50 protein-coding genes and 1 tRNA gene (2 of these 51 cut by a window edge) are annotated in these 57,671 nt (G+C 35.5%); 10 read left to right on the forward strand and 41 right to left on the reverse strand.

Annotation, left to right across the window (positions count from 1 at the left end):
* Positions 1 to 993 carry the 3' portion of a glycosyltransferase family 4 protein gene (locus J4051_RS00525; RefSeq protein ID WP_208231659.1) on the forward strand. Its footprint begins 174 nt before the window's first position, so only the last 993 of its 1,167 coding nucleotides appear in the window; the start codon falls outside the window, past its left edge; its stop codon occupies positions 991 to 993.
* Here the strand turns inward: J4051_RS00525 and J4051_RS00530 are convergent.
* The 20 genes from J4051_RS00530 to J4051_RS00625 form a co-directional block, all read right to left on the reverse strand.
* Positions 990 to 2,348 (reverse strand): exopolysaccharide biosynthesis polyprenyl glycosylphosphotransferase, encoded by a 1,359-nt coding sequence (locus tag J4051_RS00530; protein WP_208231660.1) that lies wholly within the window; start codon positions 2,346 to 2,348, stop codon positions 990 to 992. The genes J4051_RS00525 and J4051_RS00530 overlap by 4 nt on opposite strands.
* Before the next feature lies 1 nt (position 2,349).
* Complete coding sequence (locus J4051_RS00535) at positions 2,350 to 3,339, reverse strand: UDP-glucuronic acid decarboxylase family protein (protein WP_208231661.1); 990 nt, start codon at positions 3,337 to 3,339, stop codon at positions 2,350 to 2,352.
* 286 nt (positions 3,340 to 3,625) lie between these two features.
* Positions 3,626 to 4,546, reverse strand: coding sequence for a WD40 repeat domain-containing protein (locus tag J4051_RS00540; RefSeq protein ID WP_208231662.1), 921 nt, complete (start codon positions 4,544 to 4,546; stop codon positions 3,626 to 3,628).
* Positions 4,533 to 5,732, reverse strand: coding sequence for an O-antigen ligase family protein (locus tag J4051_RS00545; protein ID WP_208231663.1), 1,200 nt, complete (start codon positions 5,730 to 5,732; stop codon positions 4,533 to 4,535). The genes J4051_RS00540 and J4051_RS00545 overlap by 14 nt, the downstream gene beginning before the upstream one ends.
* Positions 5,725 to 6,459 carry a WecB/TagA/CpsF family glycosyltransferase gene (locus J4051_RS00550; RefSeq protein WP_236027131.1) on the reverse strand — a complete coding sequence of 245 codons (735 nt, stop codon included), beginning with the start codon at positions 6,457 to 6,459 and terminating at the stop codon, positions 5,725 to 5,727. Before J4051_RS00550 ends, J4051_RS00545 begins: the two co-directional genes overlap by 8 nt.
* A 28-nt stretch (positions 6,460 to 6,487) precedes the next feature.
* Positions 6,488 to 7,663: a glycosyltransferase family 4 protein gene (locus J4051_RS00555; protein ID WP_208231664.1), complete on the reverse strand. Its 1,176-nt coding sequence runs from the start codon at positions 7,661 to 7,663 to the stop codon at positions 6,488 to 6,490.
* 147 nt (positions 7,664 to 7,810) lie between these two features.
* Positions 7,811 to 8,566 (reverse strand): glycosyltransferase family 2 protein, encoded by a 756-nt coding sequence (locus J4051_RS00560; RefSeq protein ID WP_208231952.1) that lies wholly within the window; start codon positions 8,564 to 8,566, stop codon positions 7,811 to 7,813.
* Positions 8,566 to 9,792 carry a hypothetical protein gene (locus tag J4051_RS00565; RefSeq protein ID WP_208231665.1) on the reverse strand — a complete coding sequence of 409 codons (1,227 nt, stop codon included), beginning with the start codon at positions 9,790 to 9,792 and terminating at the stop codon, positions 8,566 to 8,568. The genes J4051_RS00560 and J4051_RS00565 overlap by 1 nt, the downstream gene beginning before the upstream one ends.
* 671 nt (positions 9,793 to 10,463) lie before the next feature.
* A complete protein-coding gene (locus tag J4051_RS00570) occupies positions 10,464 to 11,714 on the reverse strand; it encodes a glycosyltransferase family 4 protein (RefSeq protein WP_208231666.1) in 1,251 nt (416 codons plus the stop codon).
* A gap of 2 nt (positions 11,715 to 11,716) precedes the next feature.
* Positions 11,717 to 12,499 carry an FkbM family methyltransferase gene (locus J4051_RS00575; RefSeq protein ID WP_208231667.1) on the reverse strand — a complete coding sequence of 261 codons (783 nt, stop codon included), beginning with the start codon at positions 12,497 to 12,499 and terminating at the stop codon, positions 11,717 to 11,719.
* A gap of 19 nt (positions 12,500 to 12,518) precedes the next feature.
* A complete protein-coding gene (locus J4051_RS00580) occupies positions 12,519 to 13,883 on the reverse strand; it encodes a lipopolysaccharide biosynthesis protein (RefSeq protein WP_208231668.1) in 1,365 nt (454 codons plus the stop codon).
* Positions 13,864 to 14,175: a hypothetical protein gene (locus J4051_RS00585; protein ID WP_208231669.1), complete on the reverse strand. Its 312-nt coding sequence runs from the start codon at positions 14,173 to 14,175 to the stop codon at positions 13,864 to 13,866. The genes J4051_RS00580 and J4051_RS00585 overlap by 20 nt, the downstream gene beginning before the upstream one ends.
* A 133-nt stretch (positions 14,176 to 14,308) precedes the next feature.
* Positions 14,309 to 15,166, reverse strand: coding sequence for a dTDP-4-dehydrorhamnose reductase (gene rfbD / locus J4051_RS00590; RefSeq protein WP_208231670.1), 858 nt, complete (start codon positions 15,164 to 15,166; stop codon positions 14,309 to 14,311).
* Positions 15,163 to 15,708, reverse strand: coding sequence for a dTDP-4-dehydrorhamnose 3,5-epimerase (gene rfbC / locus J4051_RS00595; protein ID WP_208231671.1), 546 nt, complete (start codon positions 15,706 to 15,708; stop codon positions 15,163 to 15,165). The genes rfbD and rfbC overlap by 4 nt, the downstream gene beginning before the upstream one ends.
* Positions 15,708 to 16,574, reverse strand: a complete 867-nt coding sequence (gene rfbA / locus J4051_RS00600; RefSeq protein ID WP_208231672.1) for a glucose-1-phosphate thymidylyltransferase RfbA — start codon at positions 16,572 to 16,574, stop codon at positions 15,708 to 15,710. Before rfbA ends, rfbC begins: the two co-directional genes overlap by 1 nt.
* Positions 16,575 to 16,577: 3 nt before the next feature.
* Entirely contained in the window at positions 16,578 to 17,621 is a 1,044-nt protein-coding gene (rfbB, locus tag J4051_RS00605) for a dTDP-glucose 4,6-dehydratase (protein ID WP_208231673.1), read from the reverse strand.
* 7 nt (positions 17,622 to 17,628) lie between these two features.
* Entirely contained in the window at positions 17,629 to 18,681 is a 1,053-nt protein-coding gene (locus tag J4051_RS00610) for a hypothetical protein (protein ID WP_208231674.1), read from the reverse strand.
* Positions 18,682 to 18,688: 7 nt separating this feature from the next.
* Positions 18,689 to 20,374 carry a DUF6909 family protein gene (locus tag J4051_RS00615; RefSeq protein ID WP_208231675.1) on the reverse strand — a complete coding sequence of 562 codons (1,686 nt, stop codon included), beginning with the start codon at positions 20,372 to 20,374 and terminating at the stop codon, positions 18,689 to 18,691.
* Between the two features lie 29 nt (positions 20,375 to 20,403).
* Positions 20,404 to 21,906: a GH3 auxin-responsive promoter family protein gene (locus J4051_RS00620; protein ID WP_208231676.1), complete on the reverse strand. Its 1,503-nt coding sequence runs from the start codon at positions 21,904 to 21,906 to the stop codon at positions 20,404 to 20,406.
* Complete coding sequence (locus tag J4051_RS00625; protein ID WP_208231677.1) at positions 21,906 to 22,772, reverse strand: M23 family metallopeptidase; 867 nt, start codon at positions 22,770 to 22,772, stop codon at positions 21,906 to 21,908. Before J4051_RS00625 ends, J4051_RS00620 begins: the two co-directional genes overlap by 1 nt.
* A gap of 113 nt (positions 22,773 to 22,885) precedes the next feature.
* On the opposite strand from J4051_RS00625, the gene J4051_RS00630 reads away from it, so the two are divergent.
* Positions 22,886 to 23,080 (forward strand): twin-arginine translocase TatA/TatE family subunit, encoded by a 195-nt coding sequence (locus tag J4051_RS00630; protein ID WP_208231678.1) that lies wholly within the window; start codon positions 22,886 to 22,888, stop codon positions 23,078 to 23,080.
* Between the two features lie 74 nt (positions 23,081 to 23,154).
* On the opposite strand, the gene J4051_RS00635 is transcribed toward J4051_RS00630, so the two are convergent.
* From J4051_RS00635 to J4051_RS00645, 3 genes are all read right to left on the reverse strand, one after another.
* Positions 23,155 to 24,126 carry a DUF4837 family protein gene (locus J4051_RS00635; RefSeq protein ID WP_208231679.1) on the reverse strand — a complete coding sequence of 324 codons (972 nt, stop codon included), beginning with the start codon at positions 24,124 to 24,126 and terminating at the stop codon, positions 23,155 to 23,157.
* 25 nt (positions 24,127 to 24,151) lie between these two features.
* Positions 24,152 to 25,741, reverse strand: a complete 1,590-nt coding sequence (locus J4051_RS00640) for a lytic transglycosylase domain-containing protein (protein WP_208231680.1) — start codon at positions 25,739 to 25,741, stop codon at positions 24,152 to 24,154.
* A 163-nt stretch (positions 25,742 to 25,904) separates the two neighbouring features.
* The gene (locus J4051_RS00645) at positions 25,905 to 27,092 is read right to left on the reverse strand and encodes a phosphoglycerate kinase (RefSeq protein ID WP_208231681.1); all 1,188 of its coding nucleotides are present in this window, start codon (positions 27,090 to 27,092) and stop codon (positions 25,905 to 25,907) included.
* A gap of 122 nt (positions 27,093 to 27,214) precedes the next feature.
* Here J4051_RS00645 and J4051_RS00650 point away from each other — a divergent pair, with 122 nt between their 5' ends.
* Entirely contained in the window at positions 27,215 to 28,369 is a 1,155-nt protein-coding gene (locus J4051_RS00650) for a DNA polymerase III subunit (protein ID WP_208231682.1), read from the forward strand.
* Positions 28,370 to 28,409: 40 nt separating this feature from the next.
* Here J4051_RS00650 and J4051_RS00655 read toward each other — a convergent pair whose 3' ends face one another.
* The 5 genes from J4051_RS00655 to J4051_RS00675 all read right to left on the reverse strand — a co-directional run bounded on the left by J4051_RS00655 (position 28,410) and on the right by J4051_RS00675 (position 36,186).
* Complete coding sequence (locus J4051_RS00655) at positions 28,410 to 28,925, reverse strand: OmpH family outer membrane protein (protein ID WP_208231683.1); 516 nt, start codon at positions 28,923 to 28,925, stop codon at positions 28,410 to 28,412.
* Positions 28,926 to 29,134: 209 nt separating this feature from the next.
* On the reverse strand, positions 29,135 to 30,004 hold the full coding sequence (locus J4051_RS00660; RefSeq protein WP_317192686.1) for a class I SAM-dependent methyltransferase: 870 nt from the start codon (positions 30,002 to 30,004) through the stop codon (positions 29,135 to 29,137).
* Positions 30,005 to 30,351: 347 nt separating this feature from the next.
* Complete coding sequence (gene mnmG, locus J4051_RS00665; RefSeq protein ID WP_208231684.1) at positions 30,352 to 32,223, reverse strand: tRNA uridine-5-carboxymethylaminomethyl(34) synthesis enzyme MnmG; 1,872 nt, start codon at positions 32,221 to 32,223, stop codon at positions 30,352 to 30,354.
* 134 nt (positions 32,224 to 32,357) lie between these two features.
* On the reverse strand, positions 32,358 to 32,768 hold the full coding sequence (gene ybeY, locus J4051_RS00670) for an rRNA maturation RNase YbeY (RefSeq protein WP_208231685.1): 411 nt from the start codon (positions 32,766 to 32,768) through the stop codon (positions 32,358 to 32,360).
* Complete coding sequence (locus tag J4051_RS00675) at positions 32,755 to 36,186, reverse strand: DUF4175 family protein (RefSeq protein ID WP_208231686.1); 3,432 nt, start codon at positions 36,184 to 36,186, stop codon at positions 32,755 to 32,757. Before J4051_RS00675 ends, ybeY begins: the two co-directional genes overlap by 14 nt.
* A gap of 320 nt (positions 36,187 to 36,506) precedes the next feature.
* On the opposite strand from J4051_RS00675, the gene gltX reads away from it, so the two are divergent.
* Entirely contained in the window at positions 36,507 to 38,018 is a 1,512-nt protein-coding gene (gene gltX / locus J4051_RS00680) for a glutamate--tRNA ligase (RefSeq protein ID WP_208231687.1), read from the forward strand.
* Between the two features lie 92 nt (positions 38,019 to 38,110).
* On the forward strand, positions 38,111 to 39,049 hold the full coding sequence (locus tag J4051_RS00685) for an SPFH domain-containing protein (protein WP_208231688.1): 939 nt from the start codon (positions 38,111 to 38,113) through the stop codon (positions 39,047 to 39,049).
* 139 nt (positions 39,050 to 39,188) lie between these two features.
* Here the strand turns inward: J4051_RS00685 and J4051_RS00690 are convergent, their stop codons facing one another.
* The 3 genes from J4051_RS00690 to J4051_RS00700 form a co-directional block, all read right to left on the reverse strand.
* Positions 39,189 to 39,398 (reverse strand): hypothetical protein, encoded by a 210-nt coding sequence (locus J4051_RS00690; protein WP_208231689.1) that lies wholly within the window; start codon positions 39,396 to 39,398, stop codon positions 39,189 to 39,191.
* Between the two features lie 70 nt (positions 39,399 to 39,468).
* Positions 39,469 to 40,638 carry a GNAT family N-acetyltransferase gene (locus J4051_RS00695; RefSeq protein WP_208231690.1) on the reverse strand — a complete coding sequence of 390 codons (1,170 nt, stop codon included), beginning with the start codon at positions 40,636 to 40,638 and terminating at the stop codon, positions 39,469 to 39,471.
* 269 nt (positions 40,639 to 40,907) lie between these two features.
* Complete coding sequence (locus tag J4051_RS00700) at positions 40,908 to 42,917, reverse strand: glutamine--tRNA ligase/YqeY domain fusion protein (protein ID WP_208231691.1); 2,010 nt, start codon at positions 42,915 to 42,917, stop codon at positions 40,908 to 40,910.
* Between the two features lie 120 nt (positions 42,918 to 43,037).
* Between J4051_RS00700 and folB the strand changes: the two genes are divergently transcribed.
* Together folB and J4051_RS00710 are read left to right on the forward strand one after the other, a co-directional pair.
* A complete protein-coding gene (gene folB, locus J4051_RS00705; protein WP_208231692.1) occupies positions 43,038 to 43,400 on the forward strand; it encodes a dihydroneopterin aldolase in 363 nt (120 codons plus the stop codon).
* A gap of 52 nt (positions 43,401 to 43,452) precedes the next feature.
* Positions 43,453 to 43,523, forward strand: a tRNA-Cys gene (locus tag J4051_RS00710).
* A 214-nt stretch (positions 43,524 to 43,737) separates the two neighbouring features.
* On the opposite strand, the gene J4051_RS00715 is transcribed toward J4051_RS00710, so the two are convergent.
* The 4 genes from J4051_RS00715 to rnr all read right to left on the reverse strand — a co-directional run bounded on the left by J4051_RS00715 (position 43,738) and on the right by rnr (position 47,811).
* Positions 43,738 to 44,415, reverse strand: a complete 678-nt coding sequence (locus J4051_RS00715) for a LysE family translocator (RefSeq protein ID WP_208231693.1) — start codon at positions 44,413 to 44,415, stop codon at positions 43,738 to 43,740.
* Between the two features lie 125 nt (positions 44,416 to 44,540).
* The gene (locus tag J4051_RS00720) at positions 44,541 to 45,215 is read right to left on the reverse strand and encodes a head GIN domain-containing protein (protein ID WP_208231694.1); all 675 of its coding nucleotides are present in this window, start codon (positions 45,213 to 45,215) and stop codon (positions 44,541 to 44,543) included.
* A 22-nt stretch (positions 45,216 to 45,237) separates the two neighbouring features.
* A complete protein-coding gene (locus tag J4051_RS00725; protein WP_208231695.1) occupies positions 45,238 to 45,534 on the reverse strand; it encodes a YbjQ family protein in 297 nt (98 codons plus the stop codon).
* A 42-nt stretch (positions 45,535 to 45,576) separates the two neighbouring features.
* Positions 45,577 to 47,811, reverse strand: a complete 2,235-nt coding sequence (gene rnr / locus J4051_RS00730; protein WP_208231696.1) for a ribonuclease R — start codon at positions 47,809 to 47,811, stop codon at positions 45,577 to 45,579.
* A gap of 860 nt (positions 47,812 to 48,671) precedes the next feature.
* On the opposite strand from rnr, the gene J4051_RS00735 reads away from it, so the two are divergent.
* The 3 genes from J4051_RS00735 to J4051_RS00745 all read left to right on the forward strand — a co-directional run bounded on the left by J4051_RS00735 (position 48,672) and on the right by J4051_RS00745 (position 50,293).
* Positions 48,672 to 49,034, forward strand: a complete 363-nt coding sequence (locus J4051_RS00735) for a hypothetical protein (RefSeq protein WP_208231697.1) — start codon at positions 48,672 to 48,674, stop codon at positions 49,032 to 49,034.
* Positions 49,035 to 49,283: 249 nt separating this feature from the next.
* Entirely contained in the window at positions 49,284 to 49,718 is a 435-nt protein-coding gene (gene rpiB, locus J4051_RS00740) for a ribose 5-phosphate isomerase B (protein WP_208231698.1), read from the forward strand.
* Between the two features lie 131 nt (positions 49,719 to 49,849).
* Positions 49,850 to 50,293, forward strand: coding sequence for a GNAT family N-acetyltransferase (locus tag J4051_RS00745; RefSeq protein ID WP_208231699.1), 444 nt, complete (start codon positions 49,850 to 49,852; stop codon positions 50,291 to 50,293).
* Here J4051_RS00745 and J4051_RS00750 read toward each other — a convergent pair.
* The 6 genes from J4051_RS00750 to J4051_RS00775 all read right to left on the reverse strand — a co-directional run.
* A complete protein-coding gene (locus J4051_RS00750) occupies positions 50,290 to 51,123 on the reverse strand; it encodes an OmpA family protein (protein WP_208231700.1) in 834 nt (277 codons plus the stop codon). The two genes, J4051_RS00745 and J4051_RS00750, sit on opposite strands and share 4 nt — an antisense overlap.
* 71 nt (positions 51,124 to 51,194) lie before the next feature.
* Positions 51,195 to 52,829: a S41 family peptidase gene (locus tag J4051_RS00755; RefSeq protein WP_208231701.1), complete on the reverse strand. Its 1,635-nt coding sequence runs from the start codon at positions 52,827 to 52,829 to the stop codon at positions 51,195 to 51,197.
* A gap of 18 nt (positions 52,830 to 52,847) precedes the next feature.
* A complete protein-coding gene (gene rnpA / locus J4051_RS00760; protein WP_208231702.1) occupies positions 52,848 to 53,231 on the reverse strand; it encodes a ribonuclease P protein component in 384 nt (127 codons plus the stop codon).
* Positions 53,232 to 53,308: 77 nt separating this feature from the next.
* Positions 53,309 to 55,201: a M1 family metallopeptidase gene (locus J4051_RS00765; RefSeq protein WP_208231703.1), complete on the reverse strand. Its 1,893-nt coding sequence runs from the start codon at positions 55,199 to 55,201 to the stop codon at positions 53,309 to 53,311.
* Positions 55,202 to 55,217: 16 nt separating this feature from the next.
* A complete protein-coding gene (locus J4051_RS00770; RefSeq protein ID WP_208231704.1) occupies positions 55,218 to 56,834 on the reverse strand; it encodes a S8 family peptidase in 1,617 nt (538 codons plus the stop codon).
* 12 nt (positions 56,835 to 56,846) lie between these two features.
* Positions 56,847 to 57,671, reverse strand: partial view of an MBL fold metallo-hydrolase gene (locus J4051_RS00775; protein ID WP_208231705.1) — the 3' portion only. Its footprint extends 39 nt past the window's final position; the window shows 825 of its 864 coding nt (coding positions 40-864); the start codon falls outside the window, past its right edge; it ends in the stop codon at positions 56,847 to 56,849.

Genomic DNA, 57,671 nt, shown 5'->3' on the forward strand with positions numbered 1-57,671 from the left:
ACGCGTACCTCTAATGAAAAAGGGATTACAATCCATCGTTTATGGATTTACGCTACGGTTTCAAAAAATAAAGTCGTTCGATTATTTGCGATGCTATCCTACAGTTTTAGTCTCATCTGGTATTTCTTATTTCATAAAATTCCTAAAACCGTTATTGTCCAATCGCCGCCACTTTTGGTAGCCTTTACCTGCTGCACTTTTTTGAGATCTAAAAAACGAAAGCTCGTTCTCAATGTCAGCGACTTGTGGCCCATTGCCGGACTGGAATTGGGTGCTTTAAAAAGGAATTTCAGCTATCGGGTTTTAGAGCGGATTGAACGTTCTAATTATAAGAAGGCCAATTTAATTTTAGGTCAAAGCGAAGAAATACTGACTCATATCACAGACCTATTCCCAAAAAAGAAAACCTTGTTATATAGAAACTACCCTGATTTTGATTCTCCGGAAATCAGTACTTTGACTAATAATGATTCTGGTAAAATTAAAATGGTCTATGCTGGCTTGTTGGGAATTGCCCAAGGAATTTTAAGGCTTTGTCAAGAACTCGACTATAAATATGTTGAATTCCATATTTATGGTTCTGGTGCAGAACAGGCCAGCATAGAAAACTACATCGAAGCCCATCCAGAGTTGTCCATTAGGTATCATGGCGAAGTTTCACGGGACGTATTGCATAAAGTGCTTTTAAAATACGATTTAGGCATCATCCCGCTGCTAAATCGAATTTATGGATCAGTACCCTCAAAAATATTTGAATACGCCAAATTGGGGCTTCCTATGCTGTATTTTGGTGGTGGTGAAGGTGAAGCTATCGTTACAGAACACCAACTTGGGTGGGTTGCAAAAGCTGGGGAGTATGATGATTTAAATCGGACACTTTCTATGATCAAGAAAACTAGTCTCAATGAGACCTTTAAAGAAAGAATCAAATCATCTGCGGCGTTGCATTTTGATTTGAAGAAACAGTTGGACAGTTTAGTGCTGCAACTTTAGTAGGCCTTTTCATCGCCTTTAATAGCGCTTATAAAAGTTTTTATAATGATTCTTATATCTAATAACAAGGACCAGTTTTCAATATAAAAAATATCATATTTAACCCGTCCAATAATATCCTTATCCGTTTCAATTTCGCCCCTGAACCCACTTATTTGAGCCAAGCCCGTAATCCCAGGTTTGACAAAATGCCTTACCATAAATTTATCTATTCGCTCTGCGTACATACTTGTATGGCTTACCATATGTGGCCTTGGCCCCACTACGGACATATCGCCAAAAAGGACATTAAAGAATTGAGGCAGTTCATCAATACTAGTTTTTCTTAACAGTTTCCCTACTTTCGTCACACGTTGGTCATCTCTTGTGGCCTGATACAGATGGGCTTCATTATTTGGCATCATCGACCTGAATTTGTAGCAGTCAAACTCTTTATAATTAAAGCCATTTCTAGATTGTTTAAAGAACACAGGGCCTTTAGATTCCAATTTGATTAAAATGGCAATCAATGGGGTGAGCCATGACAAGATGAAAACAATCACCAAACTTGAAAATAAAATATCAAAACCCCTTTTAATTATTTGATTTATGGAGTCTTCCAACGGGATGTTTCTTAAGGAGAGTATTGGGATATAATCATAATACTCATATTTTAGCTTTTTTGAGTAGATATCCTTATTGTCTGGTAAAAATTTTAATATTTTGAGATTGTTGTCGGCAAAATCAGTAATATCCATGATTTGTCTATTTGTAAGTTCTGAAATAGAGCAATAGATCTCATCAATGGCATTTTCCTTGATATAATCAAAGCACAGTTTAAGGTCGACATCTTTTTTGTCGCGGAAACTAAAGGTTTTTTTATGGATGTACCCGTATTCAGGATTTGTATTAAAGAAGTTTTCTAAGGCCAAGGTTTTTTTATTGATACCCAATATGACCGTATTCCTGTAATTCCCACCAAATGAAATTCGGTATTTTTGAAGTAAATAATACACCGCAAACTTAAAGATAGTAATCAATATAAAAACAGCCAGCACGTAATTAATTACCGTCTTAGGAGCAATATTGAATTCCTGGTGGTATCCGGAAAATGCAAAAATGATCAAGGTAAATAAAATCATTTGTCGCATTACCAAGGAAAAGATGGTCACCTCCCGAGTGTATCTATACACTTCATAGAATTTTGAAGCTATGGAGAGAATTATCCAGGCAATAGACACCACCAATACGAAAAGGATCGGGTCAATATTTCTGAAAAAATAAAGAACCGCCAAACCATTGACCACAAACAAATCGATTAAATAAGAAATGGGCCTTAAGTATCCAGAATATCGACCTTGTTTAAAAGTACTCACATCATCGTTTTATATGGTTTGTAAAATCTTTATGTGCACTTTTATATAACTCCTCTTCCGAAAGACTTTTGAAATATTTATAGGTAATGGCCATACCTTCAGCTCTCCCAACTTTTGGCTCCCAGTCCAAAAGTTTTTTAGCCAAACTAATGTCTGGCTGGCGTTGCATCGGATCATCAATTGGTAGATCTTTATAAATCACCTTTTGGTTGGTATTGGTGAGTTTTATAATTTCTTCAGCGAAATCCTTAATTGAAATTTCATGAGGGTTACCAATATTTACCGGATACGCATAATCACTGAAAAGCAGTCTATAAATACCTTCTATCTGATCATCAACATAACAAAATGATCGCGTTTGCGAACCGTCGCCAAAAATCGTTAAATCTTCCCCTCTTAGCGCTTGCCCCATAAAAGCAGGAATGACACGGCCGTCGTTAAGGCGCATTCGCGGCCCATAGGTGTTAAAAATCCGGACAATACGGGTCTCAAGTCCATGAAACCTGTGGTAGGCCATGGTAATGGACTCTTGAAAGCGTTTGGCTTCATCATAAACACCACGAGGACCAATGGTATTGACATTTCCATAGTAATCTTCTGATTGCGGGTGCACCAAAGGATCTCCATAAACCTCAGAAGTAGACGCAATGAGCAATCTGGCTCTTTTTGCTTTCGCCAAACCCAATAAATTGTGGGTACCCAAGGAGCCTACTTTTAAAGTTTGAATAGGAATTTTTAGATAGTCTATTGGACTTGCTGGAGACGCAAAATGTAGAATATAATCTAAATGGCCTTCTATCTTTATAAACTCAGTAATATCGTGTTCAATAAATTCAAAATTGGGATGATCTTTTAAATGACTTAGATTTTTTTTATCACCAGTGATAAAATTATCCATTCCAGTTACATGATACCCCTCCTTAATAAAACGATCACATAAATGTGACCCTAAAAATCCTGCAGCTCCTGTAATTAATACCTTTTTTAACATTAAGTAATTTATTTTATGAAAAAATAACAACAAGTCGTTGATTGCTTTATCTATAATTCTGATAAGATTAAGACAAAAATACAATTTGTTGTTTTATAAGTTGTTTTAACTTATAAATAGTTGCTATTAAAAGTATTATTCTTGATTTAAAACAAAGGCACGATATTTTTTATATCCTATGTTTACTTTATAACGTTTAGGCCGCTAATATTGTTTTAACCCCACACAATATATTTCACTTCCTTATCTGCTGTTTATTATATTATTACTTTCTGAATTGGATTTCCTAATGAATTAATTTCCATTTTTTTATGGTTTTATCTATACTACTTGAATAAAACTCATTGTTTTTATAGTTTACTATTTTAAGAATACTTCTTTTATGATAATTTAATTGATCCAAAATGGACATAGTCTCAACATTGATCACTAAAATTTTTCCTTTAAAAGTTCCGCAGATGAGTTGGTCTTTTTGGTATTGGATGCTATTCAAAATAAAATCAGTGCTAAGGTCTAATTTTGAAATAAAACCATTCTCAAAAGAGAATTTTACAATTTCACCTTCTTTGGTTGTAAAAACAATATACTTATCGAATATAGTAAAATCCGTAATCATTTTTTCATAAGCAAGCAGAATGGTCTTTTCTTTGGTTGCAAAATTGTATTTAAAAACCTCACCTAAGTCGGTTGCATAATACAAATATCCATCTTTAAAGGCCATGCTTCTTGCAATAGAACTCAGTGTGATATTGTGTGAAATTTCGTAATCAGGTTTTTTTTCATAATTGACTACAATTATCTTTTTATCGCTTAAGCTTAAAATGGCATAATTTAGATCTGGGATTATTATGGCATCTAAACTTCGGCCTTCGGTGTAATAATACACATCTTTTACTTCCTTGAATGATTTATTATAAAATCGCAAGCTAGAAACAGGTCGCGAAAACTCATTTGAAACCGTAATTATTTGATTGTTTTTCGAATCATCATAAATCTCCAAACCATATCCCCCTATAAAATAAGTCTGTACAGTTCTATTTTTTTCTAGGTAGTTAAAATAGGATACATCTCTTTTTTCTATTAAGAAAATTGAATCCTTTTTTATGAAAAAATCACGTACAGAAAAATTATTTCTTAATAATGTCTCTTGGGCTTGCGAACCCATCGATATTAAAATAAATAAAAGTGCATGTTTAATTGGTTTCATTTTGAACAGCAACTAAGTAATAATTATAAAATACAGTAACGAATACAATTCCATGATGTCTATCCAATATATTTTCGATATAAAATATTGTTAATATAATGACACTAAACCCGAGTACACTTTTAACCGTTTCTTTAGGTGTGGTCTTATTAAACGCCATTATTAAGTTTAAAATATAAAGGGTTAATATTATAGAACCAATAATGCCATATTTGAGCAAAATCGACAAATATTGGTTATGACTATTTAAATCACTGTCCATTAAATCATACCTTCCATTCAAATAATGCTTCTCGTTTAAAAGATCCTTTTCCTGCATTTTTAAATTCCCAAATAAAAGATTTTCTTTTATAGAGTTTATTGATTGGTCCCATATCTCCAATCTAAAATCCATAGCATTTTTATAACTCGTATTTAGCTTTTGATTAAATAGAATAATACTTAGGGTCAAGGCTGAAACAATGAACAAATAAACGACAGCATTTTTCTTTGAAAAAGAAACCACAAGATGTCCGCCCACTAAAAGTGCATAAATGACGATGGACACTTTGCTTTTCAAAATAAAGATCAATAGAAAAACCAAGGAAAACACAACCAAATAAGATATGCTCTTTAGATAATGGTTTTTCTTGGTTTTGGTAAAAAAACGTACAAGTAAAAAATTGACAAAAAACAAAAGATACATACACAAATAGGTGTGATGAATGTCTATGATATTTTGAAAGGCATCTCTATCAAAATTTATTCTTAAAATGAAGGACATCGCCAAGACATAGAGGCAGGCAACAATTAAGCCACTAAAAAATGCATAGCTTAGAATAATGTTTTGGTTTTTTTCCCTTAATATAAATGGCACCAAAATCAATAACACCCACGGAGAAAATTCATTTCCAAAAATAGCAATAAGGTAATGTAAATCGTTTTGTATTAGGCAGTTCAGTAAAACATATAATAAAAACAATACCCCTATAGCACTAGAAACCCGTAATGTCTTTGCTACAAAAAACTTTTGCTTTAAAAAGAGTACTTGAATTAGTTTAAGACCTAGTCCTACCATCAATGCAAATGTGCTTAGATTAATAGAAAGTGGCAGTAAAAATAAACTTATTGCAATTGCTAAAAAAGAAAAATCTTTTTCTAAATAAATGGACTTTAAAGTAGAGATTTTAGGTGTTAAGTTAATCATTAGGTTGCTTCTTAAAATATTTCAACTTATAAACCTCAATTAAAAAGAGAGGTGTCGAATAAATATACCTTTTTGTTAATCTCCAAGCTGTAAAGCTTCTGTATAACCATTCCAGTTTTAAATTTATCACCCACTCCGGAGCCCGTTTCTTGGTTTCGGCAATAAAATCGAACACCGCCCCAATTGAACATATAATTTTGGAGTTTATTTGGTCTTTATGATTGTGGACCCATTTCTCCTGCTTTGGCGCAGTCATCCCCATAAATAAAATATCAGGAGCAAACTCATTTACCTTATTGAGCATATCTCTATTGTCGGATTCTGAAAAAACATCCTTAAATGGTGGGGAATAGAAGCCGAAGGTAATATTAGTGTGATTTTTTGAAAGTTTGTTTTTAATCAGTTTTAAAGTGGATTCGCTTGCTCCAAGATAAAAACATTTGAGTGTTTTATCATTGGCTTCTTTTAGCAAATAGCTGTGTATATCTGCTCCTGCTATTTTTTTGATTTTTTCGCCCATCAAGGCACGCGCCATTAAGACAATGCCTTCTCCGTCGGGAAGTAGAATATCTGATTCTAAAAGGGCGTTTTTAAATACATTATCAGATTTGGCAACTATATAAGAATGGGCATTGATGGTATTAATGATAGTTTGCTCATTGTTAATGAAGATAGTATTAATATCATCGTTAAAGATCTTGTAATTATTTAAACAGACTGTGTTCAAAACTTTAATGCATTAAATTAAACAATGATTAAATAAAGTCATTCTTGACTTCATTAAGCGCTTTTTCATAAATGTCCTCAAAAAATCCGAATTGCTTATCTGGGGAATATAATTCTAAATAGGTCTGAAAGGCATTATTTCTCATTTTCTCCTTTTTTAAATCAGAATAATCAAACCAAATTTTTATCTGTCTTTTTAGGTCCTCAACATCACCTATTTTAAAATGAATTCCATTGATTCCATTAGTTACTATTTCTGATGGTCCTCCGATGTTAGTTGTTATAACGGCACAATGGTTAGAAAATGATTCTATAATCGTCAGGCCAAAGGTTTCTAAACAAATGGAAGGGTTTATTAAAGCACTAGCGCTTCTTAATTCAAAAAAGATATCCTCTCTTGACATTGAGCTTATATAACTGATATTTTTATGTTCAAAAATATCCTTTTCAATCATTTCTCTCATTGGGCCATCCCCTATGATTTTTAAATTGTAGGGAAGATGTTTAAACGCTTGGACTAATAGGTGAATTCCTTTTTCTTCTGAAAGTCGGCCGACATAGATAAAATCATTTCCCTTTTCGATCATTTCATTGTTTTTGGAGGGAAACACAAAATGGGGTTTAATAAAAAAACGATCATGGTTTATGCCTAATTTAGACCCTCTATAGAGTTTTGTCATTGAGGGGGTTAAACATATAAAACAATTAATTTTATCCCAAGTTTTTATTTTTTTATGACTCCAAACTATGAAAGCCAACCAAAAGGTAAGGATTCTTGAGTTTTTATAAACTTTATTATTAATAGCATTCCAAGGAAAGTTTTGTTCTAAACTATTTAAAAATAAATTGTTTTTATTTATTAAGGTAGCTGAAGGACATAACAATCTGTAATTATGTAGGGTACACACCAATGGGACACCCATTTTCTTTATGGTTCTGATTATTATAGGCCCTGTTGAAAAATGCCAATTATGTAGATGGACTATGTCTGGTTTAAATGCTTTAATTTTTGCTTTAACAATTTTTGCCTTTTTAATATTCCAAATAGAGGAAGCAAACAGAAGGGCCCCTTTAAAACCAACATGATTTTTAAATATCAATGAGTCAACAGTATATTTTTTATCAAGAATTTTAATCTCTTGGTCAACAACGCTATCCTCCCCTCCAAAATGATGATATCGTGTATGAATAATTAAGATTCTCATTTACTTGATAAATAAAGGTTTTGGAAACTTATCTCAAAATTTACATAAGTCCTTAAGGCAATGTTTTAGTAAAATACAAATATAGAATTCACCTTATCAAAAGCGCACTTTATCCTACTATAAATTATTATCTAATAAATGGTAGTCTCATTTTTTTTTATGAGTCAAAAAAGTCTTCGTAAGAATCCTCAAAAAAAGAGCAAAAATGTTTTCAAAAACATTCAATCCTGCGTTGTTTCTTGCAATAAATCCCTGTTGTAATTCTTCTCTCAAACTTAATTGTCCACTGATTCCTCCTACTCGGAAATTAACTAAAGGCTTATCTATATGTACAAACTTATTATTGTTCATAAATACCATTAAAGAGAATTGATAATCAGCATATGATTTTAATGCAATATTATAGGAATATTGTTGATAGACTTCTCTCGTGACAAACATTGAAGGATGTGAAAAAGTCATACTTAAATATTTAAGTTTAAAAACCGAAGGGTTATAAGCGTATACTTTTCGAGTATTATCACTGTAGACATCGTATCTATTAGAGTGAATTACTTTAACATTAGGGTTCTTCAAATAGGTATCTACAACTAATCGTATAGCGTCCAATTCATACCAGTCATCACTATTTATTGTACCTATCAAATCGCCATTTGCTATTTTCACCCCTTTGTTCATGGCATCATAAAGACCTTTGTCAGGTTCACTTATCCAATGAGATATGTGATCTTGATTTTTCTTTATAATATTGATCGTATTATCTGTAGAGCCTCCGTCAATAATGATGTACTCAATATTTTTATAGGTTTGGTTTTTTACACTATCAATAGTTTGTTGCAAATAGTCTTCACCGTTAAAAACCACCGTAATAACAGACACCAATAGTTCTTCATCTCTATTCATCAAAATTTAATTAAGGCATTTATTTCTTCATCATCCATTAACCTATATTTCTTATTTAGCACAGTCCCAATGGCCATCCATAAAATAAAAAATATCGGGGTAAAAGTTGGTCTCAATTCAATTAAGTATAATATCATAAAAATTAAAATATAATACCCCAATCGTTTGATGAATTTATTTCTGGATTTAAAAATAGCGACATAACTAGAGCTAATAAGTATGATTAGGTTGAGCAGCATCATAATGAAACCTCCTTTTAAAATCATCTGTAAATAGCCAACCTCAATAGTTATTCTTGTTGAAGAATCTCCATACCACGGCTTCTTTAAAACATCAACAACATACCACTTGGTATGCTCAAAATATTCACTATAATAAGTGCCCAAAGAACCTCTACCAAATATTTTCTCACTGAAATTAAGTTCAGACATTAATTCTCTGAACAAAAATGTCCTAGAGTCTTGAATGTCGGCAAACATTGTGACTATTCTCCAAACATACTCATAACCTAAGGTGAAAATTAAGGTTAGAACCAATAGAAAACCAGCAATTATATATTTTATAAAAGTTCTTCTAACCCGAAAGGACATGACTCTATCCATGATTAAGAATCCGAATACCATAATTAGCCATAGATATTCCATGCGTCTTTCTCCTATAGTAGAAACTACCATATACACGACAATAATAATGAGTATCTGTATTTTTTTAATAAGTGTAAATCGATTAAAACCTATAATTAAAACAAAAACCAATGGTCTTAATAGCCATATCCATTCGTCATTTATCGTTAAAACGGATAAAAATAGAAACGCACCAATCATTAATGTGAACATAAATGAAATGGATTTAAACATCACTGTCCAATTTTCAATTTTCAGACCCAATACGGTTATTGCCGGCATCAACCATGCAAAACCCATATATACATTTCCAAAGTTTGTAATCCAGTCTTGTGGATTTAAGGTAAAACTCTTAACAATAACAATAACTCCCCAAAAAAGCAATAGATAAATGACCCACCTATTTCCGGTTGATAGCTGGTTTAATTGCTTTCCATCCTTTATGCATAAGAAATAAATTGAAAAAACCGAAAATAAGAAGAACATCGAGATTACGACTTTTTGAAAACCAAAACCGTCAGGTTTCAATAAAAAAAACAACAGAATATATATGGCATTGCTATATAGTCCCCATTTTAATAATCTGCTTTTAGTAATATACATTATAACTTTTGATCTAGGCGTGTGAAGTTAAGTGTCTTGAATCTTTATACCAATGGTTATTGATAAGTACTTATTCTTTATCATAATTAGATTTTCGGTTTACAAATATCGTCATTAAAACATATTTACCTCCCCCGAGTATTTTATGTTTTGATCCTGGCAATAATATTCTCAAAACTAAGATGCACTAAGCAATCTTTTATAATAATTAAATCGGTTTTTGATAAAGGATCATTAATTAGATTTAAAACTTAAATTTCTTCCTCCGAATTTTGGTAACTCTTATTATTGACTTTCATAATCTCTGATGCGATTTCGTCACCGCATGATGAACGCTCGATAAATTTACTTTCGCGTCCACAAAAATCAACATTGAATATCAAGTAAGGAGCCTATATTCAATTCCTCCAGCAACTTTTTGAGGTCAGCTCCTAAGGTTTTGGTCTGCTCCAGCTCTGACTTCAATCCAGAAACACTTTCAGAATTATTTCATTCATTAATTTTTATATATTTTATTAACAATCCAAGATAATATTTATTATTAGTTCTTTCACGGTTACAAACTATTTTAGATCTCAGGTTTCAAACTCAAACCTTTAGAGTTAAAAAGGGAATAGTGTGAGATATATAGAAATCTACCGTTTCTATGTAATTATTAAAAGTTTGAAACTTTAATATGAGCCTGTCGTCTTCTTTTCTATGTTTTTATTATAAAGTTCAATATACTTCTTTGCCACCAATTTGCTATCAAAATTTTTAAGCACTTTATCTCTTGCCATTTTAGAAATTTCTTTTGAATTTTCATTGTTTAATACCCATTCAATTCCATGTGCCAAATCGTCGGTTTCATAAGGTTCTGCCAGATATCCATTTATTTTATGCTCTATCATATCACTATTTCCACCAATCTTAAATCCCACGACAGGGGTCCCACAAGAAAGACTTTCCAAAATAACATTAGATAAGTTTTCCTGTAAACTGGGCACTATCATAACATCGGCAGCACTGTAGAGTTTTACTAAGCTTATATCGGTGTTGAGCTGGCCCAAATAATGTGTTTTAAAATCAAACTCCTGAGGGTCCTTTGGTTGGTCACTTCCAAAAACAAGAAATTCTATATCCCTGGTCTGCAACTTTTTTAAGGCACTTTTCAGTTCTATAAAACCCTTTCGTGGGTTGCTGGTTGCAGACATAGCCCCAAAAAGGATGAGTTTCTTTTTTTTAGGCAATCCCAATAAAGATCTGGCTTCTTCTTTTGCGAATGGCTTAAATACAGAGGTGTCAATCGGGTTTGGTAGATTCACAACCTCCCTATTTTTAAAAAGGGTACTCGATTTTGCACATGTTTCCAACCATTTGCTCAATCCTACGATGGTCAAGTTATTAATTTCAAAGAAAATCTTTTGCTTTCTTTTAAATATGTCCCTACTTAAATCATTCTCTTTGATGGAGTTTAGAACAGGGCAGTTCCCACAATTAGCTGTATATGAAACGCACGTGTCGGCGTAGTGGCATCCTCCAGTAAACGCCCACATATCATGCAATGACCATACAATGGGTGCCTTTATTTTTTTTAAATCTTCGATCTTCAGAAACCCAGCATTTATCCAATGTAAGTGAACAAGGTCAGGATTTAGTTTGTTGATTTTTTCAACAATTTGGAAACTGGGGGAAAAAGATGCTGAGAATTCATCTTTACAATCGTAATATTTTAGTGGAAAGGTATTTATTATTGATTGTAATTTAGCTGTGAACTTCCTAGCGATTGAGGTAGGTCCTATAACCGTGTCATCCTCACTTCGTTTTCTCAATACCAGCATCTGGCAATCAATATCTTCTTTTAAAAGAGAGGTATGCAGTCTATAGGCCGCTCTTGCTGCGCCTCCTTCCATATCACTAAAATTAACTATAAGTATTTTCACTTTTATATTCTATAACCAAAAATATTAATCAAGTTATCAAAACCATCTATTTCAATTCTTTCTATAAGTGGACTTTCGGGATTGATATAACCAGATTCTACAAAGTATTTAAAGCCATTACTTTTTAATATGTCGAGAATTTCACCTAGATTTTGGTCTTCATTGATTTTTGAGTGATATTCTAAAAATATGTTTTTAACTAAATGAAGCTGTTTATTTATATCTTTAATAACATCGAACTCTGCGCCCTCAATATCAATTTTCAAAAAGTCCACTTCTTTTGTCAAGAGCTTTTTTAAATCGAATGTTTCCACAGTTATCGTTTTATCACTCTCCTCTTTGGTAAGTTTTCCTCCTGCAGATCCTTCTTTAAAAAATGTCATTTTGGTTTCTTCAGTCCAAACTGCTTTTTGTAACAATTCGACATCAAAATATCCCGCGTTTTTAATGTTTTTATCGGCAATTTCTTTGATATTGGGATCAGGCTCAAAACCAATTATTTTTGCCTTTGGATACATATTCTTCAAGCTGATTACGCTTAAACCAATATTGACTCCGCAATCAATTATATATGGAGATTCTTTGGTGGTATTGAATTTATAGGTTTTTCGTCTGATCTGTTCATTATATTGCGCTATAAAAGATGGTGGATCCACCCCTTCAAATATGGAGCCCAAAACCGTTGTCGTAAATTTCGTGTATCTAGGTAGTTTACTGATCTTATAAAGTGTTCTGCTTTCTCTACTAAGCATTGTTTTTATTCCTTTCTTTACCAACTCTTTCATGATTTAATTTTATTAAAAACTATTTATTCCAAATTCCCCTTGCCCTGTTATTTATAATCTTGTTGTATTGTAAAGGCATTAATATAAGACCAGGTAGGTAGCTCAAAATAGTTGCGATAATTACCCCTTTTACACCCATATTCAAACTTTTGGCCATGAATATTGAAAGCGGTATATTAATAATAGCCATGAAAATACTCACTATCAATTGTACTTTTATTTTACCGGTTCCATTTATAAAAAACACAAAAATATTGTTGAACGTAAAACTCATTACAAACACAGCCATCGAGACTGAGAGCATAAAAGGAACCAAAACTTTATCTCCAACCCAGATATTATAGAACCAATCGGACAGCAATAACATTATAACCACAACTATGGGAATCAAGAGCCAAACTCTCATAATGTTGTTAACAGAAACCTTGATCCATTCATATTCCTTTTTTACGTATGCTTCAGTAAATGAAGACCAATAAGGAGCAACCACGATAGAAAAAACAATGGTGAGAATGGAAAAGTACTTAAAAGCAATATTGTAAGGTACAACCTCTTCTGGGCTAAAAAGTTTACTAATTATAAAGTTGTCTGTTGAAAAAATCACAATTCCAGCTATTTGTATAATAAAAAAATCAAAACCAACGCCCATAATGTCTTTCAAATGACTTTTGCTCCATAGAGATAGAGACGGTTTCAATTCTTTAAATTTATTAGAAAACGCCAATAAATTTAAAGCTAAAAGTATGATTACTGGCAGGGCTGCAAATATAGCTCCAAATATTAATAGGGAACTATGGCTTGTTTCTGTCAATATCCAAATTGTAAACAATGAGACTACCTGTGTTGAGAAATGAATTTTTACTTGAATCGAATGGCTTTGGTCTGCCAAGTATATATTAGTAACAAGCCCTACCACTAATTGAATACAAAAAAAACCAAACACTAAAAGCATCAATAAGTTCAAGTCTGTATTAAAGGCTTCACTAGTATTAAAAACAGAAGCCCAGTCAATAAAATAATTTAAAAAAACAAAAACACAAAACATGAAGAGGCTTACGCCCGCAATGGTATAATAGGCTGAACTTATATAACCTCGGGCTAGCTTTAGATCTCCATTTGTTTTGGCCTCTGTTAGTTTATTTCTTAAGCCGTTTCCTAATCCAATATCAAAAAAAGAGAACCACGCAATAAACGAGCTTATGATAAGCCAAACGCCATAATTTTCGGTATCTAAAAAATTGATGGTAAGTGGAACCAATAAAAAATTTGCTAAAACAGCGCCTGCCTTATAAAAAAAAGATATTGAAATATGTTTGACAATATTTTTTGTGCGAGCACTTTTAACACCAAGAGTGTTTAATATTTTAAGAATATGTTCTTTCATCAGCGTTTCTTTTATACCAATGATAAGCTCTCTTAACATCTTCTTTCAAGGTAATTGTAGGTCTCCAGCCTAAACTATTTAAATTAGAAACATCATTTAGTTTTCTCATAGTTCCTTCTGGTTTTGAAGTATTAAAGACTATTTCTCTCTTAAATCCCATAATTGATTTAACAGCTAGTGTCAGTCCATTTATAAAAACACAATTTAGGGTACCCTTTTTACACTGCGCCTTTCTAATGGCTTTTACTCCAGCGGTAGTGTCTTTAAAATCCTTATTCTCCATTATACTCAAAAGGATACCGTTTTAAACCACAAATCCTATTTCTTTTTTATATAGGAACTCGTTTAATTTGGCTCCGACTTACTGGGTAACATCAGTAATCAATATCATTCCCATTTTTATCTAAAATTAATTTTCTCATTACTTAAAGGTTGAATTTCAACAGCGCTTTTCGTAAACTTTGTCTCCAATCAAGAATTTCAACATTAAGCATCTTTTTAATTTTAGATTTATCTAAAACACTATATCTAGGCCGTTTTGCCAATGTGGGATAATCTTTAGTGTCAATTGGTATTATATAGAGTTCTATATTACTTTCTTCGAAGATTGCTTTAGCAAATTCAAACCAACTTGTAATTCCCTCATTGCTATAATGATAAACACCATAATCCTGGGACCTTAATTTTATTATATTTAACACAACTCGAGCTAAGTCACCAGCATATGTCGGTGTTCCCAATTGATCATTAACCACGCTCAGCTCTTGTCTATCTTGAGCCAATCCCAACATTGTTTTCATGAAATTATTTCCATATTCGGAATATAACCAAGAAGTCCTAATTATAAAATGCTTATCTAAAATTTGTTTAATCTCATTTTCTCCCTTTAATTTTGATTCTCCGTACACATTGACCGGGTTGGTTTTATCCAGTTCAGTATAAGGTGTTGTTTTTAAACCGTCGTAAACAAAATCAGTGGAGATGTGAACCATTTTGACATCATTTTTTTGACAAGCTTGGGCCATGTTTTTGGCACCAATGGAGTTAACTTTACAGGCATTTTCCTGATCATTCTCTGCATTATCTACTGCGGTGTAACCGGCGCAATTAATGCACCAGTCAATAGCATGTGTTTCAAAAAAATCTAAAACATCGTTAGCAACCGTAATATCCAGTGTGTTTCTATCCGCAAAAAGGAAATCAAGAGATGGGAATTGGTGGGTTATATTTTGGATGCATTGTCCGAGTTGACCGTCAGCTCCAGTTACTAAAACGGTTGTCATAATTTAGCGTTTTTAAATTCTGGAAGACATTTATCCTTTTCTGAAATCAAAACCGCTTCATTTGGCACCAACCAATCAATATTTAAGGTGGGATCATTGTAAATAATTCCCGCTTCTGATGATTTATTATAGAAATTATCGCATTTATAAGAAAATAAGGTTTGGTCTTCAAGAACAATAAACCCATGGGCAAATCCGCGAGGTAAAAATACTTGTAACTTATTTTCTTCAGATAGTTCAATAGCCATATGTTCTCCAAAAGTTGGAGAATCTTTTCGTAAGTCAACGGCAATATCCAATACTTTACCTTTAATTACTCGCACCAATTTAGCCTGAGCATACGCTCCTCTTTGATAATGTAATCCTCTTAAGACGCCTTTTGAAGACATAGACTCATTATCTTGAACAAAACTGATGGTTTCGCCAATTAATTCTCGGAAAGTTTTTTGATTAAAAGTTTCTTGAAAATACCCTCTGGCATCCTTGAAAATTTTTGGTTCAATAATAAAACATCCCTTAAGTTTTGTTTCCTTTACCGTCATTAATTGTTCTTGAGAAGTCCTAATAAATTTTTGCCATAACCACTTTTTAACAAAAGTTCTGCAAGCTCTCTGAATTGCTGTTCGTTGATGTATCCCATTTCGAAAGCAGCCGCTTCAATGGCACCAATTTTTAAACCTTGCCGCTCTTCGATCACTTCAACAAATTGTGAGGCTTGCATCAAAGATTGGAAGGTGCCGGTATCCAGCCACGCGGTTCCTCGGTCTAAAATACTAACATGCAATTTCCCTTGTTTCAAATATTCTTTGTTTATATCGGTTATTTCCAGTTCACCACGCTGACTTGGTTGGATATTTCTTGCGATTTCAATCACGCTATTATCATAAAAATAAATCCCGGGAACAGCAAAATTTGATTTGGGCTTTTTGGGTTTTTCTTCAATCGAGACCGCTTGACCCTGGTCATTGAATTCGACAACACCATAGCGTTCAGGATCATGAACTCTATAAGCATAGATAATTCCGCCATCTGGGTCACTGTTTGCCTGCAACAGTTTTGAGAGTCCCGATCCATAAAATATATTATCGCCTAAGATGAGGGCTACCTTATCCGATCCGATAAAATCTGCCCCGATGATAAAAGCCTCCGCCAATCCATTTGGGGCATCTTGGACCGCGTATTCAAACCTACAGCCATACTTTTTACCATCTCCCAATAAATCTCTAAATAATGGAAGGTCTTTAGCGGTAGAAATAATCAAGATTTCTCTAATCCCCGCAGACATCAAAGTTGACAACGGGTAATAGATCATTGGCTTGTCATAAATAGGCATTAATTGCTTACTTACGGACAAAGTCAACGGATGCAATCTCGAACCAGAACCTCCAGCTAAAACTATTCCTTTCATCTCTTAATTATATTGCTTTTGATAATAGTTTTGATAGTCGCCACTCGTGACGTTATTTAACCATTCTTCATTATCCAGATACCATCGAATCGTCTTTTCTAAACCTTCTTCAAAGGTTAGAGAAGGTGTCCAACCCAATTCATTTTTAATTTTACTCGAGTCTATGGCATATCTTAAATCATGTCCTGGACGGTCTTTAACATAGGTGATCAGTTTTTCAGAAGTGCCTTTTCCCCGCTGCAATTCAATATCCATTTGAGCGCATAACAATTTGACTAAATCAATGTTTTTCCACTCATTAAAACCGCCAATATTATAAGTTTCACCTAGTTTTCCTTCGTGAAATGCAATGTCGATTGCACGTGCATGATCTATAACAAATAGCCAATCTCGTGTATAATTGCCATCACCATATACAGGAAGTGGTTTGTTATGGATGATATTATTGATAAACAATGGAATCAATTTTTCAGGAAACTGATTGGGTCCATAATTATTTGAACAGTTTGTTATAATATATGGCAATCCATAAGTTTCTCCATATGCCCTAACAAAATGGTCTGAGCCTGCTTTAGAAGCAGAGTAAGGAGAATTGGGGTCATAAGAGGTGTCTTCCGTAAAAAAACCGCTATCACCTAAGCTACCATATACTTCATCTGTACTGATGTGGTAAAAAAGCTTGTCGGTAAAATTGTCTTTCCAGAGCATTTTAAAAGCATTTAACAGAATCACAGTGCCCATAATATTCGTTTTCACGAAGGCCAACGGATCATTTATGGAGCGATCTACATGAGATTCTGCTGCCAAATGAATGATTCTTTCAAACTTATGCTTTTCGAATAACCCGTTTATAAAGCCTTCATTAGAAATATCACCTTGTATAAACGTATAATTAGGTTTGTTTTCAACATCTTTTAAATTTTCTAAATTACCGGCATAGGTGAGTAAGTCCAAATTATAAATATGATAATTTGGGTAGTTATTTACAAATAATCTCACGACGTGCGAACCTATAAAACCCGCACCGCCAGTAATTAATAAGTTCATTTCTATACTATTTTCTCTTATAATTTTTAAGATACTTATTTAACGAAAGTAATAATAATACTAGTGCAGTAACTATTAAGAATAGAACAGGTATTAGAAATTTATTGCTTTTTAAAATACCTGAATCACGTACTCCTTTTCTAGGAAAATCAGAAATTACGTTTAAAATGCTAGACTTATTTCCTCGTTCATTGTTTAGTTCAACGAGTCCTATCTTCAATTCGTCCATTTTATTGATCAATGAAAGTTCTTTGTTATTCTGTTCTCCAGTTTCGCCAAGACTAATATTTGTTCCTTGAATGGCACGCTCTGCTTCTTTAAGCATGACCTTTTTATATAATAACTGCAAAGAATCTATTTCAGCAATTTGTTTTTTATAAAGACTATCTTGTAATTTTATATTGCTATCGCTAATGTTCTTTTGCAGATTAAAATAGCTGTTATTTGAAATAGAAGAGATAATGGCAGGCTGAATTCTTTTTGCCACAGTATTGTCACTTGCGGTAACGGAAATCGTATGAAACCGAGCATCAAAAGAATTAAAATTCTTAAGATATGCTTTCATATCTATCGCTTTTTTAGTTGTGCTATCTAAACTACGCACAAACCTATCAAATAATACAATCTTCTGATTTTCATCTGAGTAGGACTCGACACTAAAATTCTTTATGGATATGGCTTCCTTTGTAGTAATGTTTAGTGCTTCAGAAAGGGACAGAGAATCTTTGGCCTTTGCTAGTTCCTTATAAAATCCAACATTGTTATAAAGCTGTTGAACACTATTAAAATTAGGCTCAATAACCATGGTTGAAACATATAATGGTTCTTTCTTTATATCTAAAATGGTTCCTAATATAACCCCTACAACAACTACAGCAACAAGTTTTACAAAATGCTTTTGAATGAAGAGCAAAAACAAAACGACAACTCCAAATAAGCCTGTAAAAATACGGCCTATAAACCGATAAAACCGTGAAAACAGCCTCCCAATAGCATTAAATAATTGGCCCAAATCAACCTCCTCATTTTGGGGCTGATCTTTTCTTAAATCGTCATTCATAACTTTATTAGTTAAATATTTGCTGTAATATTTTTCTAGTGATCAAATAGGTTGGTTTTACGCCCGTAGTTCCCAAGCCGCCAGACGCTAAAGTGCTTCCAGTTTCTAAGGGGTTGTCACTGGCATAATACGCATATCTGACTTTAACATTGGGATTGATACTGCCTCTCACTTTTGATGCTGCCTGTATTGCCTTTTGATAATGGGCGCCTTCCATTTCCAATCCAATGACATTCCAGGTGGAATTGAAAAAGAATTTTAAAATCTCTTTATTTTGAAGCGAAGTTCCTAAAACAGTAATCATTGTCCCTTCATACACGTCAATGCCATGCCCTTCAAAATCCGATTTAGAGAGTTGATTATCCAATGGATAATTATCCGCAGTTCCTTCAAAAATATGCGCCGATGGGATCATTATGTCGCCCTTTCCACCTTCCAAAATTCCAGCTTTCCCCATAATGGAAATAGAATCAATGTTCAAATGGATCTGTTTATCCTTTAATTTAATCGGCTTTAGAAGCTCATCAATGGTTTCATAAGCTTGTTCTCCAAAGGCGTAATCCATGACAAAGAGGACTGGTTTTTCTGAATCCTCAAACACTTTAGAAGCCTCCAGATCTGTTTTCTTAAAATCGATCTTGGCGGTATCGAAAATTTGTACGTCGATATTGGTACCCGAAGTATCTGGAATATAGATCATTCCTTTTGACAAGGCTTCTTTCGTCACTTTATTTCGTAATTCTTGATTTTCCTTTTGACTCAATGCCTCATAGACTTCAAACATGCTCTTTTTTGCAGCCATAGTCTTTAATGCCTGAGATGCAAAAATAGAATTCATAACACTGTGCATATTTGCACTAATCACATGGATAGGACGATCGATAAGTCCATTTTTTATTAAGGCTTCCTTAATGGTATCTGACCAAATTTCGCCATGGATATGATGGCCCAAGCGCTCTCTTAACACAGGACTGAAGGTTACTGTTCGTCCTTTGTTATTGACCACTTCCTCAATAGCCAGCTTACCTAACCAATAGATTAAATGGAGAAAGCGTTCCGGTTGGTCGGGTAATGAAAAGGAACTATACATGGTGGTGAGTTCATTGAATGTCCGGCCCAAAATATTTGCGGTATGTGCAATGGCAATCTCACGCTCTTCTTGCGTCAATTCTTGATTGGAAAGCACTGCCTTTTCAAGTTTTAACCAATCACGAGTCGTAGTCCCCTCTTCATCAATAAGAACACGCTTGCTTATTTTGTGAGACTCCACAAACATAAAAGTCAAGTGGGTTAAAATATCATAGATTTCTGAGCGTCCACGGGTGATTTCAATATTCATTTGCTCATTATCTATCCGGAAACAATTTCGTCTTCTTTTTGGAGGAATGATAGCTTTAAAATGTGAATTGCTATAGCCTTCATCACTCGTTAAATTTATAAAAGTGCATTCTTCTATTCCATAGGGTAGCCTATCAACAACATAAAGCAAACCTTCTAGCTCTGCCTTTTCATCTCCAATAGAGCCATAAATCTCAGGTCTTAAAAGTAATAACGACTCCCGAAGGGTTTCACCAGAAACGCCCATAGGTTTGTAAAATCCACGATTAAACAAATGGCGCATTGTAATATACATTCTTTCAATGGCATTTGAGCTTTCCTGAGCTCTCGTTCGGGCATGATGCTTTTTATTCATAAGTTAGTGTTTAGCTTGTAAAGATAGGATTATTTAGTTAAATTTTGTTCGGTTATAGCGTCTGCTATTTTTCGGTCGTTTGATAGTCTGGGCAGTTTATTTTGACCTCCCAATTTTCCTATGGATTTCATATAATCTTGAAAACCATTCTTTTTGACCCTCGAAATCTTTAATGGCTGCAACACTTTACCTTGAATCAAATCTAAATAGTAACTGTTTTGTTTTTGAAGTGACATTTCAATTTTCTCTGCCAATTGCGATAGATTATCAGGCTCGTTTTCAAATTCAATAAACCATTCATGATATGGTAATCCGCTGGGCGGATTGATTTGAGGTGCTACCGTAAATTCTGAAACTTGAATGTTGGAGCCCTCAACTGCATCATGAAGTGCTTGTTCTACCTCCTTACCTATCACGTGTTCACCAAAAGCAGAAATAAAATGTTTAATTCGACCTGAAACTATAACCCGATAGGGTCTTAAAGAGGTAAACTGGATCGTATCGCCAATATTATAGGCCCAAAGACCAGCTGTTGACGAAATGATCATAACATAATTGGTGCCCAATTCCACATCTTTGATCGTAATCCGTTTTGGATGCTCTTCAAAAAATTCGTCCGCCTTAATAAACTCATAGAAGATACCTGAGTTTAATTGCAGCAGCATGCCTTTTTGATCCTGCCGATCTTGGTAGGCAAAAAATCCCTCGCTGGCAGGATAGAGTTCTATGCTATCTACCTTTCGTCCTATTAGGCTCTCAAATTTTGCGCGATAAGGTTCATAGTTCACGCCTCCAAAAATAAATAGGTTGAAGTTTTTAAAAACCTCACCAACTTTTTTTCCTGTTTTTTGATTGATTTTTTCAAAATACATTTGAACCCAAGATGGAATTCCAGAAATAACAGTCATATTTTCTGGCAGGGTTTCAGCGACAATGGCCTCTACTTTAGTCTCCCAATCTTCAATACAATTGGTCTCCCAAGAAGGCATTCTGTTTTTTTGAAGATATTTTGGGACGTAATGGGCAACGATACCTGATAAACGCCCAAGTTGAATCCCGTTTCGTTCATTTAAAATCGGGCTGCCTTGAAGAAAAATCATTTTTCCATTTACAAACTCAGAATTCCCAGTTTCCGCAATATACAGAAGGATGGCATTTCTGGCAGCTTCAACATGTGTTGGCATGCTTTCTTTGGTAAGTGGAATATATTTTGAACCCGAAGTGGTTCCGGAGGTTTTTGCAAAATAGAGCGGCTTGCCCTTCCACAGAATATCAGGTTCTCCCGCAACAACTCGTTCAACATAAGGTTTTAGGCCTTCATAATCGCGTACAGGAACTTGCGAAACAAAGTCTGCATGTGATTTGATATTATTAAAATCATGATCCTTACCAAACTGCGTATCCTTGGCCTCATCCATAAGGCTTTTAAATACCGCTTGTTGGGTTTCAATGGGGTTATTGGCCCATTTTAAAACCGACTTTCTAATAGCGTGCGCAAAGACTTTGGCAAGAGCCGATTTTAGTGTGAACATTATTTAAAGTCTATAAAATTGGTTGGGTTAATGGGATAGCCTTTACTCCATAATTCAAAGTGCAAATGGGGCCCTGTAGAATATTCTCCAGTGCTTCCGGCCATGGCAATGACTTCTCCAGCTTTAACTATATCTCCTTGTTCTTTGGTTAACGACGCATTGTGCTTATATACCGAGATGAGTTCATAACTGTGCTCTATAATGACCACATATCCCGTTTCTGATGTCCATTCCGCAAAAATAACAGTGCCATCAGCAGTGGCCTTAACCGGCGTGTTTTTAGCAACAATAATATCTACGGCATAATGCTTTTCCTTGACATTATAGCCTTCTGAAATGTTTCCGTTTACCGGTGGAAACAAAACAAAATTTGAAGCTGAGATAGCCGATTCAAAAAAGTTGTATTTATCCTCCTTATCTACTCTTTCACGTAATAAGGAATCTTGTTTGGTAGGTTGTATCGTCAATTTCCCTGGTTCTTCATTAAAAGCGTTTAAAATAGAATCCTTATTGAATTCCACAGTTTTAACATCACCTGTAAGTACACGTTTAATGGAAGCGAAATATTTTTCGTTGACATCAATAACCTGTTTCAAAGAATCTGTTTTAAAACTGAGTTGTGTCGCTTGTTTTTTTAATTTGGCTGAAGAATATCCAGGAATATACTCTCTTAAAGGTGTAAATGCGATTAAAAAAATAGTCCCAAATACGAGAAGTATGCTGCCTAATGATACAATAACAAACACATTTAAGCGCGTTAATTTAATAGCAAAGCGCTCTTCAAAGGTATCTTCATTAAGTACGACCAAACGGTACTTATGAAGTAGTTTTCTTGTGAATTTCTTCTCTTTTTTTCTAGTGGTCATGCCGAACAAAATTAAATAAAATTAAGCCAATCTTTATTGACTTTCATCTAAAGTTTATTTTTAACGCATAATTTGAAGTTTAATTATTAAATTTGCAGTTCAAATAAAATGTTATGATAGCATCAAGTATTTTTTTAGCGGTTGGACCATGGCAAATAGTAGTCGTAGTCGTATTGGTATTATTGCTTTTTGGAGGCAAGAAAATCCCAGAACTCATGAGAGGATTAGGAAGTGGCATTAAAGAGTTCAAGGATGCCAGTAAAGAAGATGGCGATGAAACAAAAACATCTACTGATAAAAACAAGTAATTATATCCTATATAAAAAAAAAAGAGCCAACTTAATCGTTGGCTCTTTTTTTATGTATACGCTGTTTAAGACCATTATTTTATCTTAATGGATTTTATGATAGCTTCCAATTCAAAAATATTATTGCGTTTTTCAACCGATGGTGAAAATACATAACCTTCAATAACCACATACCTGTTATTCGTTTTATCTTCAATGGCGTAGTTTATAAATGGTCCTGCCATAAAAGCATTCTTCACGTCCCAAATGCCTCTTGATTCAAATGCCGGTTTTCCATCAATAGTCGTTTCATTTAAATAAGGTGTATAAGCTTCTTCAGTAATCATATAAGAACCTTCCACCGGACCAGGAATATGAACTTTTCCAATAGAATCTCTCATTCTCACTATATCCACAATGGCACTATCTCCTTTATTTATGGTACTAAGTGGCACTTCATAAATCATGATGTCCATAGTGCCCGTAGGAATATCTTTTCTGATCCAAAAGAAATCCTTTTCTTGCTTTGCGATGCGATAAGCGGTCTGAAAGTTCAATTTGACGCCTAAAGTTTCCTGAAGTGGTTGATCATCCATTAACGAAATCTTAATGCGACGTTGGTTTTCTTTTAATTCTTCCTTTTTAAAAGCAGCGATTATTTTGTCACCATTGTTTTTTAATTGATCATTAATTTCCTGATCTGTTTTTCCAGAAACAACAACAACGGTTTGAGGCCTTGCGTAAACATTATTTTTAATGGCCATCCCAGCTTCTCCGCCCTTTTCTATCTTTAAAATAATTCTGTTTTTAGTCGCAAATCCCTCAAATACCATAGGTGGCATTTGGTTCAGAGAAAACACGGGTTCCTCCGGAGTTAAAAGTGGAATAGACGCTGCAACAACGTCTCTAATGGTCTCGCCTACATTGTCGTCCCACAGTAGGTTATCAACGACCACCAAAAGGTTATTAATGTTCCCATTGGATGAAGGAATGATTCGTTGATCTTTACCATTGTTACAGGAAGTAAACAAGATTAAAGAAATAGCAATAGCGTAAATTGTTTTCATGATGTGGTTTTAAATTTTATAACACTTAACGCGAAAGTTTAAGTGTTGTTCCTACTTTTAAATTACTACCACTAATATCGTTCCAATCTTTGATATTCTGAATTGAAACTCCAGGAAATTTTCTTGAAATGCTCCATAAGGAATCTCCAGACCTCACTTTATAGGTCTGAGAAGCGCTCGGGGCACTATTTGGGATATTTGATTTTGTAGAAACATTGGACACTGATTTTGATGCAGAAGTAGTCGGTTGAGTCCTGTAAACAGTAAGACGCTGACCTATTTTTAAATTGTTACTCCGCAGACCATTCCATTGTTTCAGTTGCGAAACACGTACATTGAACTGTCTTGCTATTTTTCCTAAATTATCACCAGACACCACCCTATACGTCGATTTGGTTTCTGAATTAAACAATTGAGGCAAAGGTTTTTCGCGCTTATTCATTTCATTGTTGACAAACTCATAAATGCTAGCTTCATTGGTCACAAACTTTCCAACGGCATGTCTTGGCAACCTTAAGGTATAATTCTTTCCTTCAACATAGGGAATGATATCCAACTTATAAGAAGGATTTAAAAACTGAAGTTCTTCCATTGGCAGTTCCAACAGTTCAGATACCTGATCCAGACTGATCGTCTGCTTAACGTGAATAGTATCCGTATCAATATATCTAAAATCTGGGCGGTGTTTTTTAAATCCATGTTCTTCAGCATATTCAAAAATATACATCGTTGCTAAAAACGCCGGTAAATAACCTGCAGTTTCCCTTGGCAAATAAGGTCTGATATTCCAATAGTTTTCATAACCTCCTGAACGGCGAATCGCTTTACTGACGTTGCCCGGACCACAATTATAAGAGGCTAAAGCCAAATCCCAATCTCCAAAAATTTCATATAACCTAGCGAGATATTTACTGGCCGCTTCTGTAGATTTGAGCGGATCACTTCGCTCATCCACATAACTGCTTACATTTAAGTCATATTGTTTCCCGGTAGCAAACATAAATTGCCATAAGCCTGTAGCCCCAACGCGAGACTTTGCTCTTGGTTTTAATGCCGATTCTACAATGGCCAAATATTTCACTTCCAGCGGGATGTTATAATTGTCCAATTCTCTTTCAAACATTGGGAAGTAATAATCACTCAAGGACATCAAACGCTCCAAAGAATTGCGCCTGTGTTTTAAGTAGGATTTGATGACACTTTCTAAAGACTCATTGTATTCAATATTAAAGGGAGTCTTGGCGCTCAACTTATGAAGCCGTGCCTTCAAAGTGTCAGTAGGCAGCTCTGGATAATCAACAGCATCATATTTCAAATCTGTTACAGAAGCATAGATGCTATCAAACAATTCGTTGCTATATAATTCGTCAAGCCATTTTTGATCAAATTCTGAGGCCAATTGCAAATCTTCAATGGTTATTGTAGACAAGGAATCGACAACAGGTTCTATTTCCTTTATGGCCAAATTTTTCCCATCACTAATGGAATCAATTTGAACTGAAACAGTTTTATCGGGCGCAGTAGTAGTGTCCTTTTTTATAGTTTTTACTTGAGAAAAACTTAAGCCACATACACATAAGGCACCAAAAGTCAGAGATACTAGTTTTTGGTTCATTAGTAAGGTATTTTATAAATCAACGATGAGTTGGTTAAAATCGTACAATAATATCTAAAATGATCATACAAAACAACAATTTAACACACTAAACTGTATTTCATCGAATAAATCGTCGTTTTGTCTATGATTTCAATTGGATACATGAATCTTATCGATCTGCTTATTTCAAGATCGCTGCAATGCCAGGTAGTGTTTTTCCTTCCAGACTTTCAAGCATTGCGCCACCTCCTGTACTCACATAACTTACCTTATCTTCAAAACCAAATTGTTTCACAGCGGCTACTGAATCACCACCGCCTACAAGAGAAAAGGCACCGTTTTTAGTGGCTTCCGCAATTGATTTTCCAAGTTCGATAGTTCCTTTCGCAAAATTCTCCATTTCAAAAACACCCAAAGGACCATTCCATAATATGGTCTTACATTGAAGCACGACTTCATGAAAATTTTCTATAGTTTGCGGACCTGCGTCCAAACCTTGCCATCCATCAGGAATTTCACTAACCTTTACAATTTGGGTTTTAGCATCATTGCTAAAAGAATCAGCAGCAATCACATCAACCGGAAGATGGACTTTTACATTTTTAGCCTTGGCTTTTTCGAGAATTTCCAAAGCCAATTCCATTTTGTCATCTTCACAAATAGAATCGCCAATTTTTCCACCTTGTGCTTTTACAAAAGTAAAAGTCATTCCACCTCCAATAATTAAGTGGTCAACTTTATCCAATATGTTTTCAATAATTGTGATTTTAGAAGATACTTTAGCACCGCCAAGGATGGCCAAAACAGGTTTGTCTCCATTTTCCATCACTTTATTGATACTTTCAATTTCCTGCTCCAATAAATAACCGAAGTATTTTCTTTCCGGGAAAAAATCGGCTATTACAGCCGTTGATGCATGTGCTCTATGTGCGGTTCCAAAAGCATCATTCACATAAACATCACCTAATTTAGATAGTTTTTCAGCAAAATCTCTATCTCCTGCCTCTTCCTCCTTATGAAATCTTAAATTCTCAAGCAGTAAAATTTCACCAGGTTTTAAATTATCCGACGCGGCTTGTGCTTCCCCACCGACACTATTGTTTACAAATATGGTTTTTACCCCAATAATATCTTCAACTTTATTATGGATATGTTTCAATGAAAATTCGCTCTGAAAGCCTTTTGGTCGTCCCAGATGTGACATTAAAATACAACTGCCTCCGTCTTCCAATATTTTTAGTATTGTCGGTTTTGCTGCAACTATTCTACTATCATCAGTGACTGTAAATTGATCGTCCAAAGGCACGTTAAAATCTACTCTGATGAGCGCTTTTTTATCTTTAAAATTGAAGTTGTTCAAGGTTTTCATTGGTGTCTATTTTTTATAAAATGGAAACAAATGTAACCAATTCTGAAATGATAATAAATGCATTCTATTAGGAATTGGGTTTCCATAAATTTTTAATGAAAAAAAATACATAGTTTTGCGCCATGCAATTCAACAGTATTTTAGGACAGGAACATCTCAAAAACCACTTAACCCAAAGTGTGGACAATGGGCGCATACCCCACGCACAACTGTTTGTTGGGCCTGAAGGATCGGGCACTTTGCCAATGGCCATTGCCTATGCACAATACATACTTTGCGGTAATAAGAGCTCTCAAAACCAAGGTGGAAATGAAGCATGCAACTTGAAATTTAAAAATTTCTCGCATCCTGATTTACATTTTGCTTTTCCTGTTGCAACCACCGATAAAATAAAAAGCCATCCCGTCTCCAATCATTTTATGGAAGAATGGCGGCAATTGCTTAAAGAGCAGCCTTATGGGAATCTTTTTGATTGGTACCGCATATTGGGCATTGATAACAAACAGGGGCAAATAGGTGTTGATGAAGCTTTGAACATTGTTAAGGCACTCTCTTTAAAATCGTATGAAGGTGGCTATAAAATTATGTTGATTTGGATGGCAGAACGGATGAATACCTCTGCGGCCAACAAACTCTTGAAACTTATTGAAGAACCGCCGGCTAAAACCGTGTTCATTCTTATTGCTGAAGATGAAGGTCAGATCATCAACACGATCAGATCAAGATGTCAAGTTTTGCATTTTCCTCCGTTGGCCGAAGTGGTTATTACTGAAGCGCTTAAAAAGAACTACCAACTTGACGAAGCTACAGCAACTAAGATTGCCCGACAATCCGACGGGAATTACAATAAGGCCTGTGATTTAGTATATCACGATTCTGAAGATATTCAATTTGAGGAATGGTTTGTGTTTTGGATTAGAAGTGCTTTTAAAGCGAAAGGCAATAAAGCTGCTATTCATGACTTGATCAGTTGGAGTGAGCAAGTTGCCAAAACAGGACGTGAAACACAAAAGCAATTTTTACAGTTTTGCCTTGATTTTTTCAGACAGGCACTTTTGATGAATTATAATGCCAACCAATTGGTGTTTATAGAACCTAAAACCAAAAACTTTAAGCTTGAAAATTTCGCGCCTTTTGTGCATGAAGGCAATATTATGGACATCAGTCAAGAACTTCAAGATGCTATCTATCATATTGAACGTAATGGCAATTCCAAAATAATTTTGACTGATCTCTCGATTAAGTTGACCCGTCTATTACACAAAAAAGCCAGTTAAAAACTGGCTCTTATTTGATATCTATAACTTATTCAACGAATTAGTCCTTCTTTTTTTCAGCGTTAAGTGCTTCCAAAATATCTTTTGTTAAATCTTCACTTTCCTTTCCGTACATCACACTTCCAGCTTCATTACTTCCCAAAATATAAGAATAACCATTCTTTTCGCCATAATCTTTCACAAAAGATCTAATGTCTTTAATGAGTGTATCTATCTGAGATTGACTTTTCTTTTGGATCTGTTGCTCTTCCATTTGAAATTGCTGTTGGAAACGTTGGTACTGTTGCGCTAAAGCTTGGTATTGCTCTTGGGAGCTTTTTTGTACCATTTGTGGATCTTTTTCTTGCATTTCAGCTGCTAAAGCTTGAAAAGATTGTCCGATACTATCCACCTTTTTGTTAAACGCATCAATTTCAACTTGGAATTTAGCTTCAACATCTTTTTTCTTCTGGTAATCATTAATCAATTTGCTATTATCAACAAATCCAATTTTTGTTTGCTCTTGACATGATGACAACATCACCAAAGTTAATAGAGCGATAAAACCTTTTTTCATTTTTTGTGTTTATTAAAATTTTGATGCAAATGTAATAAAGTCAATGTAATTTTTAAGAAAATATATAGTATAGTTTAAATTAATCAAATATTAAAAACTCATTAATTAAATCAATTAAAAATGACGAAACAGGATTCGATTTAAGAAGGATTTAGAAATAATTATAGGGAGAAACCCTTGACGAGTTAGATTAAGCTTTAAAAGGGCTCTTATTGGCGTTTTTGATGCTTTAAGACGTAAATTAGCGAAGAATACTCCCCTGAGGTCCTCGCCTTCAAATTTGAACGCCATCCATGCCAAAATCCCTTAACATAATTCATGCTACCCGATTTATATTTTTCAGAAAGGAGACTCACATAAAAAGCGTCAAACTTCATTGGTTCGGTTTTCACCAAGGTCATATCTACTTTTTTAGCCAATCCTTTTATAGAGTCCTGACTAAAATGCCAAAGATGTCTTGGTACATCATAAGCGGCCCAAAATTCTTTGTACAATTTTGCATCATAACTTTTATAATTGGGTACAGCTATGATAAGAACCCCTTCCGGTTTTAATAATTTATCAAAGACATTAAAATGCTCTTCAAGTTCCGGTAAATGTTCCAATACATGCCATAGCGTGATCACATCAAAACTTTGCTCTTCAAGTTTAAAAAGTTTATCAGCATCAAATACGGAATTATCTGTCTTTTTATTGGCGATGCTGCGCGCCTGTTCGTTTGGTTCAATTCCAGTGATGGTCCAACCAGATTTTGAAGCTACCTGCAGAAAGTCGCCAGTACCGCATCCAACATCCAATAGTGATTTCGAGTTTTTAGTTACGGCATTGATGAGCTTCAACTTTCGTTTTAAAGCGATCCCTTTTACGAGATGATACACTTTTTCAAAGACATTCCTTTTTGCATCCGTGTGTGAAATATAATCCTCGCTTTTATAATATTCCGGTAATTTATTTGCAGAAGGCTGCGGAAAGGTTTCGAGCATTTCTAAGTCGTCATTATACAATAACTCAAAACTCTCTTGGGAAACAGAGTAATCCTTTACTTTGATATAGCAGTTTTTTTGCAACGAATCTGACACGCTCAATGGATGATTTTAAAATGATTCTACGGGAGCGAAATTAATCAATAGCTTGAATCTTTTCCAACAATCGGCTAATACTTTTTCAATATTAAATCTTCTAAAAAGCCTTCTGTCCTCTCTATCGATTTTAATTAAATAATAGAACGCAGATGACACTGATCTATTTTGATTTTCACAGATATCTTTTCTTATGAAAATAATTTCGATTTTAAACTATCATGCGTCAATGTGTTTAATGTTACTTGACTTCACTACCATTTCAAAGACAATTAACAAATAAAAAATAACAATAACCAATAAAAATAATCACACGTTCCACGTGGAACAATCACATATTTTAAGAGCTATCTACCCATATACACTAAAAGCACAGAAACATCACTTGGTGTTACGCCACTGATTCGTGAGGCCTGAGAGATGGTTCGTGGTTGGATTTTCTCCAATTTTTGCCGTGCCTCAATACTCATGGATTTCATTTTGGAATAGTCAAACCCAGATGGAATTTTCAAATCCTCAAGGCGATTAAGCTTATCTGCATTGTTCTTTTCTTTATCGATATAACCAGAATACTTCACTTGGATCTCGGCTTGTTCAATAGTTTCCTTATCAAGCTCATGCTCCTGAATATACGATTCAACACTCTCTATCTTTCTGACGTCATCCATAGAAATATTAGGTCGGGCAAATATCTTAAAGAGTTTACCGGATTGATTAACCAATGCAGAATCATTATCTCCCAAAATAGGATTGATATCTTCAGCCTGAACGCTTGTTTGTTTAAAGAACTCAACAAATGCATCGGACTTATAATGCTTCTCCTCCATTCTCCTTAAACGTTTTTCACTGGCCAATCCAAGTTCATATCCCTTTGGAGTCAGTCTCAAATCAGCGTTATCCTGTCTTAATAGCGTTCTATATTCCGCACGTGAAGTAAACATGCGATAAGGCTCTTCGGTACCTTTTGTAATAAGATCATCAATCAAAACCCCAATATAAGCTTCATTGCGCTTCAAGGTGAATTCATCCCTTTCCTGAATTTGGAGAGCGGCATTAATTCCTGCCATTAAACCCTGCGAAGCAGCTTCTTCATATCCAGTAGTTCCATTAATCTGTCCAGCGAAAAACAAGCCTTTTATTAATTTTGTCTCTAAGGTATGCGTCAATTGTGTTGGTGGAAAATAATCGTATTCAATAGCATATCCAGGTCTGAAAAATTTGACTTTTTCAAAACCTACAACAGAACGCAACGCCTTAAATTGAACATCTTCCGGTAAAGATGTCGAAAAACCGTTTACATAAACTTCTACAGTGTTCCATCCTTCTGGTTCTACAAAAATCTGATGACGATCCTTAGTTGCAAACCGATTAATTTTATCTTCAATGGAAGGACAATAACGAGGACCCGTACTTTGAATTCGACCATTAAACATAGGCGAACGATCAAATCCTTCACGCAACAAATCATGAACCAAGGGACTTGTAAAACTCATATGGCAATCGCGTTGTTGCGTCAATGGTTTGGTCACATCAGAATAGGAAAACTTTTCAGGAACCTCATCACCGGGCTGAACAATCATTTTGGAATAGTCCAAAGATCGACCGTCGACTCTTGGTGGCGTTCCTGTCTTCATTCTTCCAGATTCAAAACCCAACTGAACTAATTGTTCAGTAATTCCTGTAGCAGCTCTTTCTCCTGCTCTACCACCACCAAAATTCTTATCACCTATATGAATCAGCCCATTTAAAAAAGTACCGTTTGTGAGAACAACGGTCTTTGCTCTAACCTCCAAGCCGAGGGAAGTTCTCACACCAACCACTTGTCCGTTTTCTACCAGTAGCGCCGAAACCATATCCTGATAAAAATCAAGATTAGGGGTACGCTCCAACATCAATCGCCAATCCTCTGCAAAACGCATGCGGTCACTTTGCACTCTTGGACTCCACATAGCAGGCCCTTTGGACTTATTCAGCATTTTAAACTGTATAGCCGAAGTATCGCTCACAATCCCGCTGTAACCTCCCAAGGCATCAATCTCGCGCAAAATTTGTCCTTTTGCAATCCCACCCATGGCAGGATTACAGGACATCTGTGCGATGTTCTGAAGGTTCATTGTAATCAATAACGCCGAACTCCCCATATTGGCCGCTGCAGCGGCAGCTTCGCTACCAGCATGTCCGCCGCCAACAACAATTACATCATATACTTTATCAAACATTGTTTGTTAATTTTTAATTCGATTGTTCCACGTGGAACAATATAATTTCAAGATACGGATTAACACGATCAACAAATCCGACAATCGATTATCCGAAAATAAAAGTTTGCAAATATACGTTGATTTCCCGATACTTACGGTAATTTAGAAATGTAGTAGTTTTCTTTCGAACGCATTTCGCTTTGGTCAGCTTCAGTTTTGTCCTTATATCCACAATAATGAAGAATGCCATGAATCATCACACGACTCAATTCATTGTCAAAAGTAACATCAAAGTCCTTTGCGTTCTCCTTTACTCTTTCGATCGATATGTAGATATCGCCACTAATTAGTTTTCCAAGTGTATAATCGAAACTAATAATATCAGTTAAGGTGTCGTGCTCCAAAAACTCAATATTGATATCTAAAAGATAGGCATCATCACAAAAAATATAGTTGATCTCACCTTCCTTAAATCCCTCATTGTGGATGGAATTAGAAACCCAATTCGACACTAGGTCTTCGCTTGCTAACTCAAAATCTGTCTCGTAATTAAAGCTGATCATTCTCCTTTTTAAAATAGTCCTGTACCTTTTGCTTGTAAATTTGTTGCAAAGGTAAAGCTTGTCGATTTAATATTTCAGTAGTATTAAAATATTCTTTAGCCGTAGGGATTTGATCATTGGAAGTATTCTCGAATAGTTTTGTATTGGTGTTGGATTCTCGCCTATTTTCCTCACCTTGAAGAAATGTTGCATTTTCAAGTTTCAAAAGTTGATGCTGCAAATTCATCATCCGCTGCAAGGTCTGATTAGTAAATCCCTTATTGATTAAATCAGACTCAATATTTTCCATTTGTTTCAATAGCTGTTGACCTTGTAGAGAGTTGCCAAGCTCTTTCAACTTTTGCTGTAAAGCAATTCGCAATTGTTGCTGTTGTTGGTAGATACGGTATAGATCCCCATTCATTGTTTCAGAAGAGCCTTCACCCTCTCCTTGCTGATTCCCTTCACCACCTTCCTTTCCATCTTCTCCTGACTTACCATCACCTTGTTCGCCATCTTTACCATCACCATCTTCCTTACCTTCTCGACCCTTATCCTTACCCGAATTACTCTTTTTAACTCCCTTTTCCATCTGTTTATTGAGTTCTTCCTGGCTCATAATAATATCAGGCAATTGCATCCCACCAGAACCACCACCCTGTCCCTGTCCTTTTCCAGAACCTTCACCTTGAGCAGCATTCATGTCGGATTCAATATTATCTAAAACATCACTCAAAAAATTTGCCAAGTCGTTTGTGGCAGTCATAGTATATTGCTGTGTTGCAACCCCTTTATACAAAAGGTTTTCAGAAAGCTCCTCCATCGATTTGTCGATATTAAAAAACACATCGGTAATCTTAGAATTAACATGCTCAGAAAGTTTAGGTTGACGCAAGGATAAAGCAAAAAGACTATCATCAATATGCTCAAAATGCTCACGCAAACTACTTTGCTTGCGCAAAAATTTACCGTACTGATTATGATTGATTTGAATACTCTTAAATTGATCCATCAAATCTTCCTGTTCAAAGGAAAACAACAAGAGGTTTTTCAAAATCTGACGTAACATGGTCGCATCTTCCTGCATCTGTTCCTGACCACCGGACATCATGGATTGAGCCATTTTAGAACTCATTTCCTTCATTTTCTTTGAGGCATCCTTCTGTTTCTGCTGTGCATCCTTTTGCTTTTGCTCCGCATTCTTTTGATCATTCTTTCCTTCAGCATCCTCTTTCTTTTGGAGATCATCCGATGCTTCCTGTTGATCTTTCTGAATTTCATTTTCCAATTCCTTATCCTGTGGAACATCCAAAGGTTTCTTCAAAGCCTGATTCTCCTTTTGTAGTTCTTCTAGTTCCTTTTGGAAATCCTCAAAGTCCTGATTCAATTCATCTTGTTTTTCCTTTGTATTTGATTCCTTTTCCTCTTTGGATTGTTGATCTTGCTCATTAGCCAACTTCTCAAGCTCCCTTTGAAGCTTCTCTGCCTTCTTCGCTACATAATAGCGCTTGGTCAGTTCCAACAATTGCTGTAAGCTCTTCTGTTTATTTTTATTTTGCTTTGCTAATTGCTCCAATTTCTCTGTTAACTCCTCTCTTTGGATTTTATCCTGAAGTTGTTCAAGTTCCTTTAAAAGCTTCTCATCCTTTTGAAGTTGTTCTTCATTGTCCTTCAAACGCTCCTTAAGATCTTCCTTAAACGGATCATTCTCGGTATTCTCATTTTGAAAATTTTCGAGATTATCTTTAAGTCGCTTATTGAAATTCTGCATCATTTCTTCCTGCTGTTTCTGACGCTTTATAAAGTTTTCAAGTTTTTTCTTATCGCTAAAATTAAGTTGTTCTTTTTCCTTTTGAGTTCTGGATAATTCTTCCAACTGCTTTTCTTGCAATTTCATTTTTTCAAAGGAATTATCTAGATTCTTAATGGTTTCACTTTGCTCTTTCAGTTGCTTTAACTCTTCTTCATCTTCGGTTAGTTTCCTGTAGGTAAATACGGCACTTTTTACGCTCTTAAATTTATGGATAGCATCATTATCAAACACTTGAAAATACAATTCATAAGTACTACCCTCTTTCAACTGTAAGTTATTTGGGAATGCGCTGACAAATTCCTCAAAATTAGATGGTGCAATAGGAATGCTCTCTATTTTTTTATCTTCCTCATTGTCAATAGGATAGTAAACCAATTGTAATTTACTTAATCCATAATCATCACTGGCTTGTCCGTAAAAATAAAGCGATTGGTTATCAATCGTATCCCGTACGACCTTGATGTTGAGCTCAGGATAAGCATCTTTTATCACCTGAATACTGTAGGCTAAGTTCTCATAATCCTTCAAGGATTCATTACTGGTGGCAATGTTATAATCCAATCTGGAAAACAACTGTTTGGAAATTTCAAATGTATCGTTAGTTTTTAGGTCAAACTGTAAGGTATCATTAGCATACATTACCACTTGATTCGTCGCTTTTGTGTTAATTTTCCAGGTCACCTTAGTTCCTTCGGGAATGGTCGTGTTTCCAGTACTTTTTAAAGTCTCATCCACTCTATTGGTATAAGCAGGATAATCCAAGACCATTTCAAAATTAACCAAAGTCGGTACGTTGACTACCCGTAATTGGTACGTTTTTGAGACCACTTTATTGGCCGAAAGTGTAAAAGAAACAGCATTCTTCAATTGTGGAAAAATATACTCAAAAGATCCAGGATCGGTTTGCCTCAAGAAATAGGTTTCCCCAGCATAATGAATTTGTGCGTTCTCAGGAACCAAACTACCAGCTGTTTTAACCACCAATTTAAAATCCTTATTCTCTATGGCTTGAAGTTCTTCATTGACCACGAAAAACTGAAAAGGTGCCGGTGGCTCATAAGCGGTTTTGTAATTCACGACACGTTCATAACTATCACTAAACGAATTAAAATGTCCGGTAATAAATGTAAATAATAAAATAAGAACAGGAATGGCGGCATACTTTAGATACTTCACATTCCTATTAAAATTTATGGCCAACTTAAAAGGAACGGGCTTCAATTCAGCCGATTTTTGTTCAATACTTGCCAATAAGAGCTCTGATTGTTCCGAATTTTTTTGAAGTTGAAGAACATTCAACAATTTATCACTGACCTCTGGAAAGTGTTTGCCAATGATATAGGACGCTTCTTCATAATCGATCCCTTTTTGAAGCTTAAACAGTTTTGATAACGGCCAAACAATAAACCTGACAAATAATCCCAACTCAACAGCTACAAAAACCCAAAACAAAATGGCTCTCGCAGTTGGCCCTAACCATAAAACATATTCGAGAAATAAGGTAAATAAAAGATATAGCAAACCAATGGCAAAAAACAGAATAGCCCCCTTGAGCAAGTCGTTGGTATAATAACGCCTGATAAACTGCTCGAGCTTAGATTGTATGCTTTTGAAGTTGTTTAACACAGATTTGGTGATTTTTAGAGATTTGGGCCAAAGACAAAATGTCCATACGTATATAACCTACTAAATTACGATTTTATTTTAATCTGTAATTATCTAAATATGATAAGCTTGTGTTAATTAAACAGATGAGCGTCATGAAGTTAAAGTTGAAGTTGAAATGCTGGAAAAGTGAATTTAAAATAATTAACCAAACTTGGAACTCTGCTCACCCGCCCGAAGTGTTTGCTAAGACGGGAACTCATAACACCAAACTTTGATCTCTAAATCTTGAACCTTGCTCCCTAAAAAACTATCTTTGTAATTATAAATCAAATAAAAAAATGACTGATCAAGTTCGTGTGCGTTTTGCACCTAGTCCAACGGGACCTTTACATATTGGTGGTGTTCGTACTGCCCTTTTCAACTACTTATTTGCCAAAAAGCATAATGGCACTTTTGTTCTCAGAATCGAAGATACCGACCAAAACCGTTATGTGGAAGGTGCTGAACAATATATTATTGACGCTTTAAACTGGTGCCATATTCCGTTTGATGAAGGCCCCAACCACAACGAAAAATTTGGGCCCTACCGACAAAGTGAACGTAAACATTTGTATCGGGAGTATGCTGAAAAACTCATTGCTTCGGGCAACGCCTATTATGCATTTGATACGGCCGAAAGTTTGGATCATCACAGAAAAGACCATGAGGCCAAAGGCAAGACGTTTATTTACAATTGGCATAATAGAAAGCTCTTGCTCAATTCATTGTCCCTTTCTAAAGAAGAAACACAAGCTAAATTGGATGCTGGGGAAGATTATGTCATCCGATTCAAATCGCCTCAGGACCAAACCCTACATCTAACGGATATTGTAAGAGGAGACATCACTATTGATACCAATATTTTAGATGATAAAGTGTTGTTTAAAAGTGATGGCATGCCTACTTACCATTTGGCAAATATTGTAGATGATCATTTAATGGAGATCACTCATGTGATCCGAGGTGAGGAATGGTTGCCTTCGTTGGCCTTACACTATCAATTATACGATGCTTTTGGATGGGAAAAACCACAATTTGCACATCTACCTTTATTGCTTAAACCTACCGGCAAAGGGAAGTTGAGCAAGCGTGATGGCGACAAATTAGGGTTTCCTGTATTTCCGTTGGAATGGAAAGATCCTCAGACTGGGGATGTCTCCCGAGGGTACAGAGAAGATGGTTACTTTGCAGATGGTCTAATCAATTTCTTGGCATTTTTGGGCTGGAATCCAGGCACGGAGCAAGAACAATTTAGTTTGGATGAATTGGTTGATGCATTTGAATTGGAACGTGTCCACAAATCTGGAGCGCGTTTTGATCCTGATAAAATCAAATGGTTCAATCATCAATATATGCAGTTTCAAAATGATGATGAATTGGCAGAAGCTTTCCAGAACAGTCAACCACAACTAAACGATATCGACGTCAATTATGTTGCTCTGGTGGTTGGGATGATTAAAGAACGTGCGACGTTTATCAGTGATTTTTGGGACTTATCCTCCTACTTTTTTGAAGCGCCACAATCTTACGACGAGAAAGCTTTTACTAAAATAATGAACAATGATGCTCGCGAATTGATGAGTGAATTAGAGCAGATTATTACTCATATTTCTGATTTTACGGTTGAAAATCTTCAAACCGATGTGAAAGCTTGGATAGGCGAAAAAGGTGTCGGTTTTGGTAAAGTGATGCAACCTTTGCGTTTGGCATTGGTGGGTGCCATGCAAGGTCCCGATGTATTTGAAATCATGTTTATGATTGGCAAAGCTGAAACTGTCCAACGCATTGATAAATTGGTGCAAACCATATAGCCTAAGCTGATTTCTAACATAAAACAGGAGTTACAGAGTAAATATAACTTAAATTGGTGTTTTATATTTCTAACCTTTAAACAAACCGTGCTATGCTTCCTATTGCTATCCCACTTATTATTATTGGCCTTGTTATATTATTTTCCTCATTTTTTACCGTAAAGCAACAATCCGCCGCCATTGTTGAACGCTTTGGAAAATTTCAAAGCATTCGTCATTCCGGACTTCAGATGAAGATTCCAATAATTGACCGTATCGCAGGTAGAATGAGCCTTAAAATTCAACAGTTAGACGTTATTGTTGAAACTAAAACCTTGGACGACGTTTTTGTACGTTTAAAAATCTCGGTGCAGTTTATGGTCATTTCCAAAAAAGTTTATGATGCTTTTTACAAATTGGACTACGCACATGATCAGATTACAAGTTATGTATTTGATGTGGTACGTGCCGAAGTACCTAAAATGAAATTGGATGACGTTTTCGTCAAAAAGGATGACATCGCCATTGCCGTAAAAACGGAATTGAACGATGCCATGTCAGATTATGGCTATGATATCATTAAAACACTGGTGACGGATATTGATCCAGATGCCCAGGTAAAAGCTGCGATGAATAGAATTAACGCCTCTGAACGTGAAAAAATAGCCGCACAATTCGAAGGTGATGCCGCCCGTATTCTAATTGTAGAGCGCGCCAAAGCGGAAGCGGAAAGCAAGCGTTTGCAAGGTCAGGGTATTGCGGATCAACGTCGTGAAATTGCACGTGGATTGGAAGAATCTGTTGATGTATTGAACCGTGTTGGGATCAACTCTCAGGAAGCCTCAGCCTTGATTGTAGTGACACAACATTATGATACGCTTCAATCAATTGGAGAACATGTCAACAGCAACTTGATATTGTTACCAAATTCTCCTCAAGCAGGAAGTGATATGCTAAACAATATGGTGGCCAGTTTTACAGCGAGCAATCAGATTGGTGAGGCCATGAAAGAAGCTAAGTTGAAGAAGAAAAATGAAGATAAGAAATCGTAACTTTTCAAAAGAAAGATGACTCACACTAAAATTAGTCCTTGAGACTCACATATATTAAATCTGTCCTTCTGCAGGATTCCGAAGGTAAAAGAATAAAAGAGGCTGTTTCATAAGTTATGAAACAGCCTCTTTTATTTACTTAGTGGCTCTTTTTATATTTTTTAACCATGGTTTTTAAACTGCTCAAATATTTCTTGAGTGCTTCATTATCAACCTTGGCTTCCGGATCATTTTCATTAGGAAGAGTCAAAGGTCGTTCATCCAAATACTTTTCAAGTTCTGGATAGTTTTCCTCAATATCTCTGGTGATCTCCATGATCTCCGACAATATACTTTGTGATAATTTCATTTTTTAGTGGGTTTTTGAATCTTAGAAAGTTACTCAATTTAACAAAGACAACAAAATGTTTAGTTTTATATTAAGATTCGTTGAAATTTTTAAAAGGATGACGTTCCTCCCAGTTCTGTTCGGGGTTTATTATTTTAAAAATAGGTTTTAACAGTGCATTTAACAAGGGATTGGTGTGTCTGAGATACATGGACATCGATTTTGGCTGTGCACCTACAGAGCTCTTAATTTCCATGGCTGTTCTGGCATATACAATGGATTTAAATCGATGGTCAATACCAAATACAATCATTTCATACAACATATTCAAATACAGTTGATTGTCATATTGATTTGCTTCTTCATATCCCAAAAAATAAGTTTCCAAGCTTTGGTCGTTCAAAATAAGGCTATAAAATCCAATGAGTTCATCATTAAGGTAATACCCATATATTCTAAATTTATCTTTTAAGGTATGTTTAAAAGTATAAAAGTGATGTTCAGGCAATACAAACGTGTTAAAAGAGGCGTTATTGGACACGTTCTTGTAAAGTTGATGTAGGTGTTCTGAATTATTTAAAACCTCTTCCTCAGTCAATTCTTTTGATGTGATGTTGCCAAATTTCTTTTTGGCACGTTTGTATCGTGTTTTGTATTTCTTTTTGAGATCGTTAAAATAATCAGCCATGCTGTGCCAATGCGGTGGCATTTCTAATACCATATTAGGTTGCACATTGATCTTGTATAATCCGTGTTTATCTAACAATTTGTCAGAATCGTGAAAACTATCATGCTTGAAATAATCCTTAAAAAGAATTGCTCTGATCGTTTTATGATTATTCTTTCTAATATGGATTTTGAGATCATCAATCGCTTCAAATAAGGTTTCAAGAAAAACGTCTTGCGAGATGAGATCAGGATTAAAATACAAACCATGTTGCCCCGTATGGGTCAAGTTACCAACCACCAGAATATTTCCCTTTAAAATTCGTGTGAGTCCATCTTTCAAAATAGAGATTAGTCTTGAGGACGATTCCCTTCTAAACATATCCTTGGCGTATAATTTTACACGCTGAATAATGGCAATTCCAACCAAAATATCGTCGTTAAAAACCCCGATATAATACAGAGAAATAGTTGTTGGTGAAGCGTCTTCAAGGGCTTTTAAATACGTGGTTTGAAGAAATAAATCATGTGCAACCAAACCATTCCATTCTGGTGGAATTTGAGCAATGAAACCGTAGCGTTTAAAGTATATCACAGCAGGAATAAGAAAACTGAACCTTAAAATTCAGTTTTTGTAAATGTAAGTGGATTATTTTATTCACAGATATTTGATGCTATATATCTCAAAATAACGGTATAAAAAACACAAAATGAGCTTACTACAATTTTCTTACAATCTTGAGATAAAAATACTTTGTAATAAAGTCGAGTATTGTAATAAATAAATTGGATACGATTTTGCCGTGCAACCAAAATAGGTTTGCACGGCAGATCTATAAAAAGAAGATTATTCGTTTAAAATCTTTAAAGACTTTTTGTTATGGTAACCAAAGCCTCATTCTTATCCTCCATTCCTGCAGTAATAAAGACATCAACATCCTCATTTCTTTCCAAGCCTTGCTCCAATAACACTCCAAGTGTAATCATTGTCGCAATACGCGTCCCCACTTTTTTGGCGGCCGTATTGAACCAAGGCTGCAACTCTTCATAAGTGACATTTTTAGCCAATTCTTGGATTTCTGCCTTGGTAGCCAATTGCTTTTCTTCGGGCAGATTGGTGTATTTTTTACCTAATTGCTGAATAATATCAATGGCTTTGCGTTGTGGCTGGTTGTTTTTCGGTTTTGGCTGACTTTGAATTTTCTTTCCTGTAGCACCTGAACCTTTGGATTCCTTCGCCCAAGAATCACGTAAACCCACAGTTTTATTGAACACCAATTTTTCTGATGTTGAATCTTCATCAACACTAAAATAACCTAAGCGCTGAAACTGGAATCTATCGTTAACCTTAGCATCCTTTAAGCTTGGTTCTACATAAGCGGTGACTAATTTTAGAGATTCTGGATTTAAAAATTCCATAAAATCCTTTTCGGGATGCGTATCCGGGGATTCATGCATGAACAATCGATCATATTCCCTAACTTCAGCTTTTACAGCGTGCCTTACGGAGACCCAATGAATCGTGCTTTTCACTTTTATAGAAGGGTCTTCAGAATAAGTACCGTGAATTTCCATGATATTTCCAGCGTCATCTTTAACAACACTTTCAGCTTTTACGATATAAGCGTTCTTTAAACGCACTTGCTGATCTAAAGTCAATCGGAAAAACTTACTACCTGCTTGTTCCTTAAAATCATCTCTTTCAATGTACAATTCTCTTGAAAAAGGAACTTTTCTGAAGCCTGCACTGTCATCTTCCTGATTGTTTTCTGCTTCCAACCATTCCTCTTTCCCTTCTGGATAATTGGTTATGACCAATTTTACGGGATCTAAAACCGCCATAACACGTGGCGCGGTTTTATTTAAATCCTCACGGATGCAAAATTCCAAAAGCGCCACATCTATGATGTTATCACGTTTGGCAACACCTACGGTTTCAATAAACTTTTTAATGGCATTTGGCGTATATCCGCGGCGGCGTAAACCGGAAATGGTCGGCATTCGTGGATCATCCCATCCAGAAACAATATTTTCTTCAACCAATCTGAGTAACTTACGTTTGCTCATAATGGTATAACTTAGGTTTAAACGTGCAAATTCGCGTTGTTTAGGGCGTAATTTATCATCTTCGACAACTTGGTCCAAGAACCAGTCGTAAAGCTCTCTGTGTGGTTTAAATTCAAGTGAACATAAACTGTGCGAAATGCTTTCAATATAGTCACTTTCTCCGTGGGTCCAATCGTACATTGGATAAATGCACCAATCGTTACCCGTTCTGTGATGGTGTCTCTTCAAAATGCGGTACATCAGCGGGTCACGCATGAGCATATTGGTATGACCCATATCAATTTTAGCCCGCAATACATGGGAACCTTCATCAAATTCTCCGTTCTTCATCCTTTCGAACAAATCGAGATTTTCTTCTATGCTCCTATTTCTATACGGACCATCCACGCCCGGTTGGGTTGGTGTTCCCTTTTGTTCCGCCATGGCTTCAGAAGATTGTGAATCTACATACGCCTTCCCTTCTTTAATCAATTGTACGGCCCAATCATATAACTGCTGAAAATAATCAGAAGAATATACTTCGTTTTCCCACTTGTAGCCTAACCATGCCACGTCTTCCTTAATAGCATCCACATATTCTTGTTCTTCTTTGGTAGGATTGGTATCATCAAATCGTAAATTGACGGGTGCATTATATTTTTCGCCCAAACCAAAGCTGATGCCTATGGCTTTGGTATGTCCAATATGCAAGTATCCATTGGGTTCAGGTGGAAACCTAAAACGGAGGTCTTCTTTAGACATTCCTTTGGCTAAATCTTCTTCTATGATATGCTCGATAAAGTTGAGCGATTTTGTTTCTTCTGACATATTGCTATTCATTATTTCCTATTAAATAATTAGATGAAATACCCAATAAGAATTCCTGTGCAAAATTAAGGATTTTTTTAGTTCTATAAATGCCTTATTTTTGCCGGTATAAAAGGAATTATGGGCACTATAAAAGTTGAAAATATCCGTGTATTTGCACATCATGGCTGTTTAAAGGAAGAAACCACGATCGGTAGCGATTATAGGGTAGATTTAAAGGTTAAAGCAGATTTAAAAACGTCTGCAATTTCAGACAAATTAAGTGATACTGTGGATTACGTCTTGCTTAATAGGATTATTAAAGAAGAAATGCAAGTGCCTTCCTATTTGCTCGAAACTGTTGCAAAACGCATCTTGGATCGAATTTTTAAAGAAGATCAATCGGTTAGAAAAGCGACGGTTTATGTGAGCAAGTTAAATCCTCCAATTGGCGGCGATGTGGAAAAAGTGACCATAAAAATGACCGCACGCCGAAATAAATAAAACTAAATAGCTTACCAAGTTTATTTTTTTTACCTTTGCACTTCCAAAAACTGGCATCATGGCCGAGTGGCTAGGCAGAGGTCTGCAAAACCTTCTACAGCGGTTCGAATCCGCTTGATGCCTCAAGAAAACCTTCAACTGACGTTGAGGGTTTTTTTATTCCTAAGTTTATATGATGGGACGCTGATGACACTGATTAATATTTTACTATAATAAAAAAACCTTTCAGGTTTTGAAAACCTGACAGGTTTGAGTCGGTCAAAATAATTTGAAAAATCAGTGAAAATCATAAGAAATCCGCGTCATCTGTGTTCTATCTACGGAACATCAAAGTATTCTAAAACGGATTAATATGCTCCAATCGGTCTTTAAGCAATTCCTTTTCTTTAGGGAAAAAAGCCTGCGACAAGAGTAGAATTCCAAAGGCTAAAATCACCAAGGCTATGATTTTTTTTGTTTTGAAGATGCGTCGCGGCGTCAATTTATTCTTTAGTTTTTTGGCAATCAATATTTTAAAAAGATCAATGATAAAATAAGTGACTAAAATGGTGCTCAAAAAAACAATAACCCCGCTTTTAGTCTCCGTAAAGGAATTGGCAATAATGATAAAACCTAACCATCCGACCAACACTCCGATATTGATAAAATTTAATAGAAATCCTTTTAAAAATAACTTTCCATAATTCTTTTGGAGTTCCACTTTATGGTATTCCCTAACGATGGTTCGAAAAGATTTTGAAGTTTTTGTAAAGGTAATTATGCCGTAAACCACTAAAATGACACCTCCAAACACCAAGAAATTTGGATCATCCTTAATTTTATCGAGGAGCTTATTGGTACTGAGAAAGGCAACAGCAATAAACAAAATATCTGCCAACATCACACCCAAATCAAAAATAAGTGCGCTCTTAAAACCTTTGGTAGCACTGGTTTCCAAAAGCACAAAAAACACGGGGCCAATCGTAAATGCCAATATGATACCAAAAGGAATTGCTGATAGAATCTCGTCAAACATATAACTTGTGTTTCAACAAAGCTACATAATTTTTTATCCTTTTAAAGCTTTGAAATCTTCAAAACCTTATGCGTAGCTAAGGATAGGTTTATATATACTCAAAGTTTAATATACTTAATAGTCTTCTAATCCATACTTTTAATACGACCACCAAATATTTTATTTTCATTTACCGTTTCGGGGTTGCCATAAATATAAACATCACCACCAGCTCTAATTTTTATATCAGCCAATTTAGAAGCATTAATATATCCTTCTCCAGCAGCTCTTATGGCTATATAAGTAGATTCAGACTCTAAAGATTCACCGTGAAAAATACCACCGGTATTGATGGAAATATCTTGTCTTATCGCTTTACCTGAAACTACTATTTCGCCCCCTGTTACTGCTTTTACTTTAACATCGGTAAGGTCTAAGTTTAATTTTATTACCGCACCTTCTTGGCTTCTTAATTCGATTTTGTTTTGTTGAAGGATATCTTCAGAAGATACATAAGCACCTTCATTCACATCAATAATGTCTATCTTTTTATAATCTAAAGTAACCACAGTTTTATTGCCTTCAAACTTTTCGCCAAGACGCATTTTTATTCTTAAAACCCCATTTTTATTGATTATTTCAACATCGTTTATATTATCTCCAGAAATAATCGCTTTGTTTTCATCAGATTTAACCAATTCCACATTGATCATATCATAGACCTTTATTTCATGAAAATCGCCTAAATTTTTCTCAATCTTCTGTTGTCCGATAGCATTCATACTTAAAAAAAGTGACACCATCATTAGTAATATTTTCATTTTTTTTGTTTTAAATTTAAATTTATGCCACCGACACTGCAGTACCGGTTACTGAAACCGTGACATAATTACTGGTGGTCAATTCAATATCTACTTTAATCCCCACAATGGCATTGGCATTTAATTTTCTTGCATTATCCTGTAATTGTTGGAATGCCTGTTCTTTAACCAGGCTCATACTTTCTGCAATGGCCTGGTAGTATTTTTCCATATTGAAGGTCATTTTCATTTTTTGAACATTCACTGAAATTCCAGAAACAATGCCTTTATATTCCAATATTTTAAACCCTTCAATGGAATTGGTGGTAGTGAGGATCATAATATCTAATTTTAAGTATCAGTAGGACTTAAGTTGGAAATGTTACAATTGAATGACTTGTGGTTTTCCAATCAATGTAAAATCGAGATGTTTTTTAACTAAATCGGTGTTTTTCACCTTGACCACGACTTCTTCACCAAGTTGATAACTGATCCCAGTCTTTCTTCCGATCAATGCATATTCTGTCTCGTCAAATTCGTAATGATCATCGTTCATATCTCTTACAGAGACCATCCCCTCACATTTGTTGGAAATGATTTCCACATAAATTCCCCAATCTGTCACTCCAGAAATAACACCAACAAATTCTTCGTTTTTATGGTTTTCCATAAACTTGATCTGCATGTATTTTATAGAATCCCGTTCTGCTTTTGTGGACAGATTTTCCATATTACTGGAATGGTTACATTTCTCCTCATAGATAGCTTCATTAGCCGATTTTGCCCCATCAAGATAATGCTGCAATAAGCGATGCACCATAACGTCAGGATAACGACGTATAGGAGATGTAAAATGTGTATAATAATCAAATGCCAACCCATAATGCCCGATGTTATCTGTGGTATATTCCGCTTTACTCATCGTTCTGATGGTTAAGGTATCTACTAAATTTTGTTCTTTTTTACCCTGAACATCACGCAATAACCCGTTTAAGGAGGAGGCAATACTATTGCGATCCTTAAAATTAAGTTTGTATCCAAATTTCGAAACCACACCTTGTAAAGTGGCCAATTTTGTGGCATCTGGTTCATCATGGACTCGGTATACAAAAGTCTTTTTTGGCGATTGTTTCCCAATAAATTCGGCAACTTTCTTATTGGCCAGCAACATAAATTCTTCAATCAATTTGTTGGCATCTTGACTGGTCTTAAAAAACACACCAATCGGATTTGCTTGTTCGTCCAAATTAAACTTTACCTCTACTTTATCAAATGAAATAGCGCCTTCTCTCATACGCTGACCACGCATGATTTTTGCCATTTCATCCATTTTTAAAACAGCGTAACCTACTTTTTTATCTGCATGGTATTCTTTTCCTTCAATAGCAATGTCTTCCGGAATTAGCGTATCAATGGAATTGATATCCTTTTGCGAAGGAATATTTGTATTTTTTTCAATAATCGCTTGTGCTTCTTCATAGGAAAAACGCGCATCACTATAAGTCACTGTTCTACCGAACCATTGTTCCTTAATTTCTGCTTTGTCGTTCATTTTAAATACTGCCGAAAAGGTATATTTCTCTTCATTCGGACGTAAGGAACAAGCATTATTTGAAAGCACTTCCGGAAGCATTGGCACTACCCTATCCACTAAATACACTGACGTGGCCCGCTCATAAGCCTCGTCATCCAAAACAGTCCCTTCCTGTACATAATGCGATACATCGGCAATATGAATTCCAATTTCATACAACCCATTGTCCAAAACTTCAAAAGATAAAGCATCATCAAAATCTTTGGCGTCTTTTGGATCAATGGTGAAAGTCAACGCTTTTCGCATATCGCGACGCTTGGCTATTTCCTTTTCATTGATGGATGTATCCAACGTATTGGCATAATCTTCAACTTCTTGAGGAAATTCAGAAGGTAAACCATACTCAGCCAGAATAGCATGGATTTCAGTATTGTGTTCTCCAGGTTTTCCTAAAACCTTTATTACAGCTCCTTTGGGAGAATCTTCGCCTTGTTCCCAACTTTCAAGAGACACAAGAACGACATCACCATCTTCAGCTTTATTGATTTTATTGATAGGTACAAAAATATCCGTGTACATTTTGTTGCTATTCACAACTACAAAAGCATAATTATTATGGATTTGGATAACGCCAACATACTCACTTTTGGCACGCTTGATAATATTTGTAATTTCACCTTCAAATTTTCCCTTTTTACGACGTTTATAGGCATAAAACTCAACCTCATCGCCATTTAAGGCCTTGTTAATGTTATTTGAAGCGATATAGACATCTTCATCAAAATCAGGACTTATAATGTATCCTGAGCCTCTTGCGGCCATATCCAAAATTCCTGTATGATATTCTGTAGTCACAATGGCTTTGAATTTGCCACGTTCAGTTTCTTCAATTTCCTTTTTAGCCAGGAGTTCTTGAAGTTTTTTTATAATTTGATTTCTGCTCGAAGCGTCATCCACTCCAAGTTTAGCAGCAATTTGTTTGTAATTGAAAGATTGGTTTCTATCTTTTTTTAAAATACTTAGAATTGTATTTGTTAGGTTAGAGATCTTATTTGATGATCCCTTTCTTCTTTTTTTTGTCATTTATTTTATAATGTAATCTTATTGAATTTCTAAAGTTAGCGAAATTCAGTTATTTGAAACTTAATTAAAGGAGAAGATTGGTAATTAAGTTTTACAAAACTACGGTTTTAAAATTAAATCACTTTATTTTTAATATTAAGTTAACGTAAAATGACCTTTAACCTAATGCGAGTCTTTATAAATCATTATATCTTTTTATGATTTACTCTACCAAAAATTTCTTTAGATTTCAATAAAATGATCCAAATTCGAATCTAAAAAACAGTTATCCACATTTATATATATTATAATCAGTTTTTATTTAAATTTAAAAAAAATAATGGTGCTTATGATGGTGTGTTAATAGCCGTGATAACTTTATTAGGTTTTGCTTTGAATAATCACTTATCACACTTACTGAAGATGATGTTAACAGACTATATTAATCAAACTGATTGATTCTGAATGCAATCTTTGTAGTTGTTAACAGCTGTTGATAACCATAATTCACAGCAGTTTGCTCATAACATTTTGTCATTTTCATGTTCATAGACTATCATTTAGATGATGATAAACAATCCAAACAAAATGGCTAACTTTTTTGGTTATATCATTTAAGATTTGGCTGAGAAAAAAAATCGGATATATAAAATTTATCTTTTAAATCTTAGCCACAAGTTATGAACAAGTAATGAGCAACTGTTGATGGCCGATTGTTATCAGTTTAGTCGTACTAAACTATAGAATGCCAATTATTTTGATTATGTGGCTACTTTCTCATAATTTTTCGTTAAGTTAAACTACAATTTTTTGAAACTGGAGAGTTTAGTAACTTTGATATAATAGCTTTAGAGTCAATTTTTTAATAAAGAAATAGAATTATGAACAAGATTTATTTATTATTGGTTTTCGGATTTATTACCCTTAATGGGTGTGATTCCAAAGATGAACCACAAAAAACGGAAATTGAATATTTAGATTTAGAGGCTTCAATGGGTCAAAATCAAAATATCGAATTCCCTCTGGGTTCTTTTCTATCAGAAGGGAATACCGAAATAACCAAACAAGCTGAACATTATGAAGTAAGCGAAATAACCTATGAAGAAAGTGGTTTGATATACAATTATAGACCTATTCAATATTTTAGCGGAATAGAGCATGTTGAAATAACTAAATCTTCTTCCATTGGCGATCATAATTTTAATCAAAAGACAGTATTTAGAATTAATATTACTGTCGAATAATAACAGCCCATAACACCGTAAAAAAATTGCAGTTAAGAGCTAAATTTAACGTTTGATTCTTTTCTGCCATCTTTGTTTCTAAACCGAAAATAGCACTCATGAATATGCTACTTTTGATATACAAAACCGATACCTATCGGATATAATAACCTGTTCGTAACATCTCTATTCCATGTTAAATTTAAAACAGATAGGCTATATTATTTTGTAACTTTATCACCTGAAAATAAGATTTAAAAAATAAATATTATGAGAATTTCAATTGGTAATGATCACGCAGGTACTGAGTATAAACAAGCTGTTATAAAGCATCTGGAAAAGAAAGGTTACACCGTAAATAATTACGGCACCAATAGTAATGACAGTGTGGACTATCCTGATTTTGTGCATCCCGTAGCCAAGGATGTGGAAGAAAAAGCTGTTGACTATGGAATTATTATCTGCGGCAGCGGTAATGGGGCCAATATGACGGCAAATAAGCATCAAGGGGTGCGTTCTGCATTGTGTTGGACAAAGGAGATTGTTGCGTTGGCAAGGCAACATAACAATGCCAATATTTTAAGCATTCCCTCCAGATTTACCGCCTTACCACAAGTTATTGAAATGGTAGATACCTTTTTGGATACTGCTTTTGAAGGTGGACGACATGAAAACCGAATTAAAAAGATTCCAGTACAACATTAATTTTCACCAGTAAGTTTTAGACCCTAAGGTTCTTGATTAATGTGCCTGTCTTTCATATCCTAATATTAAATATTCAAATAGGAGGCTTCCTGTTTTTTGAGTGATAAATCATTGATCATTTAAGATAACTCATGCTAAACATTTTTACCAAAACTTTTAAAGAACTCTCCATTGATGAGCTTTACGCTATTTTACAATTGCGAAGTGAGGTTTTTGTGGTGGAGCAGGATTGCGTCTATCAAGACATTGATTATAAGGACCAAAATGCCTTACATGTTATGGGTTATAAAAACGATCAATTGGTTGCCTATACCCGTGTTTTTAAACCAGATGATTATTTCGATCACGCTGGGATTGGAAGAGTTCTCGTTAGAGCTGGAGAACGTCATTTAAAATATGGTTATGATATTATGGAAGCTTCTATACATCTCATTGAGGAGGTTTATAATGAAACTAAGATCAAAATATCTGCGCAGACCTATTTGAAACGCTTCTATAATAATTTAGGATTTGTAGAAGTTGGCGATGACTATTTGGAAGACGGTATTCCTCATATTGCTATGTTGAAAACCTAATTGGCCTCATTGACATAAGTCACCAAAATCTCTACACGTCGGTCATATTTTGCTTCACCTCCAAGTGGAAATTTTCGTCGCATACCCACAAATTTCATACGTTTGGGATCGACTCCTTTTTTAGCCAGATAATCATAAATATATTTAGCTCTTGCCAAGGATAAATTGCGCTTTTTAGTTTTTCTGTCAATGGCATCCCTACTGTTTTGTGTGCAACATACATGACCTTGAATGGTAAAATAGATGTCTTCTCTTTGTAGAAGGACTTTTGAAATCTCTTCCAAGGTTTTTTTTGATTCAGGAAGTAAGTAACTATAACCGGTTTTAAAAAGAATATTTTCTAAAAGTATATAATCACCAATTTTTATATCGCCAGCTAAAGTTTCACTGGCGGTTTTCGTTTTAGTGACTACTTCGGGTCTTGGAGGAAAATAGGGCGTCACAATAATTTCGACTTTTCTATTCAACCCTCTTATTTTGCTGACATCTTCTTCTTTGATGAGTTTTAGTAGGATTTTGCCCTTGCCATCCACATTGGTGATAATGGATTCATCAAATTCGTTATTTGAGAAGATGGTTTTGATGCTGTTGGCCCTATTTTGTGAGAGGACCAAGTTATATTCAGCACTTCCTCGGTCATCCGTAAATCCGTAGATGGAGATTTTTTCGATATCTAAAGATTCAATTTCGGATAGAAAAAGTAAAAGTCTGCTGTGTTCGGTATCCGTTACGTCGTAAGCATCAGTTTTAAAAAATACCTCATGCTTTAATTCCTCTTGTGCACAGATTATTTGGGAGAAAAGAAAACCTAAGAAGAAGATTTTTTTCATAATTTATTCGCTTGAAAGATTAAATATAACTAATTTTTCAAGAATTACATTTTCTTATCGATGTATGGAATTTATTGAAGATAACCGAGATAAGTTGAAGGATTTTTAAGGATTTCAGTACCTTTTTTGATTTCGGTATTGTGTTCAATATAATAAGAATACATGCCTTCTCTATAAAAGTATCGTTTCACAATTTCTTCTGCCAATAATCCCATAAGTTGGGTTTTATTAGCATCAATCGCTTCTGTTTTATAAGTGTTCAGTGCTTTTAATAAGGTGGTGTATTGTGCATCAATCACGCTGTTCAATGCTTCTTCCTTGGCTACGGACAGCGCATCGTCAAACGCTTTTTCGGTTTTGGTTTCAAAAGTAAAATTATTGGATTTTAGAAAATTCTTAAACGCATCAAAATCTGCATCCGTCAATTCAAAGGTTTTTAAATCAGTAACTTGATGTGAATAGTAATATTCCGTAGCAAAATCGAAAATCAGGTTTTCGTTGACAATAGCGCTTGTTATAGGGCTTAATTTTGTAATGCCTAGTTCCACGTCAGGCTGGATACCGCCACCATCGTAAACTGTTCTGCCGCGTTTGGTTTTGAACGCTGTATAATTATCTTTTGTGACGCGTGTGGCCTTGCCCAATTCATCCCTATTCCAATAATCCAAAGACTGGATGCAACGTCCTGAAGGGGTATAATAACGTGAGATTGTAATTTTCAATTGTGTTCCATAAACCAGTGGTTTTGGCCGTTGTACCAAGCCTTTTCCAAAACTTCTGGCGCCCACAACCACTGCCCTATCCAAATCCTGCAATGCACCTGCCACGATTTCACTTGCCGATGCACTTCTGCCATCAATAAGTACGACTACTGGAATTTCCGTATCTATAGGTTCCTTTTGGGTATAATAGGTTTTATTGTATTTATCAACCTTTGATTTTGTGGTGACCACCAATTGATTCTGAGGTACAAAAATGTTCGTCACATTTACTGCTTCGTTTAATAGACCTCCCAAATTTCCGCGAAGGTCCAAAACAAGCTGTTTTGCTCCTTGGCTTTTTAAAGCTCTAATGGCAGTAATGGTCTCAGAGGATGCTTTTTCGTTAAACTTGCGCAACACCACATAACCCGTTTTGTCATCAATCATTGAAAAATGCGGAACGGCATGAATTTCTACGGCTTCACGCTTAATGGTTGCCGTTTCTGTTTTTCCTTGGCGGACATAAGTAACATCTACTGTAGTTCCTGCAGTACCTTGCAATAGATTACCAGCATCATCACTAAAATCTGCCACTACGGTATTATCCACCTTGATAATCTCGTCGCCCGCTTTTAAACCTGCCTTATCCGCCGGAAAACCTTTGTAAGGCTCTATGATGACCAATTTATCCTTTAAAGTCAATACACTGGCCCCAATGCCTGTATAATCACCGGTATTATTAATTCTTGATGCTTCTACATCCTGTTCGTTATAAAAATTGGTATAGGGATCCAAATCCTGAAGCATACTTTTGATGGCCGTATCCATCAAATCTGCAGGATTCGTTTCGTCAACATAATTCATGTTGACTTCTTTAAAAAGTGTCGTAAAAATTTCTATTTGTTTGGCAATTTCAAAGAAATCGTTCTTAAATGCCGATCCTGTTATAAATAGAACACTTAAAAAGATAGGGATCAGTATCTTTTTGGTCAATAACTTTTTCATAATCTTAGTCTCAAAAAATTAGGGTTTAGTGAGGGATTGTTGTTTTAAAAAGGCGTCCATTAGGGTATTCATTTTTTTTGAAACCGTTTCAAAATCGGTTTGGGTTTTACCAATGTACAAAATCATAAACGCATATTGATCGGGAATGTTGTTAAAATATTTCGATTTATTAAGTCGATAAGCTTCTCTCATCAAGCGTTTTATTCTATTTCTATCAACGGCCTTTTTAAAATTCCGTTTGCTTACGGAAACACCTGCTTTTATTTTTACAGGATCGTCAAAATTGGTCTTTAAATATACCAATCGCAATGGATAAGCAACTACAGACTTGCCTTCAGAAAAGAGCTTTTCAATAAGCTTCTGGCCTTTAAGTTTTTCTATTTTTTTATACGACTGATCCATAGGGTAGCAAAGGTACTACTTTGCAGCATAAAAAAACCGCCTGTTGGAAGCGGTTTTTTTATAAAGCAAGTGTGAGGTTAATTAACTTTTAGAACGTTGTTTTCTCTGTTAACATCTGCCATATACCCTCTCGGATCAATGGTTATAGACGCTATATTACTCTTAGGTTTTTCAAGATCAAAAGTATAGGTTGGATATGCCCAAGCCCAATTTGATAAAACTGTTGTGGTATCAGTTGTTGGTTTAGCACCTCTCGTCATTCTTAAAGGAATATGATAGGCTGATTTTGAACCATCAGTGTAGGTAATCTCAAGATCTAAAGGCATCGGCATTAACCCGATGCGCTCTAAAGTGACGGTTGTTTTATTGCCCTCGGAATCCACATTTTTAACCGCATAATCAATGGTGTTTGTGGTTTGGGCCCAATCGGTTAAATACCAATCCAACTCAAGTCCCGAAACTTTTTCGGCGATGCGAATAAAATCCATAGGTTTTGGGTGTTTGAAGGCCCATTCCTTATAATACTGCTTAAGGGTTTTGTCCAGATTTTCTTCACCCATAATATAACCCAATTGTGATAAAAACAAGGCACCTTTACTGTAGGAAGCAACAGAAAACGCCCGATTGTAGGCAAAACGGTCAGCGTGGGTAGATAGAGGCTGTTCTCTATCAGAATTGGCCATTGAAATATAGGAACGATACGATCCAGCAAAAGGATTATCACTATTGGTACCGGTAATGGCATCCAATGCTCTATCCTGAATATAACTCGTAAATCCTTCATCCACCCAAGAATGTTTGTTCTCATTGCTTGCCAATACAAATTGGAACCAGCTATGTGCCAATTCATGGGCCGTAACACTGATCAAACCACTTATTGAACCCTCACCTACAATAAGTGTACACATCCCGTATTCCATGCCACCATCACCGCCTTGTATCACAGAATATTGATCGTAAGGATACTCGCCTATATGCGTGCTAAAATAATCCATCAACTGTTCTGTAACAGGTTGTAATATTTTCCAGTTTTCCAGTTTATCCGCTGGCATGGTTTTTTTATATAAAAAATGCAACATGGGTCCATTTTCAATCTGAAGTTTGTCATGGATATAGTCAGGATCTGCCGCCCAGGTAAAATCGTGAACGTTTGGTGCTTTAAAATGCCAAGTAAAAGTCTTGCCTTTTTGTTTTTTTACTGCTCCGGTTTCGTAACCATGGCCTATGTCGTTCGGATTTTGAAGATAGCCTGTTCCGCCAATGGTATAATTTTTATCGATGGTGATTTTGACATCAAAGTCTCCCCAAACACCATAAAATTCCCTGGCAATATAAGGATGTGCATGCCAACCTTCATCATCGTATTCTGCCAGTTTTGGATACCATTGTGACATGGACAATGCCACGCCTTCTTTGTTATTTCTTCCAGAACGACGGATTTGTACCGGTACTTGAGCATCAAAAACCATATCAAATGTTGTTTTTCCTCCGGGTTGGATTGGTTGATCCAAAGTAACGATCAAAATGGTGCCTTGCGTTTCATGATTGACTTTTTTGCCATCTTGAGTTAATGAATTCACTTTGATATATCCTGTTTCATCCGGACTTAATTTACTGATTCTACTCTCATAAATTGGATCAGCCTTGGTGCCTAAATTATTGACCATACGGCCGTCAGGATCCGGAATGCTTTTTAACCGAGCATCCATTTCGCTGTCCGGTTGGAAGGCATTTGGATATAAATGATAATAAACACGGTGCAAAACATCAGGCGAATTATTGGTGTAGACCAATTTTTGTGTGCCAGTATACTTGTAGGATTTAACATCCATATCAATCTCCATGGTGTAATCTACATGTTGCTGCCAATAGTGTGGATTGGAAGATGGTGGTGTCTCGTTTTGTGAATGCCCTTTTGTAAGCGGCATGAGCAAAAGAAAACTAAGAATTAAAGAAAAAGTGATTTTCATTATAAATACGATTTAATTAAAGGTTTTTTGCCGTTTGTTCCGCTAAGATCATAGCGTTGTAAGCGTTGGCAATTTTTTGTGATTTTGAAAGCTCGCTAAATGGTTTTACGTTCGATGATTCGCCACCAACCATTACTTTGGTCGTTAGCGCTAAGCCAGAATCCATAATAATTTTTTTAACCTGTGGCGCGGTCAATTTTGGATAATAAGAACGAATTAGTGCGGCAATACCTGCAACCGCTGGAGAAGCCATTGAGGTGCCTCCAATGCTCTTATATGTATTTTCTGGGAAGGTCGAATAGATATTTCCTCCTGGAGCAAAAATATCAACGTTTATTCTACCATAATTTGAAAAGCTTGAAACCATCCCAGAACCATATTTTGGATCTAATGATCCCACACTTATGAAATTATCTGAAACCTCAGGCCCAGTGCCAATAGCGTCATTAGGATAGACATCTTTGGTATCAAGGTCAGCACCTTCATTTCCGGCTGCATTAACAATCAAGACATCTTTAGAGGCTGCATACACAATAGCATCTCTTACCCAGTCACTATGTGGAGAGTAGTATTTACCAAAACTTGTGTTGATTATTTGGGCGCCGTTGTCAGCTGCATATCTAATAGCCAAAGCGATATCCTTGTCGTATTCATCACCATTTGGAACCGCTCTAATACTCATGATTTTTACATTGTTTGCAACGCCATTGGCACCTTTCCCGTTATTTCTTCCGGCAGCAATAATACCTGCAACGTGTGTCCCGTGGCTTTCAGACGGTTTAACAGGTTTTACATTGTTATTGCCGTAATATTTCTCTACCATATCATCAGGGTTATCCCCTGTTTTACGACCTCTAAAATCGACGTTGAGGTTATAATTAAGACGGTCTGTAATGTCTACCAAACCTTCACTTATATCGGCTATAGCATCTTTAAGGCTATCAAAGTCCATGGTGTAAACGTATTTTGCAATAGCGATGTATTGTTGTAAGGTTTGATTGCTGGTGCTGATGGCATTGACATCTTCCTTGGTATAATTTTTCTTTTTCGTTTCTTTTTCTAAGGCATCATCAGCATTGGTGATTTGTTGCAAAAATTGCTCATAATTGGTTTTGATACCAGCGTATTTGTCATATTCCGATTGCCGTTCTGCTTTGGCTTCTGCATATCGTGGGTGCGACGTATCGCCACTTGCCAAAAGACGTACAAATTCCAACTGTTCATTATAGCCGTCGCCTAAAAAATTCCATCCATGTACATCATCAACATAACCGTTGTTGTCGTCATCTATCCCATTACCTGGAATTTCTTTTGTATTGGTCCAGATAGAGCCTTGTAAATCTTCGTGGTCAATATCAATTCCTGAATCGATAACTGCAACGATAACAGTATTGCCTTTTCTGTTTTTGATAATTTCATCGTAAGCCCGGTCAACGCTCATCCCAGGAATGGTATCGTTTTTAAGATCTAAATGGCCCCAATGTTGCTTTTCAGCTTCGGTCAATTCAGAAGTTTTTAAAGGCAAGGTGTCGATGTTCTCCAGTGGTGTTGAAACGACGCTGGAAGTTGATCCACAACTAAAAAGGATACTTGCTGCAAAAGCAACAATAGCGAATGATTTAAATGATTTCATGTGATCTATCTATTAATTTGTAAAAATATCGTGTGTAGTAAATGTCTTATCTAAACGAACGCCTTTGTCCGTATGTTTTACGGTGATGATTTGATTATGGGCATCGTGTTCCAAAAACAGGTAATAACTATTATCAGCAGCTAAGTTTAGGAACACTTCTTTTTCATCTAAGGTCAATAATGGTCTGGTATCATATCCCATGACAAAAGGCAGAGGCAAATGTCCAGCGGTTGGTAGCAAATCGGCCATAAAAGCGATGGTTTTATCTTTATAGCTGATGAGTGGGATCATTTGTTTATCCGTATGCCCGTCCGCAAAAAAGATATCGAAGCCCAATTCAGAGTTTTTTAAAAGTCGATCGTCCGGAAGTGAGGTAAACTTAAGTTGGCCACTTTTTTCCATCGGAAGGATGTTTTCTTTCAAAAAGGATGCTTTTTCTCGTCTATTTGGTTGGGTTGCCCACTGCCAATGTTCGGAATTACTCCAATAATGAGCGTTTTTAAAGGCAGGTTCGTAACCGGTTTTGTCTTTATTCCATTGGATGCTGCCACCACAATGATCAAAATGGAGGTGAGTCATGAACACGTCTGTGATGTCATCCCGATGAAAACCGTGTTGTTTTAAAGAATTGTCAATGGAGTCATCGCCCCATAGAAAATAATAGCCAAAAAATTTATCGCTCTGTTTGTTGCCCATTCCGGTATCAATTAGTATGAGTCGGTTGCCGTCTTCAATCAATAAACAACGCGCAGCAATATCAATCATATTATTGGCATCGGCAGGGTTGGTACGTTGCCAAAGCGATTTTGGAACCACACCAAACATGGCACCACCGTC

The organism is Gelidibacter pelagius (assembly GCF_017581925.1).
Taxonomy (GTDB): Bacteria; Bacteroidota; Bacteroidia; order Flavobacteriales; family Flavobacteriaceae; genus Gelidibacter; species Gelidibacter pelagius.

What these genes read in the sequence shown, in the direction of transcription:
- J4051_RS00650 (WP_208231682.1), top strand. Translation starts at nt 27,215, where the DNA reads ATGCAATTCAACAGTATTTTAGGACAGGAACATCTCAAAAACCACTTA.
- J4051_RS00755 (WP_208231701.1), bottom strand. Translation starts at nt 52,829, where the DNA reads ATGAAAAAGTTATTGACCAAAAAGATACTGATCCCTATCTTTTTAAGT.
- J4051_RS00720 (WP_208231694.1), bottom strand. Translation starts at nt 45,215, where the DNA reads ATGAAAATATTACTAATGATGGTGTCACTTTTTTTAAGTATGAATGCT.
- J4051_RS00715 (WP_208231693.1), bottom strand. Translation starts at nt 44,415, where the DNA reads ATGTTTGACGAGATTCTATCAGCAATTCCTTTTGGTATCATATTGGCA.
- J4051_RS00630 (WP_208231678.1), top strand. Translation starts at nt 22,886, where the DNA reads ATGATAGCATCAAGTATTTTTTTAGCGGTTGGACCATGGCAAATAGTA.
- J4051_RS00655 (WP_208231683.1), bottom strand. Translation starts at nt 28,925, where the DNA reads ATGAAAAAAGGTTTTATCGCTCTATTAACTTTGGTGATGTTGTCATCA.
- J4051_RS00640 (WP_208231680.1), bottom strand. Translation starts at nt 25,741, where the DNA reads ATGAACCAAAAACTAGTATCTCTGACTTTTGGTGCCTTATGTGTATGT.
- J4051_RS00635 (WP_208231679.1), bottom strand. Translation starts at nt 24,126, where the DNA reads ATGAAAACAATTTACGCTATTGCTATTTCTTTAATCTTGTTTACTTCC.
- J4051_RS00700 (WP_208231691.1), bottom strand. Translation starts at nt 42,917, where the DNA reads ATGTCAGAAGAAACAAAATCGCTCAACTTTATCGAGCATATCATAGAA.
- J4051_RS00745 (WP_208231699.1), top strand. Translation starts at nt 49,850, where the DNA reads ATGCTAAACATTTTTACCAAAACTTTTAAAGAACTCTCCATTGATGAG.
- gltX (WP_208231687.1), top strand. Translation starts at nt 36,507, where the DNA reads ATGACTGATCAAGTTCGTGTGCGTTTTGCACCTAGTCCAACGGGACCT.
- rfbB (WP_208231673.1), bottom strand. Translation starts at nt 17,621, where the DNA reads ATGAACTTATTAATTACTGGCGGTGCGGGTTTTATAGGTTCGCACGTC.
- J4051_RS00725 (WP_208231695.1), bottom strand. Translation starts at nt 45,534, where the DNA reads ATGATCCTCACTACCACCAATTCCATTGAAGGGTTTAAAATATTGGAA.
- J4051_RS00535 (WP_208231661.1), bottom strand. Translation starts at nt 3,339, where the DNA reads ATGTTAAAAAAGGTATTAATTACAGGAGCTGCAGGATTTTTAGGGTCA.
- rfbD (WP_208231670.1), bottom strand. Translation starts at nt 15,166, where the DNA reads ATGACAACCGTTTTAGTAACTGGAGCTGACGGTCAACTCGGACAATGC.
- J4051_RS00545 (WP_208231663.1), bottom strand. Translation starts at nt 5,732, where the DNA reads ATGATTAACTTAACACCTAAAATCTCTACTTTAAAGTCCATTTATTTA.
- J4051_RS00610 (WP_208231674.1), bottom strand. Translation starts at nt 18,681, where the DNA reads ATGAATGACGATTTAAGAAAAGATCAGCCCCAAAATGAGGAGGTTGAT.
- folB (WP_208231692.1), top strand. Translation starts at nt 43,038, where the DNA reads ATGGGCACTATAAAAGTTGAAAATATCCGTGTATTTGCACATCATGGC.
- rpiB (WP_208231698.1), top strand. Translation starts at nt 49,284, where the DNA reads ATGAGAATTTCAATTGGTAATGATCACGCAGGTACTGAGTATAAACAA.
- J4051_RS00565 (WP_208231665.1), bottom strand. Translation starts at nt 9,792, where the DNA reads ATGTATATTACTAAAAGCAGATTATTAAAATGGGGACTATATAGCAAT.
- J4051_RS00735 (WP_208231697.1), top strand. Translation starts at nt 48,672, where the DNA reads ATGAACAAGATTTATTTATTATTGGTTTTCGGATTTATTACCCTTAAT.
- rfbC (WP_208231671.1), bottom strand. Translation starts at nt 15,708, where the DNA reads ATGACGGTAAAGGAAACAAAACTTAAGGGATGTTTTATTATTGAACCA.
- J4051_RS00625 (WP_208231677.1), bottom strand. Translation starts at nt 22,772, where the DNA reads ATGACCACTAGAAAAAAAGAGAAGAAATTCACAAGAAAACTACTTCAT.
- J4051_RS00645 (WP_208231681.1), bottom strand. Translation starts at nt 27,092, where the DNA reads ATGAAAACCTTGAACAACTTCAATTTTAAAGATAAAAAAGCGCTCATC.
- J4051_RS00555 (WP_208231664.1), bottom strand. Translation starts at nt 7,663, where the DNA reads ATGAGAATCTTAATTATTCATACACGATATCATCATTTTGGAGGGGAG.
- J4051_RS00560 (WP_208231952.1), bottom strand. Translation starts at nt 8,566, where the DNA reads ATGAATAGAGATGAAGAACTATTGGTGTCTGTTATTACGGTGGTTTTT.
- rfbA (WP_208231672.1), bottom strand. Translation starts at nt 16,574, where the DNA reads ATGAAAGGAATAGTTTTAGCTGGAGGTTCTGGTTCGAGATTGCATCCG.
- J4051_RS00580 (WP_208231668.1), bottom strand. Translation starts at nt 13,883, where the DNA reads ATGAAAGAACATATTCTTAAAATATTAAACACTCTTGGTGTTAAAAGT.
- mnmG (WP_208231684.1), bottom strand. Translation starts at nt 32,223, where the DNA reads ATGTTTGATAAAGTATATGATGTAATTGTTGTTGGCGGCGGACATGCT.
- J4051_RS00540 (WP_208231662.1), bottom strand. Translation starts at nt 4,546, where the DNA reads ATGAAACCAATTAAACATGCACTTTTATTTATTTTAATATCGATGGGT.
- J4051_RS00575 (WP_208231667.1), bottom strand. Translation starts at nt 12,499, where the DNA reads ATGAAAGAGTTGGTAAAGAAAGGAATAAAAACAATGCTTAGTAGAGAA.
- rnpA (WP_208231702.1), bottom strand. Translation starts at nt 53,231, where the DNA reads ATGGATCAGTCGTATAAAAAAATAGAAAAACTTAAAGGCCAGAAGCTT.
- ybeY (WP_208231685.1), bottom strand. Translation starts at nt 32,768, where the DNA reads ATGATCAGCTTTAATTACGAGACAGATTTTGAGTTAGCAAGCGAAGAC.
- J4051_RS00615 (WP_208231675.1), bottom strand. Translation starts at nt 20,374, where the DNA reads ATGAATAAAAAGCATCATGCCCGAACGAGAGCTCAGGAAAGCTCAAAT.
- J4051_RS00685 (WP_208231688.1), top strand. Translation starts at nt 38,111, where the DNA reads ATGCTTCCTATTGCTATCCCACTTATTATTATTGGCCTTGTTATATTA.
- J4051_RS00750 (WP_208231700.1), bottom strand. Translation starts at nt 51,123, where the DNA reads ATGAAAAAAATCTTCTTCTTAGGTTTTCTTTTCTCCCAAATAATCTGT.
- J4051_RS00770 (WP_208231704.1), bottom strand. Translation starts at nt 56,834, where the DNA reads ATGAAATCATTTAAATCATTCGCTATTGTTGCTTTTGCAGCAAGTATC.
- J4051_RS00620 (WP_208231676.1), bottom strand. Translation starts at nt 21,906, where the DNA reads ATGTTCACACTAAAATCGGCTCTTGCCAAAGTCTTTGCGCACGCTATT.
- rnr (WP_208231696.1), bottom strand. Translation starts at nt 47,811, where the DNA reads ATGACAAAAAAAAGAAGAAAGGGATCATCAAATAAGATCTCTAACCTA.
- J4051_RS00690 (WP_208231689.1), bottom strand. Translation starts at nt 39,398, where the DNA reads ATGAAATTATCACAAAGTATATTGTCGGAGATCATGGAGATCACCAGA.
- J4051_RS00765 (WP_208231703.1), bottom strand. Translation starts at nt 55,201, where the DNA reads ATGAAAATCACTTTTTCTTTAATTCTTAGTTTTCTTTTGCTCATGCCG.